Annotated in this window: 51 protein-coding genes and 1 pseudogene (2 of these 52 only partly in view); 20 read left to right on the top strand and 32 right to left on the bottom strand. The window is 65.4% G+C overall.

The window, feature by feature from the left end:
- Positions 1 to 287: the 3' portion of a response regulator gene (locus P8R42_17590; protein MDG2306423.1), read on the top strand. The gene continues 19 nt to the left of window position 1, outside the view; 287 of the gene's 306 nt are visible here — the last part of the coding sequence; its start codon lies off the left edge, out of view; its stop codon occupies positions 285 to 287.
- On the opposite strand, the gene P8R42_17595 is transcribed toward P8R42_17590, so the two are convergent.
- From P8R42_17595 to P8R42_17610, 4 genes and pseudogenes are all read right to left on the bottom strand, one after another.
- The gene (locus P8R42_17595) at positions 259 to 1,431 is read right to left on the bottom strand and encodes a lipid-transfer protein (protein MDG2306424.1); all 1,173 of its coding nucleotides are present in this window, start codon (positions 1,429 to 1,431) and stop codon (positions 259 to 261) included. The two genes, P8R42_17590 and P8R42_17595, sit on opposite strands and share 29 nt — an antisense overlap.
- A 77-nt stretch (positions 1,432 to 1,508) precedes the next feature.
- On the bottom strand, positions 1,509 to 1,841 hold the full coding sequence (locus P8R42_17600; protein MDG2306425.1) for a Rieske 2Fe-2S domain-containing protein: 333 nt from the start codon (positions 1,839 to 1,841) through the stop codon (positions 1,509 to 1,511).
- Entirely contained in the window at positions 1,834 to 3,126 is a 1,293-nt protein-coding gene (locus tag P8R42_17605) for an aromatic ring-hydroxylating dioxygenase subunit alpha (GenBank protein MDG2306426.1), read from the bottom strand. The genes P8R42_17600 and P8R42_17605 overlap by 8 nt, the downstream gene beginning before the upstream one ends.
- A 143-nt stretch (positions 3,127 to 3,269) precedes the next feature.
- Positions 3,270 to 3,374, bottom strand: a pseudogene (locus P8R42_17610) (ATP-binding protein).
- 289 nt (positions 3,375 to 3,663) lie between these two features.
- Between P8R42_17610 and P8R42_17615 the strand changes: the two are divergent.
- On the top strand, positions 3,664 to 4,866 hold the full coding sequence (locus P8R42_17615) for an HDOD domain-containing protein (GenBank protein MDG2306427.1): 1,203 nt from the start codon (positions 3,664 to 3,666) through the stop codon (positions 4,864 to 4,866).
- Positions 4,867 to 4,946: 80 nt separating this feature from the next.
- A complete protein-coding gene (locus tag P8R42_17620) occupies positions 4,947 to 5,726 on the top strand; it encodes a Sir2 family NAD-dependent protein deacetylase (GenBank protein MDG2306428.1) in 780 nt (259 codons plus the stop codon).
- Here the strand turns inward: P8R42_17620 and P8R42_17625 are convergent.
- Both P8R42_17625 and P8R42_17630 read right to left on the bottom strand, forming a co-directional pair.
- A complete protein-coding gene (locus P8R42_17625) occupies positions 5,691 to 6,572 on the bottom strand; it encodes a sterol desaturase family protein (protein MDG2306429.1) in 882 nt (293 codons plus the stop codon). The two genes, P8R42_17620 and P8R42_17625, sit on opposite strands and share 36 nt — an antisense overlap.
- Entirely contained in the window at positions 6,572 to 7,213 is a 642-nt protein-coding gene (locus P8R42_17630; protein MDG2306430.1) for a TetR/AcrR family transcriptional regulator, read from the bottom strand. Before P8R42_17630 ends, P8R42_17625 begins: the two co-directional genes overlap by 1 nt.
- Positions 7,214 to 7,348: 135 nt before the next feature.
- On the opposite strand from P8R42_17630, the gene P8R42_17635 reads away from it, so the two are divergent.
- The 4 genes from P8R42_17635 to P8R42_17650 are packed head-to-tail and all read left to right on the top strand — an operon-like array spanning position 7,349 to position 13,136.
- The gene (locus tag P8R42_17635) at positions 7,349 to 7,981 is read left to right on the top strand and encodes a TetR/AcrR family transcriptional regulator (GenBank protein MDG2306431.1); all 633 of its coding nucleotides are present in this window, start codon (positions 7,349 to 7,351) and stop codon (positions 7,979 to 7,981) included.
- Positions 7,982 to 7,995: 14 nt separating this feature from the next.
- Complete coding sequence (locus tag P8R42_17640) at positions 7,996 to 9,150, top strand: efflux RND transporter periplasmic adaptor subunit (protein MDG2306432.1); 1,155 nt, start codon at positions 7,996 to 7,998, stop codon at positions 9,148 to 9,150.
- Positions 9,147 to 12,356, top strand: coding sequence for an efflux RND transporter permease subunit (locus P8R42_17645; GenBank protein ID MDG2306433.1), 3,210 nt, complete (start codon positions 9,147 to 9,149; stop codon positions 12,354 to 12,356). Before P8R42_17640 ends, P8R42_17645 begins: the two co-directional genes overlap by 4 nt.
- A 60-nt stretch (positions 12,357 to 12,416) precedes the next feature.
- Positions 12,417 to 13,136 (top strand): GNAT family protein, encoded by a 720-nt coding sequence (locus P8R42_17650; GenBank protein ID MDG2306434.1) that lies wholly within the window; start codon positions 12,417 to 12,419, stop codon positions 13,134 to 13,136.
- A 35-nt stretch (positions 13,137 to 13,171) separates the two neighbouring features.
- Here P8R42_17650 and P8R42_17655 read toward each other — a convergent pair whose 3' ends face one another.
- Positions 13,172 to 13,546: a hypothetical protein gene (locus P8R42_17655; GenBank protein MDG2306435.1), complete on the bottom strand. Its 375-nt coding sequence runs from the start codon at positions 13,544 to 13,546 to the stop codon at positions 13,172 to 13,174.
- Positions 13,547 to 14,080: 534 nt separating this feature from the next.
- On the opposite strand from P8R42_17655, the gene P8R42_17660 reads away from it, so the two are divergent.
- Entirely contained in the window at positions 14,081 to 15,868 is a 1,788-nt protein-coding gene (locus tag P8R42_17660) for a phosphoenolpyruvate carboxykinase (GTP) (GenBank protein ID MDG2306436.1), read from the top strand.
- Positions 15,869 to 15,925: 57 nt separating this feature from the next.
- Here P8R42_17660 and P8R42_17665 read toward each other — a convergent pair whose 3' ends face one another.
- The 10 genes from P8R42_17665 to P8R42_17710 form a co-directional block, all read right to left on the bottom strand.
- Positions 15,926 to 17,209 carry a BamA/TamA family outer membrane protein gene (locus P8R42_17665; GenBank protein ID MDG2306437.1) on the bottom strand — a complete coding sequence of 428 codons (1,284 nt, stop codon included), beginning with the start codon at positions 17,207 to 17,209 and terminating at the stop codon, positions 15,926 to 15,928.
- A 233-nt stretch (positions 17,210 to 17,442) separates the two neighbouring features.
- The gene (locus tag P8R42_17670; protein ID MDG2306438.1) at positions 17,443 to 19,146 is read right to left on the bottom strand and encodes an aldehyde ferredoxin oxidoreductase C-terminal domain-containing protein; all 1,704 of its coding nucleotides are present in this window, start codon (positions 19,144 to 19,146) and stop codon (positions 17,443 to 17,445) included.
- Between the two features lie 78 nt (positions 19,147 to 19,224).
- Positions 19,225 to 20,775, bottom strand: a complete 1,551-nt coding sequence (locus tag P8R42_17675) for an SGNH/GDSL hydrolase family protein (GenBank protein ID MDG2306439.1) — start codon at positions 20,773 to 20,775, stop codon at positions 19,225 to 19,227.
- A 24-nt stretch (positions 20,776 to 20,799) separates the two neighbouring features.
- Positions 20,800 to 21,030, bottom strand: coding sequence for a hypothetical protein (locus P8R42_17680; GenBank protein MDG2306440.1), 231 nt, complete (start codon positions 21,028 to 21,030; stop codon positions 20,800 to 20,802).
- A gap of 71 nt (positions 21,031 to 21,101) precedes the next feature.
- Complete coding sequence (locus P8R42_17685; GenBank protein ID MDG2306441.1) at positions 21,102 to 22,019, bottom strand: tetratricopeptide repeat protein; 918 nt, start codon at positions 22,017 to 22,019, stop codon at positions 21,102 to 21,104.
- Entirely contained in the window at positions 22,009 to 23,073 is a 1,065-nt protein-coding gene (locus P8R42_17690; GenBank protein ID MDG2306442.1) for an MlaD family protein, read from the bottom strand. Before P8R42_17690 ends, P8R42_17685 begins: the two co-directional genes overlap by 11 nt.
- Before the next feature lie 14 nt (positions 23,074 to 23,087).
- Positions 23,088 to 23,825 carry an ABC transporter ATP-binding protein gene (locus P8R42_17695; protein ID MDG2306443.1) on the bottom strand — a complete coding sequence of 246 codons (738 nt, stop codon included), beginning with the start codon at positions 23,823 to 23,825 and terminating at the stop codon, positions 23,088 to 23,090.
- Positions 23,826 to 23,835: 10 nt separating this feature from the next.
- A complete protein-coding gene (locus P8R42_17700) occupies positions 23,836 to 24,642 on the bottom strand; it encodes an ABC transporter permease (GenBank protein MDG2306444.1) in 807 nt (268 codons plus the stop codon).
- Between the two features lie 6 nt (positions 24,643 to 24,648).
- Entirely contained in the window at positions 24,649 to 26,874 is a 2,226-nt protein-coding gene (locus tag P8R42_17705; GenBank protein ID MDG2306445.1) for a PBP1A family penicillin-binding protein, read from the bottom strand.
- A gap of 51 nt (positions 26,875 to 26,925) precedes the next feature.
- Positions 26,926 to 28,074: a hypothetical protein gene (locus tag P8R42_17710; protein ID MDG2306446.1), complete on the bottom strand. Its 1,149-nt coding sequence runs from the start codon at positions 28,072 to 28,074 to the stop codon at positions 26,926 to 26,928.
- A gap of 249 nt (positions 28,075 to 28,323) precedes the next feature.
- Here P8R42_17710 and thrC point away from each other — a divergent pair, with 249 nt between their 5' ends.
- Genes thrC through P8R42_17725 form a run of 3 tightly spaced genes read left to right on the top strand, consistent with a single transcriptional unit; the run spans position 28,324 to position 32,008 of the window.
- On the top strand, positions 28,324 to 29,688 hold the full coding sequence (gene thrC, locus P8R42_17715; protein MDG2306447.1) for a threonine synthase: 1,365 nt from the start codon (positions 28,324 to 28,326) through the stop codon (positions 29,686 to 29,688).
- On the top strand, positions 29,685 to 30,875 hold the full coding sequence (locus P8R42_17720) for an aminotransferase class I/II-fold pyridoxal phosphate-dependent enzyme (GenBank protein ID MDG2306448.1): 1,191 nt from the start codon (positions 29,685 to 29,687) through the stop codon (positions 30,873 to 30,875). The genes thrC and P8R42_17720 overlap by 4 nt, the downstream gene beginning before the upstream one ends.
- A gap of 20 nt (positions 30,876 to 30,895) precedes the next feature.
- On the top strand, positions 30,896 to 32,008 hold the full coding sequence (locus tag P8R42_17725; GenBank protein MDG2306449.1) for a YncE family protein: 1,113 nt from the start codon (positions 30,896 to 30,898) through the stop codon (positions 32,006 to 32,008).
- A gap of 50 nt (positions 32,009 to 32,058) precedes the next feature.
- On the opposite strand, the gene P8R42_17730 is transcribed toward P8R42_17725, so the two are convergent.
- Positions 32,059 to 32,199, bottom strand: coding sequence for a hypothetical protein (locus P8R42_17730; GenBank protein MDG2306450.1), 141 nt, complete (start codon positions 32,197 to 32,199; stop codon positions 32,059 to 32,061).
- A gap of 336 nt (positions 32,200 to 32,535) precedes the next feature.
- Between P8R42_17730 and P8R42_17735 the strand changes: the two genes are divergently transcribed.
- Together P8R42_17735 and P8R42_17740 are read left to right on the top strand one after the other, a co-directional pair.
- A complete protein-coding gene (locus tag P8R42_17735; protein ID MDG2306451.1) occupies positions 32,536 to 35,091 on the top strand; it encodes a glycosyltransferase 87 family protein in 2,556 nt (851 codons plus the stop codon).
- A gap of 1,040 nt (positions 35,092 to 36,131) precedes the next feature.
- The gene (locus P8R42_17740; protein MDG2306452.1) at positions 36,132 to 37,985 is read left to right on the top strand and encodes a sulfatase-like hydrolase/transferase; all 1,854 of its coding nucleotides are present in this window, start codon (positions 36,132 to 36,134) and stop codon (positions 37,983 to 37,985) included.
- A gap of 87 nt (positions 37,986 to 38,072) precedes the next feature.
- Here P8R42_17740 and P8R42_17745 read toward each other — a convergent pair whose 3' ends face one another.
- From P8R42_17745 to P8R42_17770, 6 genes are read right to left on the bottom strand one after another with little or no spacing between them, the layout of a single operon-like run.
- The gene (locus P8R42_17745) at positions 38,073 to 39,557 is read right to left on the bottom strand and encodes an SLC13 family permease (GenBank protein MDG2306453.1); all 1,485 of its coding nucleotides are present in this window, start codon (positions 39,555 to 39,557) and stop codon (positions 38,073 to 38,075) included.
- 60 nt (positions 39,558 to 39,617) lie between these two features.
- Complete coding sequence (locus tag P8R42_17750; protein ID MDG2306454.1) at positions 39,618 to 39,830, bottom strand: hypothetical protein; 213 nt, start codon at positions 39,828 to 39,830, stop codon at positions 39,618 to 39,620.
- On the bottom strand, positions 39,827 to 40,567 hold the full coding sequence (gene truA / locus P8R42_17755) for a tRNA pseudouridine(38-40) synthase TruA (GenBank protein ID MDG2306455.1): 741 nt from the start codon (positions 40,565 to 40,567) through the stop codon (positions 39,827 to 39,829). The genes P8R42_17750 and truA overlap by 4 nt, the downstream gene beginning before the upstream one ends.
- A gap of 6 nt (positions 40,568 to 40,573) precedes the next feature.
- The gene (locus P8R42_17760) at positions 40,574 to 41,641 is read right to left on the bottom strand and encodes an Asd/ArgC dimerization domain-containing protein (protein ID MDG2306456.1); all 1,068 of its coding nucleotides are present in this window, start codon (positions 41,639 to 41,641) and stop codon (positions 40,574 to 40,576) included.
- Positions 41,638 to 42,753 (bottom strand): 3-isopropylmalate dehydrogenase, encoded by a 1,116-nt coding sequence (gene leuB, locus P8R42_17765; GenBank protein MDG2306457.1) that lies wholly within the window; start codon positions 42,751 to 42,753, stop codon positions 41,638 to 41,640. The genes P8R42_17760 and leuB overlap by 4 nt, the downstream gene beginning before the upstream one ends.
- Positions 42,754 to 42,778: 25 nt before the next feature.
- Entirely contained in the window at positions 42,779 to 44,347 is a 1,569-nt protein-coding gene (locus P8R42_17770) for a 2-isopropylmalate synthase (protein MDG2306458.1), read from the bottom strand.
- Between the two features lie 533 nt (positions 44,348 to 44,880).
- Between P8R42_17770 and P8R42_17775 the strand changes: the two genes are divergently transcribed.
- The 7 genes from P8R42_17775 (at position 44,881) to P8R42_17805 (ending at position 50,329) form a co-directional block, all read left to right on the top strand.
- Entirely contained in the window at positions 44,881 to 45,600 is a 720-nt protein-coding gene (locus P8R42_17775; GenBank protein MDG2306459.1) for a carboxypeptidase regulatory-like domain-containing protein, read from the top strand.
- A 118-nt stretch (positions 45,601 to 45,718) separates the two neighbouring features.
- On the top strand, positions 45,719 to 46,021 hold the full coding sequence (locus tag P8R42_17780) for a hypothetical protein (GenBank protein ID MDG2306460.1): 303 nt from the start codon (positions 45,719 to 45,721) through the stop codon (positions 46,019 to 46,021).
- A gap of 37 nt (positions 46,022 to 46,058) precedes the next feature.
- Positions 46,059 to 46,961 (top strand): heme o synthase, encoded by a 903-nt coding sequence (cyoE, locus tag P8R42_17785; protein MDG2306461.1) that lies wholly within the window; start codon positions 46,059 to 46,061, stop codon positions 46,959 to 46,961.
- Positions 46,962 to 46,993: 32 nt separating this feature from the next.
- Positions 46,994 to 47,926, top strand: coding sequence for an ATP-binding cassette domain-containing protein (locus tag P8R42_17790; GenBank protein ID MDG2306462.1), 933 nt, complete (start codon positions 46,994 to 46,996; stop codon positions 47,924 to 47,926).
- Between the two features lie 10 nt (positions 47,927 to 47,936).
- The gene (locus tag P8R42_17795) at positions 47,937 to 48,740 is read left to right on the top strand and encodes an ABC transporter permease (GenBank protein ID MDG2306463.1); all 804 of its coding nucleotides are present in this window, start codon (positions 47,937 to 47,939) and stop codon (positions 48,738 to 48,740) included.
- Entirely contained in the window at positions 48,737 to 49,378 is a 642-nt protein-coding gene (locus P8R42_17800) for an SCO family protein (protein ID MDG2306464.1), read from the top strand. Before P8R42_17795 ends, P8R42_17800 begins: the two co-directional genes overlap by 4 nt.
- Before the next feature lie 114 nt (positions 49,379 to 49,492).
- Complete coding sequence (locus P8R42_17805; protein ID MDG2306465.1) at positions 49,493 to 50,329, top strand: hypothetical protein; 837 nt, start codon at positions 49,493 to 49,495, stop codon at positions 50,327 to 50,329.
- Positions 50,330 to 50,928: 599 nt separating this feature from the next.
- Here the strand turns inward: P8R42_17805 and P8R42_17810 are convergent.
- From P8R42_17810 to P8R42_17845, 8 genes are all read right to left on the bottom strand, one after another.
- Entirely contained in the window at positions 50,929 to 51,222 is a 294-nt protein-coding gene (locus P8R42_17810; GenBank protein ID MDG2306466.1) for a hypothetical protein, read from the bottom strand.
- A 4-nt stretch (positions 51,223 to 51,226) separates the two neighbouring features.
- Positions 51,227 to 51,619 carry a cytochrome C oxidase subunit IV family protein gene (locus P8R42_17815; GenBank protein ID MDG2306467.1) on the bottom strand — a complete coding sequence of 131 codons (393 nt, stop codon included), beginning with the start codon at positions 51,617 to 51,619 and terminating at the stop codon, positions 51,227 to 51,229.
- Between the two features lie 21 nt (positions 51,620 to 51,640).
- Complete coding sequence (locus P8R42_17820) at positions 51,641 to 52,222, bottom strand: cytochrome c oxidase subunit 3 (GenBank protein ID MDG2306468.1); 582 nt, start codon at positions 52,220 to 52,222, stop codon at positions 51,641 to 51,643.
- 38 nt (positions 52,223 to 52,260) lie between these two features.
- Complete coding sequence (locus tag P8R42_17825) at positions 52,261 to 54,045, bottom strand: cbb3-type cytochrome c oxidase subunit I (GenBank protein MDG2306469.1); 1,785 nt, start codon at positions 54,043 to 54,045, stop codon at positions 52,261 to 52,263.
- 53 nt (positions 54,046 to 54,098) lie between these two features.
- Positions 54,099 to 54,884: a cytochrome c oxidase subunit II gene (locus P8R42_17830; protein ID MDG2306470.1), complete on the bottom strand. Its 786-nt coding sequence runs from the start codon at positions 54,882 to 54,884 to the stop codon at positions 54,099 to 54,101.
- Between the two features lie 162 nt (positions 54,885 to 55,046).
- Complete coding sequence (locus P8R42_17835; protein MDG2306471.1) at positions 55,047 to 56,597, bottom strand: DUF547 domain-containing protein; 1,551 nt, start codon at positions 56,595 to 56,597, stop codon at positions 55,047 to 55,049.
- Positions 56,587 to 57,402 carry a CDP-diacylglycerol--serine O-phosphatidyltransferase gene (pssA, locus tag P8R42_17840; protein ID MDG2306472.1) on the bottom strand — a complete coding sequence of 272 codons (816 nt, stop codon included), beginning with the start codon at positions 57,400 to 57,402 and terminating at the stop codon, positions 56,587 to 56,589. Before pssA ends, P8R42_17835 begins: the two co-directional genes overlap by 11 nt.
- A 2-nt stretch (positions 57,403 to 57,404) precedes the next feature.
- Positions 57,405 to 57,671 carry the end of a phosphatidylserine decarboxylase family protein gene (locus P8R42_17845; GenBank protein MDG2306473.1) on the bottom strand. 414 nt of this gene lie beyond the right edge of the window, so only the last 267 of its 681 coding nucleotides appear in the window; the start codon falls outside the window, past its right edge; it ends in the stop codon at positions 57,405 to 57,407.

Raw genomic sequence — 57,671 nt, forward strand, 5'->3', positions numbered from 1 at the left:
TGGCGAACAGCGGCGCGCTCGTCCCCGTTCTCGTACTTACGGGGCTCGACCCGGACGAGGTCGAGATGCCGGCGCTGCGCTCGGGCGTGCAGCAGTTCTTGAAGAAACCGGTCCGGAAGCCTGCCCTGCTCCGTGCTGTGGCCAAACTCCTCGCTACGTCGGACAACGCTGCGGAGGGTTGGTCACCACGGTCCGGCGGGAACTTCGACTGGCAATCGAACCACGCGGTCGGGCACTACCGCCGTTGCCGGCGGCGCACTAGGCACCCAGGATCAGCCCGCTCGTAGGCACACCGGTGCCCGCAGTCACGAGAATGTTCTCGAGATCCTCAACCTGATTGACGGCGGTTCCTCGGATCTGCCGTACGCCTTCGGCCACGCCGTTCATCCCGTGAATGTACGCCTCGCCGAGCTGACCGCCGTGGGTGTTCGTCGGAAGCCGCCCGCCCATCTCGAGGTGATCGTCGCGCACGAAATCCTTCGCCTCACCGCGGCCGCAAAACCCGAACTCCTCGAGCTGCGAGAGCACAAACGGCGTGAAGTGATCGTAGAGCACGGCGGCCTTGATGTCGTCGGGCCCGAGCCCCGAGGTCTCCCAGAGTTCGCGAGCGACGACGCTCATCTCCGGCAGCCCGGTGAATCCGTCTCGGTAGTAGCTCGTCATCATGTGCTGCTGCGGCCCGGCTCCCTGCGCCGCCGCGCGGATCAGGACCGGCTTCTGCTTCAGATCCTTCGCGCGCTCGGGGCTGGTCACTACGATCGCCTGTGCACCGTCGCTCTCCTGGCAACAGTCCAGAAGACGGAGCGGCTCCACGATCCAGCGCGAGTCCCGGTGATCGTCCAACGTGATCGCCTGCTCGTAGAACCAGGCCTTGGGATTCGTCGCGGCGTGCTTTCGGTCGGCGACCGCCACTCGACCGAAGTCATCGGTGGTTGCGCCGAACTCGTGCATGTACCTCTGGGCGAACATCGCCACCCACGACGCCGGCGTGACCAGGCCGAACGGCGCGTACCAGTCGAACTGAGTGCCCTCGGCCGTGGGGACCGAGACCCGGTTCTGCACGCCCGCACCAAAGCGTCGCCCGGAGCGCTCATTCATCGCGCGGTAACACACGACGACGTCCGCGACTCCGGTCGCCACCGCCATCGCCGCCTGGAGCGTCGTCGCACACGCCGCGCCGCCGCCGTAGTGGATGCGGCTGAAGAGCCGCAGTGCACCGAAGCCGAGATTCCTCTGCACCTGGATCTCGGGATTGTTCTCCATCGTGAAGACGGACATCCCGTCGACGTCGCCGGGCGCGAGGCCCGCGTCTTCGAGCGCCTCGCGGATGGCCTCACCGGCCAGCTGCATCTCACTGCGGCCGGAGTTCTTCGAAAACTCCGTCGCGCCGATGCCGACGATCGCCGCCTGGTCCTTAAGTCGATTTCCCATCTGAACGAGCCTCCGGCCGGGCTTCTAACGATGGAAGGGCGCGAGCGCGAACGGTCGGAGAGTCCCGATGCCGAACGCTATGACCCCGACACCGGGTCCAGCTGGACAAGAAGCCCCGCATCCCCTTGCCGCACCGGGAAAACCCGAACCGGCCGGCGGATGGGGGGCGCCACCGGCGCGCCGGTCCGTACATCGAGCTTGCCTCCGTGAAACGGGCACTCGAGTACGCTCCCACGCAGGACGCCAGGCGCGAGGGCAACGCCCGCGTGCGGACATTGATTCGTGATCACGGACGGCTCTCCGCCGGCGTTGCACAGAAGCAACTCGTGCCCTTCTACCTCGAACGCGGAGACGCGCCCCTCCGCCGGCATCGCGACCGGGACCGAGGCCCAGCGCGCCTCGTCAGCCACGACCATCCGCGCCTTCGCCGAGGTAATGCATAAGCGTGTCGTGGAAGTGCAGGATCCGAATCTCCTGCGCACCGAGGTGCAGGTTCCGAAACGCACGGGAGCGCATCCCTCGCTGGATGCGCGGGAGATTGTAGAGATCTTCGTCGAGGAGATTGCCACCGTCACATCGACCGTCGAACCGGTCGCCGGCCGCCTCCTTCAGGATGAGCTTCTCCGGGCGTGGCACGGGCTGGTCCGGCGTATTCACGAGATTCCAGAAATCGAAGAGCATCTTGTTCGGGTCGTCGGGGTGCGGACGGTGCGTGAACACCCACACAAACATCGAGTGGGTGTTGAACGTCACGTTCGGGAAGATCGTGTAGTGGAAGTCGTCGCACATCTGCGACTCGTTCAACGCGGAGAAATCGGCTCCGACCGCCGGACCGATTCCCCGGATCGAATCTGCGAACGCCTTCCGTGCGTCCTGGGTATTCCCGTTGAAGTTGTCGACGTCGACGCCGACGCGCTTGAGGAACATCTCCTTCATGCCCGGCGTGACCGTTCCCGCGCCGCGGTGGCGGGGGCTGGCCTGGATCTCCGGGAAGATCATGCGGGTGTGCTTTTCGTAGCAATCGTACTGGGTATTCACGTCGTCCGAGAACTCGAGTGTCCACGTGTGCGTCGCCGCGATGTGGTACGCCTCGTTGAACGCGTCGACACTCGTCTTCCAGTTGCAGTCGATCTCGATCGTGCTGTCGAACGCGACCTTCCAGCGCTCGAACCCGTACGGGTCGAGGTGATGCGGAACGATTCCGAGGTACTCGTGAAGAGGCTCGATGTCGGGATCGAGACTCAGGAAGACGAAACCGGCCCACGTCTCACAGCGCACCGGCTGCAGGCCCAGCTGATCTTTCGGAACGCCTTGGGGAAAGCACTCGGCGTCGAGCGCCTTCAAGAGCCGACCGTCGACGTCGTACTCCCATCCGTGAAAAAGACACGAGAAGCGCTCTGCGTGTCCAATTCCGGGCTCCCGCAGCCGGTTGCCCCGGTGCATGCAAACGTTGTAGCGGGCGGCCAGACTCCCATCGGCCTGCCGAATGACGAGCACCGACTCCGAACCGATCTCGAACGTGAAGTAATCCCCCGGGTTGGGGGCGTCCGAGGCACGACCGGCGAGCAGCCATACGCGCGTCCACATCCGATCCCACTCGAGGGCTGCAAACTCGGCGCTGGTGTAACGATCCTTCGGCACAGGCGCGTAGCTCAGCGCGGGATCGGGGGCCTTCTCCATCGGGGTCGGTCGCATCCCCAAAAGGTCGCAACTCCCTCTCGCCGGGTCAACGCCGACCGCCCATGCGAGAGCTCGCTGCGGCCGCGCCGCCGATCGAGTCTCCCGGATCGGCCAGCCCCTCTTCCCCCGACTTCGTCCCGCCCGACCCCCGAAACCCGCGGGAGCGTGAAGTGGAACGTGCCCCCAGCGCTGAGCCGACTCTCGGCCCAGATGCGACCACCGTGACACGTCACAATCTCGTGGCAGATGGCGAGACCGAGGCCCACCTGCAATCGCAGGCGGATCTCCGTCGTGGACGAGTTGGGCCCCGGCGAGAATTGATCGAGGATCCACTCCATTGTGGGGGATTCGGGCCCGGCGCTGCGTGGCTCGACGGCTGTCCCTCGGCTCACCCGAAGCTCCTATCAGGGACCGGGGGGCCCATGAAGTGGGGCGACTCTCCCGTCAGTCGGAGAGTCAAAGTATTCGCAGATTCATGCGCCACCCGCCTCCCGTGAGTGCCGCACACATGGAACCATGCAGGGCCATATCCCCCCTTCGAACGGAGACGCCGTGAGACGAATCCTCGTCATCGATGCAGGTCCCAAGTTAGCCGACGGCATTCGCCACGAACTCGCCAACCTCCAGCGCGAGGGTCGCGTGCGGGTTGCATCAGATCGCGACGGAGCCCTGCAGGAGCTCGAAGCGGGTCGCTACGACGCGGTCGTATGCGCCATTTACCCGACCGGCCTCGATGGGGGGAAGATCCTCTCGCACATCCACGGCAGCTCCCCCACGACCGTACGCATCGCCGTCGCGGAGAAGGTCGAAGCGACGATGCCGAGCGTCTCCACCGCACATCGCTTCATCCCTCGTCACACATCGCCGGCGGAGATGCTCGAGGTCGTGGATCGGTGCTGCAATTTGCAAGGCTTGCTCGTGAGCCCCTCGGTTGCGCGGCTTGTCAGTTCCGTCGGCACCCTTCCGCCCATTCCACATCTCTATGCGCAGCTCATCCAGATGCTCTCGGATCCCGAAGTCGGTCTTCGCGATCTGGCGCAGGTCGTCGAAAGGGACACGGCGATCGCCGATCGCATCCTTCATGTCGCGAACTCCGCATTCTTCGGTCTGCCCCGCCAGGTCAAGACGATCGAACAAGCGCTGAACTACACCGGCGTGAATACCGTGAAGAGCCTCGTCCTCTCAGCCGAGGTCTTCCGTTCGTTCTCCGACGACAGCGGCGCCTCCCGGCTTCCTCTCGACGAGAGGCAAGACCACGCGCTTCTCACGGCGAACATCGCGCGCCGGCTTCCCGCAGACCGTGACACCGCCGAGGAAGCGTTCACCGCAGCCCTCCTGCATGACGTCGGGAAGCTCGTTCTCGCCTCCCGGCTCCCCGAGGAGTTCATCGAGAACGTGGCAGCCGTCATCGAGCAGCAGAGACCGGTCGAGAGCATCGAACAGGACCGATACGGCGTAAGCCACGCGGAGGTCGGCGCCTACCTCCTCGCCCTGTGGGGGCTCCCCGAGACCATCGTGGAAGCGGTCGCGCATCACCACTCACCCATGCGAGTCGCGCACGAATCCTTCGAACTCCTGGACGCTGTCCATCTCGCCAACCATCTCGCCCTCGAGCAGAGCGGCGAAAGCTCCGCCGATGCCAAGGCGGACGCGCGACTCGACCCCCAGTACGTCGATGCCCTTCAACTCGAGGAACGAATCCCAGAGTGGCGCGCGATGGCCGCCGAACAGGCCGGAACCGACCAGGCCGGATAGCCATCCGCTTCGTTCCGCGGTAGGAACCGTTCGAGCGGGCCGGTGTCCGGCCGAGCCGCCGAGGGAACGAGGCACGATCGATGGACGGCGAGACGAACGAAGACGCGCTGACGTCGGCGCGAGAGTGGATCGACGAAGCGCAGCGCGTGGTGGTGCTGACGGGCGCCGGAATCTCGACGGACTCCGGCATCGCGGACTTCCGCGGTCCCAAAGGGTTGTGGACCAAGAATCCGGAAGCCGAGAAGGCCGCAACCCTACACCACTACGTCGGCGACCCCGACATTCGAAAACGCGCCTGGAAGAACCGCCTCGACTCTCCGATGTGGCAAGCGGAACCGAACACGGGCCACCTGGCATTGGTCGAACTCGAACGCAGAGGCAAGCTCGACACGTTGATCACCCAGAACGTGGATGGGCTTCATCACAAGGCCGGAACGTCCCCGGAGATCGTCGTCGAGATCCACGGCAACGTCCGTGAGGTCGGGTGTCTCGACTGCGGCGAGCGAGCCCCGATGGAGCGCGCGCTCGACCGCGTCCGCTCGGGCGAAGAGGACCCGGCGTGCCGCACCTGCGGCGGCATCCTCAAGTCCGCAACCATCTCGTTCGGCCAGGGACTCGTCGCGTCCGACCTCATGCGCGCCGAACGAGCCGCGCGGTCTTGCGATCTCATGATCGCAATCGGGACGACGCTGGCGGTCTTTCCCGTTGCCGGGGTCGTGCCGACGGCCAAGGAGTCCGGCGCCAGAGTCGTCATCCTGAACGCGCAGCCGACCGAGATGGACGGCCTCGCCGACGCCGTGCTCCGCGGCCCCATCGGAACGTTGCTACCGCAGCTGGTGGGAACCGCGGACCTTCAGTAGGTCCGCCTGCATCTCGCGCGCCGTCTGCGTCGAACGGTAGGGGCTCCAGCCCGGAGGCTGCAGGAGATACGACACGGAGTCGTGCCACGTCTCCGCGTTCCGCGCGTCGCAGAACATTGCCGCCCATTCATGAAACGCGATCTTCACGGGGTGGAAGGTGTGGATGTTCTTTGTGAGGCCGTAGTCGACCGGCTCACTCTCCGGCTCGAAGCTGTCGAACAGGCGATCCCACACGATCAGGATGCCACCGTAGTTACGATCGAGGTACCGCACGTTCCGACCGTGATGCACCCGGTGATGCGAGGGTGTGTTCAGGAACGACTCGAGCGGGCCCAGCCCACCGATGAGCTCCGTGTGAATCCAGAACTGGTAGATCAGACTGACGGACTGGGCGAAGACGATCGCCAGTGGATCGAATCCGATCAACGCGAGCGGCACCCAGAAGATCGGCCCGGTAAACGGTGTGGTCCAGCACTGGCGCAGCGCGGTCGACAGGTTGTAGCGAGTGCTCGAGTGATGGTTCACGTGCCCGGCCCAGAGCATCCGGACCTCGTGGTGCATTCGGTGAAACCAGTAGTAGCAAAAGTCCTCGCCCACGAGCAGCAGCGGAAGAGTCCACCAGGTGAAGTCGACCTGTCCGATCGCGAGCATCGAGGCGGCGTCGTACACGACGAAAGCCCACGCCTTGGCGAACAGACCCACCACGACGTTGCCCACGCCCATCGACAGACTCGCAAACGTGTCTTTGGTTTCGTACCCCCGCACCTTGCGGCTCGCCGTGAGGATCGACTCGAGGACGATCAGTGCGATGAAACCGGGAACGGCGAACGCGATGAGCATCGACATCAGGCCACGCCCTCCAACTCCAACCGCGCCCAACGCTCGAGCGCCTCGAGTGCGGGCTCCTCCCGATCGAGGTCCGGCAGGACTGCGGAACCGAGCGCCGCGCCCTGCATCGTGTTGAGCAGAACATCGACGACGGCATCGAAGCGATCATTGCCGGCGGCCTGTTGCGCAAAGAGTCCGCGAGCGACGAGACGCAGATTGTCGCGGTGGGCGCGAAGGGCCGGCTCGATTGCCCCGCGCAGTTCGGCATCCGTACGGGCGGCCACGTAGAGCTCAAACGCGGCTTGCAGCCGGGGCTCGGCGAACGTCTGCCGCAGGAGGCGGATCGCGCCGCTCAGCCGGCCCCCCGGGTCTTGCGCCGCGAGCTTGGAGAAAGACCGCCGGTAGTCCTCCACCATCGTCGCGAAGAGATGCTCGACGGCCGCGCTCAGCAGCTCGACCTTCGATGCGAAGTGCTTGAAGAGAGCGCCCTGCGAGACGCCGGCGCGCTGCCCGATCTCGGTTGTGCTGGAACCGGCGTGACCCCGATCGACCAGGCATTCGACCGTCGCGTCGAGGATTTTCCGGCGGGTCGCCCGGCTTCGCGCCTGCTTAGGTGCCCTGCGCGATTCGACCGGCTGCACCACCGTCTTGACCATCATGTTGCCTAGACTAGCTTTTTCATTAAAACGTGACAAGTCACTTTCTTTAAGAGAGACCATATTGACTCAGCGCGTCTTCCAACGTACGCTTCAAACACGTGATTGAAGCACCTGGCTGAGTTCTCGGAGGTACCCTTGCGACAAATCGACACCAAAGACCGGCTCTTGGAAGCCGCCGAGCGCCTGTTCGCGAGCGGAGGACTCTCGCGTACGTCGCTGCGCGCCATCACCTGCGAAGCCGGGGTGAACGTGGCGGCGGTGCACTACCACTTCGGCTCCAAGGACGAGCTCCTGGTGGAACTCGTCCGTCGCCGCATCGCGCCGATGAACGAAGAGCGCCTCGCCCGACTCGAGGAAATCGAGAGCCGCCACAGCGAGGGCGCCCTCCCCCTCGACCCGGTACTGCGGGCGTTCATCGAGCCGGCCTTCCGCTTCCGGACCGAGATGAGCGGCCAAGAACAACTCGGGCGCTTTTTCGGGCGCCTCTACTCCGAGCCCGAAGAGATCCTCGAGTCGACCCTGCGGGAGATCTTCGAGGATATCGCAAAACGCTTCCGCGCCGCTTTCGCACGCGCGGTTCCCGGGCTGCCCGACAGCGAACTCGACTGGCGGTTCCACTTCCTCATCGGTGTCGTGGTGCACACACTGATGGGGCGACGTGAGATGGACACCCCCAACGACGGAACCGCACCCGATCACGAAGTGATCGATCGCGTCGTCGCCTTCACGGCGGCGGGACTCAGTGCTCCGGTGGAGATCGGCCAGTGAAGACACGCATTCCAATGAAGATCCTTCTTCCGATCGTCATCGTCGCCATCGGCGGTGTCGGCGCGACCGTGCTCGTCGCGGCGCGCGCCAAGGTCGAAACGAAGCCGCCGTCGCTGACCGCACCGCTCGTCCGAGTGCGTACGGTGACTCCCACGACCGTGCAGCTCGACGTGTGGGGTCAGGGCACCGTTCAACCTCGGACGGAAAGCAACCTCGTTGCGGAAGTCGACGGACGCGCCCTCTGGGTTTCGCCCGACCTCGTGAGCGGTGGCTTCTTCGAGGAAGGCGATCCGCTGATCCGCATGGACACGACCGACTACGAGCTTCACGTCGCCCGAACCGCTGCGACCGTGGAGAGTTCTGCGAGCCGGCTGTCGCTCGCGCGGAAGACGCTCGCGCGGAACCAGACGCTCGCGAAGACCGGCGCCATCAGCAAACTCGAACTCGACGATGCGGAGAACAACGCCCGCGTCGCCGAAGCCGTGCAACGCGAGGCCGACGCCGCGTACCAGCAGGCCCGTCGCAACCTCGACCGTACCGAGATCCGCGCGCCGTTCGATGGCCGTGTCCGCTCCGAGAACATCGACGTCGGACAGTTCCTGTCCAAGGGCGCAGCCATCGCGAAGGTCTACGCCGTCGACTTCGCCGAAGTCCGCCTCCCGCTCGCCGACGCCGACCTCGCCTTTCTGGACCTCGATCTCGCAAATCGCCGGGACAAGAGCGCCGAGTCGGGCCCCGCGGTCGAGCTGAGTGCCAAGTTCGCCGGCCAAGACCGGCAGTGGACGGGCCACGTGACCCGCACCGAGGGCGAGATCGACCAGCGCAGCCGGATGGTCCATGTGATCGTCCGCGTCGAGGACCCCTACGGGGCCGCCGTCGATGATGGCGGCGCTCCCCTCGCCGTCGGGCTCTTCGTCAACGCGACCATCGCCGGCCGTGAATTGCCCGGTGCAATCGTCCTCCCTCGTGCGGCCATGCGCGGCGCAGACCGCGTCCTCGTGGTCGATGCCGAAGACCGCCTCGCCGAGCGCAAGGTCGAGGTCGCTCGCAAGCTTCGCGACGAAGTCATCCTCTCCAGCGGACTCGAGGCCGGAGACCGCGTGCTTCTCTCCACCATCGAAGGGGCAACTAGCGGCATGAAGGTACGCGTCGTCGAGGACGCCGCGTGAAGGCCGCAATCGCGTGGTTCGCTCGCAACTCGGTTGCGGCGAACCTTCTGATGCTCGTGATCGTGGTCGGCGGACTCCTCGCGCTGCCCCGACTGAAGATGGAGATCTTTCCCGCCGTCGAGGCGGATCTCGTCCTCGTAACAGTCCCCTACCGGGGCGCCTCCCCTTCCGAAGTCGAGAAGGGCGTCTGCATCCGCGTCGAAGAGCGCATTCAGGGCATCGAGGGAATCGAGCGCCTCGACTGCACTGCGTCCGAGGGCATGGGGCTCATCATGGCCGAGGTCCACGCGTGGGCCGACACCGACGGGGTGCTCGACGACATCAAGACCGAGGTCGACGCGATCGACACCTTCCCCGCCGAAACCGACAACCCGATCATCAAGCGCGCGACGATGCGCGCCCGCGTGATCAACGTCGCGGTCTACGGCGATGTCGGCGAGCGCACGCTGCGCGAGTACGGCCAGAAGGTCCGCGACGACATCGCAGAGCTACCCGGCATCACGGTCGCGAAGCTTCGCAATACGAGAAACTACGAGATTTCGATCGAGGTCTCCGAGTCGGACCTCGGACGCCACGCGCTGACCTTCGATGACGTCGTTGGGGCCGTGCAGCGCTCGTCCCTCGACCTCCCTGCCGGCTCGATCAAAACCAGCGCCGGCGAGATCTCCCTGCGGACCAAGGGCCAGGCGTATTCCGCCCGGGACTTCGAGAACATCGTCCTCGTGGCGAGTTCGGACGGCAGTCGCGTCCTCGTCGGCGACGTCGCCCGTGTCATCGACGGCTTCGAAGACACCGACCGTTGGGCGATCTTCGATGGCCAGCCCTCTGTGATGATCCAGGTGTACCGCGTGGGCGACCAGGGTGCGCTCGATGTCGCCGCACAGGTGAAGAAGTACATCGGCGAGGCTCAGGCGTCCCTTCCTCCGGGCCTCTCCGTCACCACATGGCAGGACGAATCGGTCTACTTGCGCGCCCGACTGAACACGCTGCTCGCCAATGGCCGGCTCGGGTTCTTCCTGATCTTCGGCGTGCTCGCCATGTTCCTGCGACTCCGCCTCGCATTCTGGGTGGGCCTCGGCGTGCCCATCGCGATGCTCGGAACCTTCATCGCCCTGCCCTGGTTCGACGTCTCGATCAACCTACTGTCGTTGTTCGCGTTCCTGGTCGTCCTCGGAATCCTCGTCGACGATGCGATCGTCGTCGGCGAGAACATCCATACGCATCAAGAAAAGGGTGAAGACCCGGTCGAGTCCGCGATCGAGGGCGCGCAAGAAGTCGCGGTGCCGGTGACGTTCGGCGTGCTCACGACCATCGCCGCGTTCTCGCCGCTCCTGATGATCCCTGGCGACATGGGCAAGATGACACGACAGATTCCCATCGTCGTGATCACGGCCCTGGTCTTCTCGTTCATCGAATCCAAGATGATTCTTCCCGCCCACCTCGCGCACGCGCGCGCTCGCGGCAACAAGTCGGGCGCGTGGTCGTCCGCCAAGTGGAAGCGCTTCCAAGCCGGCGTCGTGAACGGCCTCGAACGATTCACCAAGGGACCCTATGCTCGGTTCCTCCAGCTTTCCGTCGACTGGCGGTACTCCACGGCAGCCGCCGGGGCGGCCCTCCTCCTCATCACAGCGGGCCTCGTAGGTGGCGGCTGGGTGCGATTCCACTTCATGCCGGCGATCGAGGGCGACAACGTCGTCGCTTTCGTCACCCTGCCCCAGGGAACGCCCGCCGACGTGACGGCGAAGGCCATCAAGCAACTCGAAGCAAGCGCCGACGCGGTACGAGCGGAACTCGACGGCGCCGAGGTCGTGAAAGAAGGCAGCGTCTTCCACCACACCCTGTCCAGTGTCGGCGAGCAGCCCTACCGGAAGCGACAGGAACGGGAGTCGAGCGGATCGCTCGCCGGCGGCGCCAACGAACCCCACACGGGAGAGGTCAACATCGAACTCGCCCCGTCGGAAACACGCGGCGCCACCAGCCTGGAGGTCGCGAACCTCTGGCGAGAAAAGACTGGAGCGATTCCCGATGCGGTCGAGCTCGGCTTCACGTCAGCGATGTTCGACGCGGGAGAGGCTCTGCACGTCGAGCTTCGCGGCCAGGATGGGGACGGACTTCGCGACGCTGCGGCCGCGGTTCGGCGGCGTCTCGAGCAGTATCCCGGCGTCTACGACGTCACCGACTCCTTCCGAGGTGGAAAGCAGGAGGTCGCGCTCTCGATCCGCGACTCCGCGGAGGCCCTCGGGCTCTCACTGCAGGATCTTGCGCGGCAGGTTCGTCAGGCCTTCTACGGCGACGAAGCCCAGCGGATTCAACGAGGCCGCGACGACGTCCGCGTAATGGTTCGTTACCCCCGCGAAAGCCGGCGATCGCTCGGCGACGTCGAGCAGATGCGTGTTCGAATGTCGGACGGCACTGCGGTGCCGTTCTCCTCCGTCGGCGACTATGAGCTCGACCGAGGCTACTCCACCATCTACCGCGCCGACCGGCGGCGCATCGTGTCGGTCACAGCCGACGTCAACCCTAACGTCGCCAGTCCGAACGACATCGCGGCCGACCTGAGCAAGAACGTACTTCCCGCCCTCCTCGCAGACTTCGAGGGCATCACCTACGCGATGCAGGGCGAGCAAGCCGAGCAGGCGGAGTTCGGCACCTTCATGCTCCGTGGATTCGGCATCGCGATGCTCGTCATCTTCGCACTCCTCGCAATCCCGCTCGGCTCGTACGTGCAGCCCCTCATCATCATGACGGCGATTCCCTTCGGGATGGTCGGTGCGATCTTCGGCCACCTGATCATGAACTGGGACCTGAGCATGTTTTCCGTGATCGGCATGGTCGCCGTATCGGGCGTCGTCGTGAACGACAGCCTGGTTCTCGTGGACTACGTGAACCGCATGCGCGCGAAAGGCCTCACCCCTGTCGAGGCGGTTCAGCAGGCGGGCATGTCGCGCCTCCGCCCGATCATCCTCACCTCGCTCACGACGTTCGCCGGACTGAGCCCTCTTCTTGCGGAGCAGAGCGTACAGGCGCAGTTCCTGATCCCGATGGCCATCTCGCTCGCCTTCGGCGTTCTCTTCGCGACCGTCGTAACGCTCGTACTCGTGCCGACCGCGTACATGATCGTGGAAGACGCAAATCAGTTTCTGGCGGGCCTCCGCGGCGCGAAGGAGGACTCTGCCGGCGGCGAGGACCCGACTCCCGCGCACTGAGGGTTTCTAAGGCGTTGAACATCGGTTGATGTAAACGGGGCAGCCTGCGAAACGAAGCACATGTCACAGCGCATAAACGACCTCGGACAGCCGATCGGCATTCCGGTTTCGAACTGGACCCGACGCCCCCTCCCGTCCAAACAAGCACTCGAGGGCCGGCTCTGTCGGCTTGAGGTACTTCGGGCCGACGAACACGCCGCGCGCCTGCACGAGCAGAACCTCGCCGACATCGAGGCTCGAGGCTGGACGTACCTCCCTTACGGCCCGTTCGCGTCGCTGGCCGACTACACCAAGTTCCTGCAGTTAGCCGAGTCCCAAGAAGACCCGATCTTCTACGCGATCATCGATCGGGCCTCCGGCGAACCCGTCGGCGTGGCAAGCTACCTCCGAATCGACCCGGCGATGGGTTCGATCGAAGTCGGACACCTCCGGTACACCCCGGCGCTGCAGCAGACACCCGCCTCCACCGAGGCGATGTACCTGATGATGCGCCACGTCTTCGACGATCTCGGCTACCGCCGATACGAGTGGAAGTGCGATAGCCTGAACGCCCCCTCCGTCGCCGCCGCGCGCCGGCTCGGATTCCAGTTCGAGGGAACGTTCCGGCAGGCCGCCGTCACGAAGGGCCGCAACCGTGATACCTCCTGGCTATCGATCGTCGACAGCGAATGGCCCGGCATCCGAGACGCCCTCGAGGGCTGGCTCGCACCGACGAACTTCGACGAGTCGGGCGGGCAGAGACGACCCCTGGCCGAGCTGATGCCGGGCTCACCGTCGTAACAGCCGGCCCAGTCGCACGAGACCGCCAGGGCCGATCAGGACCAGAGCACGAACCCGCTCCAATCGTACTGTCGAGCGAACGCGACCAACACGAGCGCATTGGCCGCAACGACCCCTGCGACCAGGAAAATCCAGGGAACGGGACTCCCTCGGCCGTTCAAAGAACGGAGCGGAGGCAGGATTGCGATGGCGAGCGCGGGGAACCCGGAAAGAAAGTACCTGCCGTGAACACCGGCTGCCCAGTCGTGCTCCGCCGGTGTCCAAGTCGCGAGGGCTGCGATCACAGCCGCGAGAAAAACGGAGACGAACACAACCGCACCAACGACTCGTTGCATCGGCGTCGGCCTCCACCGCCGACCGTCCAACGCCACAGCAAGCAGGAGCATGCGTGGCGCGTAGACCAGCTTCACGACCCCGAGGCCACCAGTTGCCCCCAGAAGGAGAACCACAACAGCTGCGCACCCGCGGGGATCGGCCCCTGTTCATCACGTCCCCACAAGAGCGGCAATCGCGGTGCCTGCTGCCGGTGGACACCCCGCCGCCGCCGCCCTTCGACTCCGAGACTTGGGCTGCCCTGCACGATCGGGGCGCGGGATCCAAGACCGGAACTGGGGAACACCGCCCCGACAAGGAGGCGATGCGGACGCCCAAGGCCCCGGAAGATGGACCGTAGGGCGCGGGAATCAGCAAAAAGCTCCCGTCCCTGCCTGCAGACCAACAAGACCCACCGAAGCCCCCCCAACGAGGCGCGACTAGAGTGACGATTAAACAAACCGCCGAGACTAACCAACGTCCCTACTGATTTCGCCCGGCCTGCCTGGAGTTTCTGCCCTTCCCTGGGCCCGGATGCCGCGCTATGCAAAAGGGGTAGAAGGCCACCTTTAGATGGTGGCCATAAACCGAGAGCTTCGGTTATATTGCGTCCTTCCCGCAAGCGACCGAGATTGCACAAACTACCCGATCAGCAAAGGAAACCAGCGATGAGCAACGCCCGGAACGCCCACGTCGAGAAGTGGGTCAACGAAGTCGCGGAAAAGACCCAGCCTGACAACATCGAGTGGTGCGACGGCTCCGAAGAGGAGCGTGAGCGCCTCACTCAGCTCGCCGTGGACCAGGGCATCCTCACTCCGCTGAACCAGGAGAAGCGGCCCGGCTGCTACATTCATCGCTCCGACCCCAAGGACGTCGCGCGCGTCGAGCACCTCACGTTCATCTGCTCGCGCGAAGAGAAGGACGCCGGCCCCACCAACAACTGGATGGCGCCGAAGGACGCGTACGACAAGCTCGGCAAACTCTTCGGCGGCTCCATGAAGGGCCGCACGATGTACGTCGTGCCGTACGCCATGGGACCCCTCGGCTCGCCGATGACGAAGATCGGCGTCGAGATCACCGACAGCGTTTACGTCGTCCTCAACATGCGCATCATGACTCGCATGGGCAGCGGCGCGCTCGACATGCTCGGCGACTCCAACGACTTCAACCGCGGCCTTCACTCCACGCTCGACCTCGACCCGGAGAAGCGGTTCATCTGCCACTTCCCCGAGGACAACACGATCTGGTCGTGCGGCAGTGGCTACGGCGGCAACGTGCTGCTCGGCAAGAAGTGCCTCGCGCTTCGCATCGGCTCCTTCCTCGGCAAGACCGAGGGTTGGTTCGCAGAGCACATGCTGATCCTCGGCGTCGAGAGCCCGGAAGGCGAGAAGACGTTCGTCGCTGCCGCGTTCCCGAGCGCCTGCGGCAAGACGAACTTCGCAATGATGGTCCCGCCCGAGCAGTACAAGGGCTGGAAGATCACGACCGTCGGTGACGACATTGCGTGGATGCGCGTCGGCGACGACGGCCGCCTCTGGGCAATCAACCCCGAGAACGGCTACTTCGGTGTCGCGCCGGGAACGTCGAACAAGTCGAACCCGAACGCACTGAAGTCCGTCGCGAAGAACACGCTGTTCACCAACGTCGCCACCACGCCCGACGGCGACATCTGGTGGGAAGGCATGGACGGCGAAACGCCCGAAGAGCTCACCGACTGGCGCGGCAACCCCTGGAAGAAGGGCTCCAAGGAAAAGGCAGCCCACCCGAACAGCCGGTTCACCGCCCCGATGGAGAACAACCCGGTCCTCGATTCGGCCGCCAATGAGCCTGCCGGCGTGCCGATCTCCGCCATCATCTTCGGTGGGCGTCGCAGCACGACCGTGCCCCTCGTTCTCGAGAGCTTCAACTGGGCACACGGCGTCTACCTCGGCGCGACGATGGGCTCCGAGACGACCGCGGCCGCAACCGGCGCCGTCGGCGTCGTCCGGCGTGACCCGATGGCCATGCTGCCCTTCTGTGGCTACAACATGGGCGATTACCTCGGCCATTGGCTGAACATGCAGAAGAACATCGGCAAGCCGCCGCGCATCTTCCAGGTGAACTGGTTCCGCCAGGACGCCGACGGCAAGTTCATCTGGCCAGGCTTCGGCGAGAACATGCGTGTTCTCAAGTGGATCATCGATCGCGCCGCCGGTCGTGTCGCCGCTCGCGAGACCCCGCTCGGTTGGGTCCCCGACGAGGGACAGATCGATGTCAGCGGTCTCGATCTCTCGGCCGAGGCCATGAAGGATCTCACCGAGGTCGACCCGGCCGCATGGAAGGCCGAGTTCGAGCTTCAGAGCGATCTCTTCGACAAGGTCGCGGGCTCGATGCCCGAAGCGCTGAAGCTGCAGCGCGAACTCTTCCTGTCCCGCCTGTAGAACCGGATTCGAGGAGAGATGCGCGGGCCTCCGCGCGTCTCTCCTCTCCGCTTCCCTTCAGAAGGTCTGGCCGAAGGCCAGATAGACCAGCGCAGTTTCCTCTTCGCTGAAACCCACGTCGATCCGCGCGACCAGCGCCTCGGACAAACTGATCCGTACGCCACCGCCGTAGTCCCATCGGTAGCGATTCACTTCCGCCCGCGCGGACTCGCCCTCTTCTTCCCGAATCGCCTGGTCGCTGATGAACACCCGGCCGGTATCGCCGAAGGCAACGCCACCGATACGCACGCGCCAGAGGTTGAAGAAGTCGAAGTCGGCGATTGGAAAGCGGACCTCGGTATTCACCACGACGCGCCCCGTCCCGTAGAAGCGGTGCGGGAAGAAGCCTCGTAGCGTATCGTCCCCGCCGAGCTCGGCCATCTCCCAGTAGGGCACCGCCTGATCCGGGCCAAGGATCTGCTCCCCGTTCGCCCGCGCAGCAAGCGTGAGGTTGTCGTCGAAGAAGGAGTAGACGAAGCCCAGGTCCCCGATGAACTGCGTGTACTCGAAGTCGCTCCCGAGGTCGCGATTCGTGTGGAGGGCCTTCAGGATGAGTCGCCAGCCCTCGGTGGGGTTGAAGATGTCGTCGCGCGAGGTCCAGACGAGCGAAAGCGCGAGAGGACTCACGTCGCCCCCCTCGATCCCAGTGAGGGCGGGGAACTCGTCGGTCGTGAACGGGAGGTCGTCGAGCCCATTGCCGTCGCTGATGTTCACGCGACGCCAGCCGCTCTCCACGTTGAGGGAGAGCCGTTGTATCGGGCGCCACGAGAACGTCAGACCGGCTCGGATGTCCTCGATCCCATTGACCGATGCAGGCTCGGGACCCTGATCATTGTTGCCGAGGCCCCAGAAGCGACGCTGTGGATCCTTCTCGTACGCGCCGCGAAACAGGATCAGCAGCTGATCGTCGAGCAGCGGCGGCGTCGCGACCGTGAGCCGCACCACGTTCTGTTCGTTCTGCGAATAGAAGCCCTCGATGTCGAAGGTCGTGCGGTTGCCGAGGAGATTGCGGTCGACGAACTTGACGCCACCGAGAATCCCGGTCGCCGGACCGAAGCCGACCTGCGGCAGGAGCGCCCAACTCCGGGTCCCGAGCAGGTCAATCCCGTCGTCGGCCTCGGCGGACGCGGCCGGCGCCCCATCCGGCACCCCGTCCGGCGCCCCATCCTGCGCCCCGTCCGGCGGCGGCTCGGGCGTCCCGTCCGGCCTCGGGTCCACTGGCAATCTGTCTTGCGGCAAGAGCTGCGCGATCGCCTGCTCGACTTCCAGGCGCTCGATGGCGGCCGCAGAAGAGAACAGCACCGGGACGAGGAGTGCCGCCGCAAGGGTGTTGCGACGCCAACCAACCCCGCTCCGTTCACAGGATCTCCCCATCTCGCTCGAGCGAACTCCCACTCTGTTCATCGACGTCGCAGCGCCGGATCCTTACACCGCCGGGCCGCGCAGGACCCGAAAGCGACGAAGGCCCCGATGTCCATGACATCGGGGCCTCCGTTCAACCCGACCCGAGTCGGGGAAGCAACCAATTGCGGGGCTCAGCCCACCGCCTTCATGGCGCGGAGCTCGTCCGAGATTGGGTAACGCGTGAAGACCTTGTCCATCGTGGCGCGGTCCACGGCGTAGACCGCGTCGTTGCCGGGAACCTTCTCCGTGCGGCACCAGTCGGGGAGATCGCCCTGCTCAGGCGGGCGACCCGCCTTGCGGTTGAATTCCCACTCATCGTTCATGCACTGCCAACCGATCTCGGCCGCCTCTTCGAAGGTGACGTCGCGACCGACCATCGCGCTGTAGAGCGTGGCGATATCCGCGATCGACGGCTGCTGGAACTGGCAGAAACCGCTGGAATCACAGAGGGCGTTGACGAGCTGCGCCTCCTGCGAGGCCTTCGCCGGATCTTCCGGAGCGCCGATGATGAGTCCGGCCGTGTGGTCGGCGCCCATCGCGCTGGTGGCGTACGTGACGCCTGTCGCGTTCAGCGTCCGAGGCTCCCATGCCGGGAGGCCCTGACCACCGACCGCGGGAACGCGATCGATGTTGAACTTCGCGGCGGTCGCGCAGACACCGCGGCCCACCGTCTCGGCGACATCGTCGCCCTTGTCGATCTTCTCCATCAGAGCGAGAGCCGCCGGACCATCGCCGAAGGCGAGCGCGCCGGCTTCCATGGCAACGCCGATCGCGCCGCCGGTCTCGATCGTGTCGAGGCCGAGCTCATCACAGAGGCGATCCATCTTCGCGACGATGTCGAGATCGTCGATCTCACAGTTCGACCCACACAGCGTCAGGGTCTCGAACTCGAGAGCGGACGTGACATGCTTGCCGTCCGGACCGTGCACGACGTTCGAGCACGAAACGATGCAGCCGGTCATGCAATGGTGCATGCCACCGCCACGCTCGGCGAAGTTCTCCTGGATGCGCTCACCGTCGAGCTTGTCGGCGCCATCAAACTGCATCAGGCGACGGTTCCGCGTCGGGAAGGTGTGCAACATGTTCGCGACGGGGACCGTGGTCGACGTGCCCTTCGCAAAGATCTGCGGGCCCGCTTTGTACTCCTTGGACATGTTCGCGATGTACTTCTTGAACGTCGGCATGTCTTCGGGGAGACGAGCCTTGGTGCCCTCGTCGTCGACGACGATTGCCTTCAGACCCTTCACGCCCAGAGAGGCGCCGAGGCCGCCGCGCGCCGCATGACGCGTCGGGCGACGGGCGCCCTCGTCGGTGAACGCAACGCTCGCGCCCTGGAGACCGAGCTCGCCAGCCGACCCGACCAGCACGTAGGCCGCTCGCTCGGAGCATGTCTCGTGGAGCTTCTCGGCTGCCGCGTAGGTACGCAGCATCTTCAGCTCCGGAGCTTCGACCATCTCGTAGCCGTCTTTGTTGACGACGACCTTGTAGCGCTTGTCGGCATCCTTCGCCTTGCCTTCGACGATCGCGCAGCGATAGCCGAGACGCATCAGCTTCTGGCCGGCCTGCCCGCCCGAGTTGGCCTCTTTGATCCCGCCGGTGAGAGCGCTCTTACCACCGACACTCATTCGGCCGGAAGTCGGAGCGACCGAGCCCGAGAGCACGCCCGGGGCGATCACGACCTTGTTCTCTGGGCCGAGCGCGTCACACGCCGGGTCCACTTCCTTCAAGAGGATCTTGGCCGACAGGGCCCGGCCGCCGAGCAACTGCCACTCCTCGGGGAAGGGCTCGTCGGTGACCTTCAGGTTCGTCATGTCGATGCGAAGAATCTTGTCCATGGCTTTCTCGACCTCCGGGGTGTTGATTTATCAGCTTTTTCGACCGGGAAGAACCTGCGGCAGCGCCGCGTCCCGACCTCAGAACAGCGTATAGATGAAAGGCGCCAGCCACGGCGACGAAGCCGCCACGACCAGAAGCGCGCCCAACGACAGCAAACCGGCCAGGACCGGCAGTACATACCACTGCCCTCGCCGTACGAATGTACCAAATAGCTCGGCCATGACACCGAGACGTTTCCGTAGATACCAGATCGACGCCCCCAGAATCGCCCCCACGACGATTCCGGGCACGAACCGTTGGAGCCAGACCGGCAGGAACCCGGCCAGCCAATCGACGGAGTAGATGAAGACCAGGACGAAGCCGATGAGCGCCGCCACTGGCCCGTAGCTCCCGACCGCCCCCTGATCGGGAAACCGGCGTAAGAAAAGCGTCCCGAGGACGAGCCAGATTCCAGCCGCGATCAGCAGAGCCCGGCCGAGCCCGCCTCCACCCGCCCCGGAATCGATCACGGGGGCCCAGTCGCCGGCCGCCCGGGGCGGCGCGCCTAGGAGCCGCGGCGAGGCCAGCGCGTCTGCGAGCTCGCCGGCGAGAGCCCGGTTCCCGAGCGCGTTCGTGTGCCAGTCCCGCTCGAAGTACACGGCTTCGGCACCACTCTTCGAGGCAGCGAGGAGCGCGGTTCGCGGATCCACGACCTCGAGGCCGGCCTGTTCTGCCCGCTGGACCATGCCGAGAAAGGGACGTTCGGGATCGTAGACGGGGTCACTTATGATCTGCTGCATGCCGCCGCGCGCGACCGGATCGATCTGCGCCTTGTCCGGAACGACCAGGACGAGCGGTTCGGCACCGATGTTCGCGGCGACGGTCACAAACGCTCGCAGAGCCGCGGCGGTCTCGGGCCATCCCTGTGCATCGGCGCTGAGGCGCACACCCCACTCCGCCGGCAATGGGCGCGGACCGTCCAACATCGGAACCGTCTGCGACGAGAAGGTCTTGCTGAGGAGATTGCCCAGCGCAGTGTTTCGCACCCACCACGAACGCAGCCCCGGATCGACCAGGGGAACGAGCGTGCCCGGCACGCCATCCGCAGACACCGGGAAACGCGGCTTCGGGTACCGGAGGTAACTGTCCTGCCCGTTCCAGAAGATGTCGTTCTCGTACATCTGCAGAACGACGACGTCGGGGGCGTACCGCGCGCCCTCCCGAGCGAGCCAAAGGACTTCTTGATCGGTCGAATACCCTTCGGTGCCACCGTTCAGCACTTCGACGTTCCGACCCTCCGCGACGAGCCTCGCGCCGAGCAGGCCGGAGATCGTGTCCGGGCGATCGACAGTGTAGCCGAGCGTGAACGAGTCCCCGATGACGAGCACGCGCTTCGCGTCCGCCGACTTCGCGTAACCGACCGACTCCGGCTCACGCAGACCGCGGCTGTTGGTCTCGAGGGTCACGTCGAACTCGCCGGTCTGGCGGCGGATCGAGGCGTCGCGAGTCTTGGTCCACCCGAGGGCACCATCGAACTGATTCATCGTCGGCGCCGGTCCGAACCCGATCAGCCGCAGGCCCCCCTCGACCACGACGAGAAGCATGAGGCCAGTAACGAGACAGGCGAGGATCTGATTGAGAAGCTTCACGGCGCGATCGGGTTCGGAAACGGGCTAGCCCTGCCTCTGCGCGGCGTCGATGGTCTCGTTGTCCTTCGGCCACGGCGCGAAGGCAGTGTCCTTCGGGCGGCGCATCCGCAGAGGGTCACTCAGGACGCGCGAGATGAGCGCCACTGGCCCGAGAAGGACGAAGTACAGGGCCCCGAGAACGATGCCTCCCATGACCTCGCCGAAGCGATGCAGGAAGGCCGTCACCGTGGCCAGACCACCGGCAGACTGCTCCATACGCCCTGCCACTCTACTGGATGGGCTGCGGGCATCACAACCGCGCAGCCGCGGCTGAGGCCGAATTCCGCCTATCTTTCGGCGGCTTTGCAGTCCGCCGGCGGAGTCGGGAGGCCACGACACCACTCGGCGATCCGCTCACCGTCGTGGCGCACTGCCGCCTCGTCGTGCAGGAAGCGATGGATGTCCTGCGCCCGGCGTCTCTCTCCGACGGCCCGCGCGAGATCGGCCCCGCCCGCGGCCCGAACCTCGCTGAGCCCGACGAGGTCGAGGGCGATCGCCGGCACGTCCTCGCGCTCCCGGTCGATCTGGTGGGCTTGCTCGAGCGATCCGAGCGCCGCGGCCGAGTCCCCGGCGCGGCGGTGCATCGCGCCCAGGTTGCGCAAGCGTGTGGCTTCCCCCGCCCGATCCTCCTCGGATCGGTCGATCGACAGCGCCGCCTCGAAGCGATTCGAGGCCAGGGCCAGGTCACCGGCCGACAGGGCGAGAAGACCCAGGTTGTTCAGAGCCGCGGCTTCGACCAACGGATCCTCGGCCTGACGCGCGAGGCCCAGGGCGGCCGCGTAATGACTCTGCGCGGCACCCAGATCCCCGCCCGTCTCGGCGAGAGTGCCGAGATTGTTCTCCGCCGCGGCCTCCTGACCGATCGCGCCGCTCTGGCGCGCGATGTCCCCGGCCTCGATGTACACGCGGCGCGCGGCAGCGAGATCCCCGGCGCGTTGGTGCAGGTTCCCGAGACGGTTCAGTCCACCGGCGACCGCATCGACGTCGTCGATGCTGCGATACGCATCTACGGCCCGCTGCTCGAGGATGGCCGCGCGCTCTAGGTCGCCGCTGAGCGAGGTCTCGTAGCTCGCCTCTTCGAGGGAATGGGCTCGGTCGCGGATCCCCGGCGTCACCGTCCGCCGAGCACTACCGCACGCGACGACAATCGTCGCGACCATCAACACGCCAGCGAGCCGGAACCCCCTGCTGGGTTTAGCGGCCATCGGACTCTCCGAGGCCGGGATCGCTCCGGCTGAGTCCCGTCGGAAGTCGCGCCGGCGCGGTCGGAATGTTGCCACGCAGCAAGATGCTCTTTCCGGCGGCGTCGAATACGTCGCTCGCCTTGCGAACGCCCTGCTCCGCCTGCACGCTCAGCGTCGGCAAGCTCTGGGATGCCAGCCTCAGGTTCTCGACGATCACCTGCAAGTCCGCGGCGATCGCCGGGAAACGCTCTGCGGTCTCGCGGAGCGAGACCGAAAGCTCCTCGACCTCGGCGGCGACCTGTCTCACCGAAGCCATCGTGGGCGGTAGATCCTGCGTCGCATCGCGGATCTCCGAGAGCGCATCGCGCCCGGAGCCGAGAAGGTCGTCGAGTTCATCCACCGTCGTCGACGAGTTCACGAGCGCTCCGATCGTGCCCTCGCCCCGGTCGACCTTCTGAAGGATGTTGCTGAGGCTGTCTAGGCCCGTCATGAGGGTTGAGTCATCGCTCGACATCTGGCCGGTCAGGATGGAGATGTCGCCGAGGATCTGCTCGAGTTTCTTCGCCATCGGCTGCACTTCGTCCAGGACGTCCGTGAGCGACAAGGGATCGACCGTCGTGAGTACCGCCCCAGGTTCGACGACGGGCTCCGACGCGCTGCCCACCGAGACCTCGATCGACTTGTCACCGAGGAGGCCGACCGAACCGACCGTCGCGATGGAGTCTTGCCGGATCTGTTGTCGGAAGCGCTCTTCGATCTTGATCACCACTTCGATCTCGGAGACGCGATCCTCGGCGGGCGGTGCCCCGGGCCCACCGGGATCCTGCCGCCGGGCTTCTCCGGGCTGTACGAAACGAAGCTGCTCGACCGTGCCAACAGATAGACCGGCGACGAAGACCGGCGCGCCTACGCGCATTCCGCTCACGTTGCCGAAGATCGCTCGAAGCTGGAAACGGTCCTCGAAGATCCTCTGCTCGGAGCCGAGCATCACGACCATGAACACGGCCGCCCCGACTCCGAAGAGGACGAAGAGGCCTACGATCATCTCGCGTTTTCTTTCGCTATCCTTTGCCATCGCTTTGGTTCCGTTCACCCATACAGGAAGGCCCGGACTTTCGGCACCGCGCTGTCCTTGATCTCGTCGAGCGTGCCTTCGACGAGCACGCGCCCCTCATCGAGCATCGCGACACGATTCGCGACCAGAAACGCGCATCGCACATCGTGCGTCACGACGATCGACGTGACGTCCCGCTCCTTCTGGAGGCGGAGGATCAGTTCGCTGATCGTGTCAGACGTCAGCGGGTCCAGGCCGGTCGTCGGTTCGTCGTAGATCACCACCTGGGGCTCGAGAACGATCGTCCGAGCAAGCCCCACCCTCTTTTGCATCCCGCCCGAGAGCTCACTCGGCATCTTGTCCTCGATGCCGTCGAGCTCGATCCACGAGAGCACCTTGGAGACCCGCTCGCCGATTGCCGCGTCGTCGAGGTCCGTGTGCTGTTTCAGCGGAAAGCCGATATTCTCGCCGACGGTCATCGAATCGAAGAGCGCCGCGCCCTGAAACAGAAAGCCGGTCTTCATCCAAATCGAATGCCACTGTTCGGCCGACGAGAAACGCGCTACGTCGACACCGTCGACGAGCACCTCGCCCTGGTCCGGCGTGAGCAGCCCCACCAGCATGCTGACCAGAACCGACTTTCCCGAGCCACTGCTCCCGAGGATGACCATCGTACTTCCTCGCTCGACCACCAAGTCGAGGCCACGCAGTACGTGGTTGTCGTCGAACGACTTGGCAAGCCCACGAACCTCGATCGCGAGCTCCGGCTTCACGCTCTGCCCGTTAGTAGCCAACGGTCACCAGGAGCTGAGTCATGAATACATCGGAGACGAAGATCATGAGCGACGAGACCACCACCGTCGCCGTCGTCGAACGTCCCACCCCACTCGTTCCACCCTCGGTGTGGAACCCGTAGTAGGCCGCGGTCCCCGAGATGATGAGCGCGAAGAACACCGTCTTGGCGAGGCCAGTCAGTACGTCGGAGAGGGTCACGTAGTAGAGGGTCGTCTCGAGGTAGCCCTCGGGAGTGACGCCGCCGAGAGTGGTCGCGACGAGAGCCCCGCCGAGAATCCCAAGGATGTCGGAAACCGCGGTGAGAAGCGGGAGTGCGATGACGCACGCCGCAATGCGCGTCCCGACGAGGTAGCGCTGGGGATCGACCGCCAACACACGAAGCGCATCGATCTGCCGTGTGACCCGCATAGACCCGAGTTCCGCGCTGATCCCAGATCCGGCACGACCCGCGACCATCAATGCCGTGATGACCGGCCCGAGCTCACGGGTCATCGCCAGGCCGACGCCGACGGCGACGTACTGCATGACACCGAACTTCTTGAGGAGGAACATCGTCTGGAGCGCCATGACGAGCCCGATCGCGAAGGCGGCGATGGCCGTCAGAGGCAGGGACCGATAGCCTATCTCGTAGACCTGCTGGACGACGATCCGCAGCGGCAGACCATGCCGGATCGAAACCCGAAGGCTCGAACCGATGAAACGGAGCCAACCTCCTACGAACACGGCGAGGCTGATCACTCCGCGCCCTGCCACCGTGATCAGCGACGGGCGCTCTTCGTCTGGGGTTTCCGACATGCTGGCCTAAGAACTTAGCTGGCCGTTGCCCGCCGTCCACTTGCGACAGCTTTCGGCGGGCGCCGTACCGGCCACGAATACCTCAGACACGCTGGGCCCACATTCCGGAGACGCCCGCAGGCCGGTCGCCTCGTCCAGCTCGACGACCTCGACCTCCCCGGGCCGACGAAACGGCTCGGGAGGCGCGCCGGCAAAGGCCCGCCTCGCAATGGCGCCCCAAAGGGGAACGGCCAACTTGGAGCCACCTCCGGGCAGGGAGCGATCATCGTCGAAACCCACCCACACTCCGAGGACGAGCGACGGCGTATACCCCACGAACCACGCGTCCCGCTGATCGGTCGAGGTCCCGGTCTTCCCCGCGAACGCCCCCCGGAGCCCACTGGCGCGCAGCCGCGCAGCCGTCCCATCGTCGACGACGCCCTCGAGCATCGTGTGCACGACGTACGTCGGGGCGGCCTCCGCCATCGGAGTCTCCACGGGTTCGACATCGTACAACACGACGCCGGACGGCGCCTTGACCGAATCAATCGCGAACGGCTCGACGCGAATTCCGCCGCCCGGGAAAACGGTGTAGGCCGATGCGACGTCGAGCAATGAGGACTCGAACGCACCCAGCGCGATCGACGGAAGACGAGGCAGCGGGCGCGACGAAACACCAACCCGCTCGCCGAACGCCGCGAGTCGCTCGATGCCGACCTGCTGCGCGAGACGCACGGTCGGAACGTTCAACGAGTCTGCGAGCGTCTCGCGCAACGTTACTTCGCCGCGGAAGCGGCCGTCGTGGTTGCGCGGCACCCACTCGGTCCGGCCAGAGCCCACCTTGATCGGCGCGTCCAGGAGGCGCGTCGCCGGCGTGACACCACTCTCCGGGTCCGCCACGGCTGCGAGCGCAACGAACGGCTTGAACATCGACCCCACCGGGCGACGCATTCGCGACGCCCGGTCGTACTGGCTCTCTAGGTAGTCCCGACCGCCGACCAGTGCGCGCAGCGATCCGGTGAGGGGATCGAGTGCGACGACCGCGAGCTGCGCTCCGCCAATCTCTCGACTCGCGCGCTCGACCTCTTCGGCGACGATGTCCTGCAACCGCGCATCGAGAGTGGTGAACACGTCACTGCCGGCGGACAGCTCCGCGGGCGCGAATCCGGCGTCCTCGAGCTCACCGACGGCGTGCTGAACGAAGTACGCCTCGCTCGCCGCACGACGCGTCTGGGGCAAGCCGCCCTTCTCCGCCCGAGCGGCGGCCGCCTCTTGCGGCGTAATCCACCGGAGCGCCTCCATCGTCGACAACACCTGATTGCGGCGAACGAGCGCCCGTTCGGGGTGGCGCAGCGGCGAGTAGATGTTCGGCGCTCGAATGATCCCGGCCATCGTGGCCCCCTCGCCCACAGTCAGATCCGAGACCGACTTGCCGAAGAAGACCCACGCGCCCTCGGCGAGACCGTGCACGCCGACCAGGCGATCGTGGCCGAGGTAGACGCTCGCGAGGTACGCCTCGAGGATCTCGTCCTTCGAGTACCGGCGCTCCAACGCCAAAGCGAGCGGGATCTCGCGCATCTTGCGCCAGATCGTGCGTTCCTGGCTCAGGAAGTGGTTTTTGATGAGCTGCTGCGTGATCGTACTGCCGCCCTGCTTCACCTCGCCGGCGCGCCAGTTCTCGCGAGCGGCGCGCAGGAGCGAACTGAAGTCGAGACCGAAGTGATGCGAGAAGCGCGCATCTTCCGCCGCCAGCACCGCGGCAACGACGACCGGCGGTACGTCCTGCAACCGCATCCGTCGACGACCGGTCCAGTGCGCATCGTACAAGCCGTCGAGCGGTCGGGGTTCGAGCTCGATCGCCGCGACGCGCCCATCGCGCTCGTCGACGATGTCGAGAACGCGGCCCTCCTCCAGCACGAGGCGCGCTCGTCTGGGGCTCCGGTCTCCGAAGGCATCCGACACGGGGGCGGGCCGAAGATGAATCTCGAGATCGTCGTCGGTCCGCCGAAACGTTCCCGGCTCTACCGGCTCGCCCTTCACCTCGCGGTAGTCGAGCGCGGCGATCTCGCCCAGGATTCCGGCCTCCTCGATCGCCACACCGATCGAGATCGTCTGGGGAGCGGCGTAGAAGCGGACCGGGTCGCGCCAGTGCTCGACGCCGAATCCCGTCTGGACGGTTCGATCGAGCCAGAACAAACCAAGTCCCAGGCAGACGAGGAGCCACAGGCCGAGCTTCACGCGCCAACGCCGCACGGCCTGAGTCTACTCCGGTCCGCGTCAAGCCGCGAGGGTAGAATTGCCGAGTCAGTTGGTCGACACCCGCGGGGGCGTTTGGTCGTCCCCCCGCGGTGTGGACTTCGGATCGGTGAAGACCGGCCGCGGAGACAGGGTCGGCTCCGGCTTGGCCGTCGGCTTGGCCGTCGGCTCGACGTCGCTCGGCACGGTGGGGACCGGGCGCGGCGTCGAGTCGACGATGACCGGCGGTGCGGGTCGGACGTCGGGAGTCCGCGTCGGCTTGCGGTCCTCCGTCGGGCGCGGGGCATCGGTCGGGCGCGGCGTGGCCGGGGCGTCGGTCACCCTCGGCGGGGCGATCGTGCGGGCGGGCGTCGCCGGAGTCAGGGTTCGGCCCGGAGTCGGCGTCACAGGGCCGACCGTGCGGGCCGGGGTCGGAGTCGAGGGAACGATCGTTCGGGCCGGGGTCGGCGTCGTGCGAGGCGGCTCGTCGGTCGCCGCCGGAGTGGGCGTCGCCTCGGGCTCATCGGTCGGCGCCGGTGTCGGTGTCGGCGCGGGAGTCGCGGTCGGCGAGGCACCCGGGGTGGGCACCGGATCGGTCACGACCGTGACGTCCGGCGTCACGTAAACCGTTGTCGCTCCACTCTCGGCGAGGGTTTCTACCTCCGCCGGAGGTTCGCCCGCGCCCAGGTCGAACGTGAGAAGCGCCACCTGGACGTCGAACTCGCCGTCGGGCGTTACGTCGGCGGGCGGATCGACGACCACTTCGGCCGTGAACTCCGGATCCGTGCCGCTGTAGACCACGTCACTGATCTGCCAGTTCTCGTCGCCGCCGGTCACCTTGACTGCGATGCGGATCGTGACCCCGTCTTCGAATCCTTCGGGCATGACCGGCACGTCGAAGCCACACGCACCCGCCGAGACGGCGCCGTCGACCATCACGTTGCCTTCTTCGTTCGCGAACACCGAGGCTACAGTGCCCGTACAATCGACCGGCTCCTGATCGGGCACGTCGGCGTCGACGGTCTCGCCGTCGCCGCTCGGATCGTCGACGTTGGTCGGACAATACTCGGTTCCGTCGCCATCGCGGCACTCGCCCTCATCGAGGACCGAGCTGATGACGAACTGCTCATCGAACCCACTCGAGCCGGTGCCACCAACCCCGAGCCCCCCTCCACACCCCAATACGAGCGCCAGCAGCGCGCTCGCGAGAATCCTCATCCCTGAGTCCTGATGATCCCGACGTCTCATACCCAACCTGTTGGCCAGCCGGCCGATCCGGCGCGCCGTCCTCCACTCCGCCATCTTTACTACACACAGGCCCCCCGCGGAACAAAAGATGTTAGCAGCGGGTCCGGGCCCGGGGACCACGCAAGTGCCTGGTAACCTGCCGCGGCACCCCACGAGCGGAGAAACGCCGCATTTCCGGGCCACTCGGAAGGACGGACGGCCGATGCTAGAGTCGGCGCCATGAAGCACAGGTGCTGGTTCCAGTGCATCGACCCCGGATGCGAAGAGAAGTACGAGATTTTCGAGGTCATTTATCGCTGCCGAAAGTGCAGCGAGCTCCTCGAGGTCGTCCACGACGAGGCGCGGCTGGCCCGAACGGGGCCCGAGTCCTGGAAGAGCCTCTTCGACGGCCGAATTCGCTCCAATAAGTGGCCCTACGGCTCCGGAGTCTGGTGCCGCAAGGAGATGGTCCTCCCTCAGCTGTCCGACGAGCACACGGTCAGCATGTACGAAGGTGGGACCAACCTCTTTTGGGCCGAGCGCTTCGGACGGGAGATCGGCCTCCCCGACCTCTGGGTGAAGCAGTGCGGCAACTCTCACACCGGGTCCTTCAAGGATCTCGGGATGACGGTCCTCGTGAGCGTCGTGAAGGAGATGCAGAACCAGGGGCAGGACATCCCCGCCGTGGCCTGCGCCTCGACCGGCGACACGTCGGCTGCGCTCGCGGCCTACTGTGCCGCGGCCGAAATCCCGGCAGTGGTGCTTCTTCCGCGCAACAAGGTCTCGCTCGCTCAGCTGGTGCAGCCGATCTCGAACGGCGCCATCGTCCTCTCTCTCGACACCGATTTCGACGGCTGCATGGCGACGGTGCAGGAACTCACGCAGCGCGAGAACATCTACCTCGCGAACTCGATGAACTCGCTTCGCATCGAGGGGCAGAAGACCGTCGGGATGGAGATCGTCCAGCAGTTCGACTGGCAGGTGCCCGACACCATCATCATCCCCGGCGGGAACCTCGGAAACGTAAGCGCCCTCGGCAAGGGGTTCCTGCTGATGGAAAAGCTCGGCATGATCGACCGCCAACCGCGGATCGTCGTCGCTCAGGCAGAGCACGCGAACCCGCTGTACCTCGCGTACAAGAACGGGTTCAAAGAGTTCCAGGCCGTCACCGCGAAGCCGACGCTCGCGAGCGCCATCCAGATCGGCAACCCCGTGAGCTACAAGAAGGCGGTCCGCATCCTGGAGCAGTTCGACGGCATCGTCGAACAGGCCTCCGAACAGGAACTCGCCGACGCGTCAGCGCACGCCGATCGGACGGGCATGTTCAACTGCCCGCATACCGGTGTCGCCCTCGCCGTGCTGCTGAAGCTCTTGAAACGCGGAGAGATCAAGAAGGACGAGCGTGTAGTGGTCGTCTCCACCGCGCACGGCCTCAAATTCGCGGATCAGAAGGCGCTCTATCACCAGAACGCCATCGCGGGCGTGACCGGCACGCATTCCAACGAACCGATCGAGCTTCCGAACGACGTCGAGCTCGTCCGCGAGACCCTGCGCCGCGTGATCGGTGAGCAGCAGGACCACCCGTCGGCGGGGGCGGAACGATGAGCACCGACGGTAGTCCGAAGCCCCGCCGGGGCCTCGCCACCGAGGCCATCCACGGGGGCGAAACACTCCCGCGCCCGGGGAACGCGATCACCACCCCGATCTTCCAGACGGCCACCTTCGTCTTCAAAGACACGGCCGAACTCGCCGCCCACCATTCGCACGAGCTGCGCCGACAGGAGTACGGCCGCTACGGCAACCCGACCACGCAGGTCGCGGAAGCGAAGTGCGCGGCCCTGGAGGGCGCCGAAGCCGGACTCGCGTTCGCCTCTGGAATGGCCGCGATTACAACCGCGCTGTTCGCCGTCCTCCAGCAGGGCCAGCACGTGATCCTCACGGACGACTGCTACCGACGCACGCGTCAGTTCTGCAACGGCCTCCTCGGAAAGTTCGGCGTCGAAGCGTCGATCGTCGAGACCGGCAGCGTCAAAGCACTCGAAGCCGCCGTTCGACCCAACACCCGCGTGCTCATCAGCGAATCCCCGACGAACCCGTACAACCGCGTCGTCGACCTGGGCCACATCGCGGAGGTCGGCAGGAAGCACAAGCTTCTCACGATCATCGACTCTACCTTCGCGACGCCGGTCAATTCGAGGCCACTCGATCACGGTATCGATCTCGTGATGCACTCGGCAACGAAGTACCTCGCCGGACACAACGACATTCTCGGCGGCGTCATCCTCGGGAAGGAACCGATCGTCGACGCCGTCCGCGACTGCCAGGGCGTGCTCGGCGGCGTGATGGACCCACATGCCGCGTACCTCTTGATTCGCGGTCTCAAGACGCTCCCTGTCCGCGTCGAGCGGCAGAACGCGACCTCGCTCGCCGTCGCCGAAATGCTGGCGGCGCACCCTCGGGTCGAAGCCGTGCACTACTCCGGCCTCCAGACGCATCCCGACCACGAGATCGCGCGACGGCAGATGAACGGCTTCGGCGCGGTCGTGAGCTTTGAAGTCAAAGGAGACCTCGGCGACACGTCGCGCGTGGTCGACGGGACCGAGATCTTCCAGATCGCGCCGTCCCTCGGAGGCGTCGAATCGTTGATTGAACAACCCGCACTGATGAGCTTCTTCGAGCTTAGTACCGAAGAGCGGCTCAAGGTGGGGATCAAGAACAATCTGATCCGGCTGTCGATCGGACTCGAGGATCCCGACGATCTGATCGCCGACTTGAAGCAGGCTCTCCGCTGAGCACCGCCTGGTCTATCACCATGCCGATTCGGATCTCCCTCGTCGCTCTCGTCACCCTCGTTCTGGGGGCGTGCTCAGACCAGGAGGTCGAAACCCGGCCCCCACTCCTGGTCACCGCCGACTGGCTGAACCGGTCGCTCACCGTCTTCGCACAGGAGCCGCTCCTCGCGGGTTCAGCTCCGGTCGAGGACGCGATCCTCGGAACCGTCGATCTCTCGGCATGGCCTCCCGGTCCCGTCGAAGTCGAGATCACTCCCGACGGCGAGACCGCCATCGTTGCCGTCGGCCCGGGCTTCTTCCAGAGCGGGATCACGAACATTCTGATCGGATCTCCCGACGTGCCGAACGGCAGCGCCGTGTTGCTGGTCGATCTCGAATCGCTCGAAGTCACCGCCGAAATTTCGACGCGCCACGCACCGCTCGGCATCGCGATCACGCCCGATGGAGCGCGCGCCTACACCGCGAACTACGGCTTGAGTGGTGCTAGCGGCGATTCGGTCTCCGTCATCGATATCGCCGCCGGCCGCTTGATCGAGGAGTTCTCCGTCGGCGGGCGGCCCGAGCAGATCGCGATCGATCCCGACGGGCGGATTGCGATCGTGAACCTCGCCGGAAGCCAGGGCGGTGTTCAGTTGTTTTCGCTGAGCGACCCGACCGGAACTCTGAGCGACCTCCTACCCACCGGGAACGATCCGTCGGACGTCACGTTCCTCCAGGATTCGACCCGCGCGATCGTCGCCAACAGCTTCAGCACCGATTTTACTCTCCTGGACACGTCGAACCCGGCCGCGCCGGTCGTTGTGCAGAACGTCCTCGCGGAAGGCGGCGCACCGTACGGCGTCACCTATCTGCCGGGTCGGGACCAGATCCTCGCGCCGACCGGTGTACCTGCGGCATTGATCGTCCTCTCGCGCGGCGAAAACATCGTGATCCCGTCGGCGCCTCTCGGCCTTCCCGGCGGGCCCTTCCCTCTCGTCGGCGTGCCCGACTCGAACGAGAGCCATGTGTTCGTCCCCCACATGAGTGCCCAGAGCGATGCACAGATGTCGATCGTGGACCTCGACGACGGCGGGGTCCGATCCGTTCGTTGGCTGGAGACGAGCGGACCGGCCTACATCGCGACCTGGCCGTAACCCGAGACCCCAGACTTGATCTGCTGATCAAACGAGGTCCCACTTCCCACCTAGACGGTGTCCGGGGTGCGTCCGCCCGTGAGGTCCATCTCGATCACGGGACCGTGCGGCCCCTCGATCTTCACGACCGTGCGTCCTTCGCGCAATCCCGCGAGGATCCCGGCAACGCTCAACTCCTCGGCCCAGACCATGGTCGTCGGTGCCGCCAGCGGGGAGTAGAGCGCGCGTCTCCTTCACCACCGCGGTGGTCGTCGGGGTCGCGCGGGGTCGCCGCGTAACACGACAGCTGACTCACCGTGTTGTGTTCGGACATCAGGACGGCGTCGAGCCCGCGACCCTCGGCAAACGAGATCACCCACTGAGGCGTCGGGCTGCCGATCGGAACACCCGGCGGAAGTGGTCGAGTCGCATCTGTTGAACCTGATCCCGATGGGGAGGTACTCAAAGCATCGATCCGGCATGTCGTCGGATGGCACCCCGCTGGAGGGGACCCGGTTTTGCTCAGGAGACGCGGCAAGTCACGATCGTTGTTCACGTTCTTTTTGCTGGTCCAGCTGGGCGTGCCCCTCGCCGCCCTCGCCGACGCCGTTCCCCAGAACATCGAGAACGGTGCGCTGACCGAAGCCCGGGCCCAGAACCCCGAGCTGCCGGCGGGATGGGAGACGAGCGCGGACACCCCGCACGACGGCGCGTTTCGGTGGATCGACGGCAATCGGGGGCTCGGCGCGCTCGAGATCCACAGCGCCACACCGGTTGAGGCCGAGTGGTTCCAAGAAGCCCCCGTCGAGCCCGATCGCTGGTACCGGTTCTCCGCGTTCGTTCGTATGGCAGGCGTCTCGCCAAAGCAGGCCGGCGCCCGGCTCGCGACCGAAATGACCGCCATCGCGCCCGACGAGAGCCCCGGCTCGCTCGAGGACTCGGGCTGGACTCCCGTCGTTCGATGGTTCCACACCGCGGGCGACGAACACTCCGTTCGGGTCTCGTGCCGCCTCGGCGGCGATCGCCAGCCCGCCGCAGGCGAGGTCGCGTGCTCGCGGTTTCGCCTCGAGCCGGTCCACGGCCCTCCGCCTCACCTCGCGGGCGAGAGCGAGACCGCTCGAGACGGGACGTTCTCCGGGTTGCTCTCGGGTCTCGCAATCCTCACCGCACTCCTGGTCGCGATCGGGCACCATGGCCGCCTTCACCGCTCGGCGGAGAGCGCCGAATCGGCAACTCTCGCGTGGCTTCTCGCCGCGATCGGCGCCGCGAAGATCGCGCAGGCCCCCCTGTTCCAGCACCCCGGAGACCTCTCCATCTACGGGGGCTGGGCGATGCAACTCGCCGAGCAAGGTCCGGCTCGCTTCTACGCGCCGAACAATTTCGCCGACTACCCGCCCGGCTACATGTACGTGCTCTGGTGGATCGGCGCCGCGAGAAACGCGCTCGGCCTCGCACCGACGTCCGCAGCGTACGTCGTGCTTCTCAAGCTCCCGGCAATTCTCGCGGACGCCGCGATCGCCTGGCTTCTCTTCGCGCGACTCAGACCCACCGACCGGCGCGTTGCGTGGGGCGCGGCTCTCGCGTTCAGCTTGAACCCGGCGCTGTGGCTCAACTCGGCTGTCTGGGGGCAAACTGATGCAATTCTCGCTTTGCTTCTCTTCCTCGCATTCCTCTTCCAGGGAGAGCGCCGCTTCGAGTTGGCGTCCGTCTTCACCACGCTCGCCGCGCTGACGAAGCCGCAGGCCCTCCTCGTCATCCCGCTTCTGCCGCTCTGGCCGGACCGATGGTGGAAGGGCGTCCGGCCGCTCACCTGTCTCGCCGCGGCCCTCGCCACGACCTACATCGTCGCCGAGCCCTTTCGCGGACCGCGCCCCTGGTCCTTCCTACCGGACCTCTACATTTCGACGATGGGCTCGTATGCCGAGACGTCGGTCAACGCCATGAATCTCCCTGCCCTCCTGTTCGGCATGCGCGCTACGGACCTCAAGCCGATCTTCGGCCTGACGCCCAACATCTGGTCTCTCGCGATCGGCCTCGCCATCGGCGCACTCTTCTTCGCGGCCTACCTGCGCCGTCGAGATCGGCTGCTCTTCACCGCGCTGCTCGCATCCGCGATGCTCGTGTCGTTCGTGTGCCTCTCCAGGATGCACGAGCGCTACCTCTACCCATTCTTCCTCTTCGCCGGCTTGATCTCGGTCACCGGGCCCGTCGGCGCGCTCTACTGGGCACTCTCAGCGGTCTTTGCCGTCAATCAAGTAGTCGTGCTTCGGTGGACCGACTCCATTCCGCCGTGGATCTGGCAGACCGGCGCCGTTGCCAACGGCCTCCTCCTCCTCGCCTGGCTCGCGGCGGTCTGGCAGATGGCGCGCGGACGGCTCTCGCCCTCCGGCGAGGCTGCGCTCAATCGAGACGAGGAGCCCGACGGCAGCAACAGCCGAACGGGACAGCTGCCGATGGTGCTTCTCGCCGCTGCCGCGTCGCTCGCGCTAGCGAGCCCGGCACTCTGCGCGACCGAGCTCATCGCCGTGCCGCCCCCGGACGCACCCGAGGACGCCCAGCCTCCCACGTGGCGGCTCGAGGGGTACCGGACCGATCCCGGCCCCGTGACCTTCGGCTGGCGACGGAACGAGATCGGCTTCGGCGTGCTCGAGATGTCGACCGCAATTCCCAACGACCTGCGATGGGTCCGCGACGTACCGGTCGCACCTGACACCTGGTACCGAATCGCGGGGTGGCTCCGCGCGGACGGCGTGACGACCGACGTCGGCGTTCATCTGTGGATCGTCGGAACGCACCGTCAATCACGCGACGTCGCGGGGACCAGCGGGTGGCAACCGGTCACGCTCTGGGTGAAGACCGGCGCCGACGAGACGACGCTCGAAGTCGCGTGCCGGCTCGGCGGCGGACCGTATCAGACCTCGGGCACCGCCGGGTGCGCCGGCCTCACCATCGAAGTCGCATCGCCGCCGGCAGCCGACCACGGCTTCGGATTCGAACCGACCCAGCCTCACCCGTACGAGACCATGGCGCCGCTCGTACAGACCACGGCCGTCCTGCTGGCGCTTCTCGCCGGGTTCTGCGCGTGGCGATCGTCACGCGGTTGACCACTCGAACGAGCGATCCAACCCCGTCGGTTTCGACCACGAGCCTCCTGGGCTTCGATCTGCCGAGATGGTCGCCGGCCAGCAGCGAACTCCGCGGATCCTCTTCAGTTCGTCGACGCTATTTCGGCGATCTCATTTTCCTCGAGTCCTTCTTGCGCAGGTTGCCGGAAGGCGCTTCGATCTTGCCTTCGACGTCGCACGGAACGAACGAGCCGCCATGACCCTCGCGCTCCCCCGACCGAATGCGCGCGACCCGCACAGAGCAGAAGAGCGCACGCGGTCGATTGGAACAACCGACTCCTCGAACGACTTGGAGTCCCGACTCCACATCGCACTCCTGGGCTCGCCGTAACCCCCGACGCCCGAACGGAGCCACGCGCGCTCCTCGAGGATCGGATCGGCCCCCTCGACCCGAAGCCCCCCTGCTCCTGTTCCACATCGACTCTCGGCGGGAGGCCAGAGTCTGGCCTCCCGGGCACTTCGCTTCGGTGGCCGACCGACTCGAGCAGGACCTCGGTTGCGTCCCCCTCCTCACCGTCGGACCGGACCAATCCGACCTCCTTTGCGGCGCCGCGCTTGTCGACGACCTGCTCGTTCTCGTGACGCGCCGTTGGAACCTGCGCCGCGTGGGATTCGGAATCGGACTGCTCCCGCTCGGCGTTGCCCTTGCGACAGTAGTCAGCCTCGCACCGCCGCCCGGGAACATCCTCAGGCACGCCGGATGGATGTTCTGGGATCCGCAGAGCGTGGCTCCGAAGGAGACTCCAAAAGACACGGCGCTTCCCGAGATCTGCCGCGCGGCGCGTTCGTCGCCTCGCGCCGACCGTAGGAAGTCTCTCTTGGGTGGGGGACCCCGCGATCGCGCCCCCACACGACTACCGCGAGCCGGAGCAGCGCGGCCGCTTCGTCGCGCAACAGCGGCGTGCCTCGAGTCCGTCGATCGCGCGCCCAGCCCAGAGCGGCGGAGATCCTGTCTCCTTGCTTGACAGTCCTTCCGAGAAGCCGTTAGCGGTAGGCGCGCGCGGACGGAGGGGAACCAGATGACGGAGAGACCGAACGTACTGGTGTTGATCACCGATCAGGAGCGGCGAGGTCCAGCCTACGAGGACGACGCCGTCGCTCAGTTTCGTTCCGAACACCTGCCCGCCCGCAGGTGGCTTCAGGAGAATGGCGTCGAGTTTGCGCAGCACTACACGGGCGCGACTGCGTGCAGCCCCAGCCGCCCCACACTTCTTACCGGCCAGTACCCGAGCCTTCATGCCGTGACCCAGACCTCGGGAATCGCCAAACACCACGGAGATGCGCGACTCCGCTGGCTCCGGCCGGCCGACGTTCCAACCCTCGGGGACTACTTCCGTGCCGCCGGCTACGACACCGTCTACAAGGGCAAGTGGCACGTCTCGGATGCCGACCTGCGCGACGACACCGGGCGTGTCGTCCGCACATCCAATAGCGCGGGGGAGAGAATCCCCGACGGCGAGCGCGTTTACGAAGAAGCAAATCCGCTCGGACCCCTGGGGTTCGACGGCTGGATCGGACCAGAACCGCACGGCGCCGCTCTCGGAGACGCCGGCGTCCGGCGCGACACGATCTTTGCGGATCAAGCGACGAGCTGGCTTCGTGCCCGCAGCAAGGAAACCGCGGACGAGCCGCGCCCCTTCCTTCTCGTCGCGAGCTTCGTCAACCCGCACGACATCTGCCTCTGGCCGAGCTTCGCGATCCGCCCACCCATCCCCCTCACCGGGCCCACTGTCCCACACATCGAGGCACCGCCCAGCGCCGGTGAGGATCTGTCCACCAAACCCCAAGCACAGCAACGGTATCGCGAAGCGTACCTTCGGATGTACGGCCCCGAACAGATGATGCGGAAGGTCTATCAGAACCACCTGTCCGCGTACCGGAAGTTCTACTATCACCTTCACCAACTCGTGGACCTGGAGATCGATCGCGTGCTCACCGCGCTGCGCGAGGGTCCGTTCTTGGACAACACCGTCGTCGTCTTCACGTCGGACCACGGAGAGCTTCTCGGAGCGCACGGCGGGCTGCACCAGAAGTGGTTCAACATGTACGAGGAGACCGTCCGCGTGCCGCTCGCGGTGAGCCACCCCGCTGCCTTGGGCCCGAAGGGGAAGCGCGTCGACGACTTCGTCACGTCCCACGTCGATCTGCTGCCCACCTTGCTCGGCCTCGCGGGCCTTGACCCCGCCGGCCTCGCCGAGCAGCTTCGCTCCACGCACTCGGAAGTCCACCCGCTCGTAGGTCGGGATCTGAGTCCGTTCGTCCGCGGCGAAGCGATCCCCGCCGAATCGAGCGCGGTCTACTTCGCGACGGAGGACCGGATTCTCGAGGGAGACCTCCAGATCTCGGCGATCGTTCAGAGCCTCCCACCACTGCGCCATGTCGTCGCCGGTGCGTACGACTCCGTCCGAGGGTGCCCGAGTTCCATCGAAGGCGTCGTCGTCCGCCTCGTCGATGGCGACGGGAACGGCCGCACCTGGAAACTGGTTCGCTACTTCGACGATCCCGATCTCTGGTCCGAGCCCGGCCGGTGCGACAGCTACCGCTACCAAGCCGGGGCACGCGCCGGAGAACTCGAGCAGCGCACCGCGCCCTACCCCGACGAGTGGGAACTCTACGACCTGGCCAACGATCCCGCCGAACTCACGAACCTCGCAGCCGCTACCGACCACGCCGCGATCTTCACCCACTTCAAAGGCGTCCTCACCGACGAACGCACCCGCAAGCGCCTCGCCCGAAACGACGCCCGCCCCTACGCCAAGGTCGACCCCCTCCCCAAACCTGAGCAACCCTGGCTCGACCTCACCACCATCCCCGGCCTCGTCCCCCTCCTAGACCACCTCGTCACCGCCGAAAAAGATGGGGACGTTGATTAGTCACGGCCGAATGTTTAATCGTCGAAATTCTGACGACTAAAGACTCGTCCGAGATTAAAGAACGTCCCGCCTACGATTAGGCCCTGACTAACCAACGTCCCCCCCTAGAAGAGCGGGCGCGATGATGTGGCAGATTGCGGTTACGATGGCGATGCCGATTAGGTTGAGCCAGAAGCCAGCGCGGACCATCTGAGGGATTCGGACGTTGCCGGTGGAGAAGACGATGGCGTTGGGTGGGGTTGCGACGGGGAGCATGAAGGCGCAACTCGCGGCGATCGTGACGGGGACGGCGAGCAGGATCGGGGAAACGCTCGATTGAACTGCGATGGCGCCGAGGACCGGGAGCAACGTCGCGGCGGTCGCGAGGTTGCTCGTGAGTTCCGTCAGAAAGACCATCAGCGTGACAGCCGCGATCACCAAAACGAGCGGACCCCACGCGCCGAGCGGTGAGAGACTCTCGCCGAGCCACAGCGCGAGGCCCGTTTTCGAGACGGTCTTCGCGAGGCTCAGGCCGCCGCCGAACAGGATGAGAACTCCCCAGGGCAGCCGTGCGGCATCCTTCCAGACCAGGAGCTGCGGCTGCGCTCGGTCCCCACTCGGCAAGAGGAACAGCGCGACGGCCCCCGTCATCGCAATGCCCGCATCCGAGAGGCCCATCCACCCCAAGCCGCTCGAAAGCGGTCGGCGGAGGATCCAGCACGCGATCACCGAGAGGAAGACGAGGCCGACCCGCTTCTCCTGCGTCGTCACGGCGCCCATCTCGTCCCGAAGCGCGTGCAGATGTGCCTCGATGGCGCGGTTCTCCCCGATCCGTACCGGAAAGAGAATGCTCGTCAGGAGCCACCAGGCGAACGGCAGCATCAGCGCGCTCACCGGGATTCCAATCATCATCCAGCGGGCGAAGCTGATCTCATAACCGTACGTGTCCGCAAGATAGCCGACGAGGAACGCGTTGGGCGGTGTCCCGATCAGCGTCGCGAGCCCGCCGATGCTCGCCGCGTACGCGATCCCGAGCAGCATTGCGACGGCGAAGTTCTCGCGATCCTCCTCGCCGACGCCGCTCGCACCGTCCCGAACCACGGCGATGACCGACAAGACGATCGGCAGCAGCATCATCGTCGTAGACGTGTTGGTCATCCACATGCTCAAGAGAGCACACGCCAGCATGAAACCGCCGATGAGACGTCGACCATCTGTTCCAATCCGTTCCAGGATCGCGAGGGCGACCCGGCGGTGTAGATTCCACCGCTCGACCGCCAGTGCCAGCAAGAAACCTCCGAGGAACAGGTAGACGATCGGGTCGGCGAACGGCGCAGCCGCTTCCCGAAAGCTCGCAACGCCCAACGGCTCGAAAACGATCAAAGGGAGGAAGGCCGTCACCGCGACCGGCACGGCCTCGGTCGCCCACCAGATCGCCATCCACAGCCCGACCGCCGCCGTCCGCCACGCCATCGTCGGCATGACGTCCTGAAACGGATCCGCGCCGAGCATCACGGCGAACACCAGTGGGCCGAGAACACGACCTACCGTCGTGTGCCGATCGCGTTTCTGCAGGCCGGAGTTCGCAGGCAAGAGCCCCGCCTCAGAAGAGTCGACGCGCGGAGCGTCGGCCCGACTCAGCCGTGGGCTCCATCACTCCCCCGCCGTGTCCCAATGAATCTCCCAGAACTCCGGCACCGGAGGCTTCAGTTCGAAGTGCCCCCCGAAGCAATCGAAGCTGGGACGATGCATGAGCCGCTCCTGCAGAAGCCGCATGTACTCGTCGAGCCCCTGCCCGGCCGGCGGCGATCCCATCTCCATCCGCTTCTTCTCGCCACACTTCTTGCAGGTCACATCGACTTTCATTCGTACCGCACCCATTCGAGGAAGAGGCCTTGCGGCGGCGCGGGAGCGGCCGCCTTGGTTCGATCGCGCGCGTCGAGGATCGCACGCAATTCGTCCACGGTACAACGCCCCCGCCCGACATCGACGAGCTGGCCGACGATGTTCCGAACCATGTGCCTTGCGTAGGCGTTCGCCTCGATCCAGTAAGTGATGAGCGGACCATCACGGACGGGTTCACTCCGACCGACTCGTCGCACGCTCGGCCGTTCGATGCGATCGGAGCCCTGAAAGCTCGCGAAGTCATGCCGGCCGACGAACACCTGGGCCGCCTCGGTCATCGCGTCGAGATCGAGCGGGAACCGGACATGCCACGCCGTGCGACGCTCGGTCGGAGAGGGCCGGCGCTCGTTCCAGATCCGATACTTGTACGCGCGGCACACTGCGTCGCGGCGCGGATCAAAATCGTCTGCGACGAGTTCCATGTCGCGCACGACGATGTCGGGCGGCAAGATGCAATTCGCCGACCAGACCACACGATCTAGATCCCTGAGCGGCACCTCGGTATCGAACGCGATCACCTGCCCGTTGGCGTGCACTCCCGAATCCGTACGCCCAGCACCCAGAACCAGCAGGGGTTCACGAACGATCGTACGGAGCACGTCCCGCAGGGTCTCCTGCACTGTCCGGCCGTTCCCGGTCTGCGTCTGCCACCCGAAGAAGTCGGTACCATCGTAGGCAATGGTCGCCCGATACCGCATCGCCCGTCAGCCGCGGGCGTCGCGCAGAGCGATCTCGAGGGTCGCCACCGCGTTCAACGCGACTCCCTTGCGCTGGTCGTCGAGACAGAGCCAGAACGCAAGTGCACCGTCACGGTGTGGATCCGCACGAACGTGCGCCACGTGCACGGCGTCGGAGCCAGCGACCTCGATTGGTCCGGGCGACAAGTCTAACGCCTCGATAGGAGTCTCGTCTTCGGGGCGCCCCTCGTCCTGCTCGCCGGCCTGGGTCGAGCCCGCGACGAGAAGCCCCCGCCCGCGAAGTAGCAGTCGCTCGGCCTCGTCGGGATCCAGCGGCTCCTCGGTCTCGACGTAGACCGACTGCCCGATTCCGTAGAACACGGGCGCGCGCACTCCGGTCGCCACGACCTCGATCGCGGGTTCACCGAAAATCGCACTGATCTCCCGGGCGAGCACGTGCTCGTCGGCGGACCAGGGCGAATCGTAGTCACCCCGTTGCGGGCGCAGGTTGAAAGCGAAGTGCTCCGGGTCCAGCTCCTCATCGAGTCCCGCACCCTGCATCAGCGCGACGGACTGCCGAGACAATCTCTGGGCTCCGTCTCGCCCGTTCGTCGACGCCGGGTACATCACGGTCGTCACGACCCGGCGCACCCGGCCCGCTTCGTGCAGCGGCGCGAGCGCGACGGCGAGCCCAACCGTGGCCGGAGACGCCAGGGCCAACGGGCCCGAGGCACCAATCGCCCCGACCAGATCTGCATTCACTTCGGGCACGATCGGAACCGAGCCAGTGCGCGCACTGGCCGCCGGTGTCGCGTCGAGTACCAGCACGCCATGGGGGACGTGGTCGACCAGCTCACTCGCAAGATCTCCGTCGCCCGAGAACAGGACGGCGTCGGCCCCGGCGAGCCCCAGAGCATCGGCACGCTCCACGCGAAGTCGATTCTCCTGGTCCACCTCGATGAAGTCGCCGGCCCCTCCCTCCCCGCCCAGCGCACGAATGCCCTCGAGTCCGAACCCGCGCTCGAGAAGGACGCGCAGGATCTGTTCGGAGATCTCCGCATCGTCTCCGACGATGGTCACACGCGGGCCGGTCATTCGGCGAGGCGCTCCCGGACGGCCTTGCCCATGTCACTCGTTGAGAGCGCCGTCTCGCCCGGCTGAGCGAGATCGCCCGTCCGCAGTCCATCTGCGAGGACCTTGTCCACCGCCCCCTCCAACCGAACCGCCGCCTCGTCCTCTCCGAGCGACGTGCGCAGCATCATCGCGGACGAGAGGATCATCGCGAGCGGGTTCGCGATGCCTTTGCCCGCGATGTCGGGCGCACTACCGTGGATCGGCTCGTAGAGACCGAAGTTCACGTTACGCGTCTCTCCCCGAACGTCACGCGTTCCGCGTCGCGTGCCGAGCGACGCGGACGGAAGAAGTCCCATCGAGCCCGGAAGCATCGCCGCCTCGTCGGTGAGGATGTCGCCGAACATGTTCTCGGTGACGATCACGTCGAAGTCCCGCGGACGCGAGATGAGATGCATCGCCATCGCGTCGACGAGAAGATTATCGAACGCGACGTCGGGATGCTTCTTCGCAACTTCGCCGGCCACTTCACGCCACAAACGCGAACTCGAAAGCACGTTCGCCTTGTCGACCGACGTCACCTTGTTGCCCCGCCCCTTCGCGAGCTCGAACGCAACCTCCACCACGCGCTCGATCTCGCCCTCAGTGTAGAAGAGCGTATCGACGGCCTCGCGACCCTGTGCACCCGTCCGACGTTCACTCGGCTCGCCAAAGTAGATGCCGCCCGTGAGCTCACGGATGACGAGGATGTCAACGCCCTTCACGACTTCTTCCTTGAGCGTCGAGGCCGAAACCAGCGCGTCGACCGGCTTCACCGGGCGCAGGTTCGCAAAGAGCTCGAGCTCCTTGCGTAAACCGAGAAGCGCCTGCTCCGGCCGAACCTTCGCGTTCGGGTCATCCCACTTCGGACCGCCGACGGCCCCGAGAAGGGCGCCGTCGGCCTGACGCGCGAGCTCGACGGCCTGCGCCGGCAAAGCCTCGCCGTATTCGTCGATCGCGTGACCGCCGATGATGGCTTCCTCGAACTCGAGGCCGAGGCCCGTCTGCTCGTCGAGGGTGCGTAGGCAGGCGATGGCTTCGCTCGTGACTTCAGGGCCGATGCCGTCGCCGGGAAAGACTGCGATCTTCGCGGTCATGGAACGGTACTCCTCTTCTCGTTGATCAGGGCCCGTGCCGCTCTTCCGCGGGACGGTGCGCCTTCAGATATTCCAGCTTGTTCAGTGCGGCGACGTACGCCTGCGCGCTGGCCATGATGATGTCGGTGTGACTGCTCCGACCGATGGCGCTGTTGTCGCCGTCGCGGAGCAAACAGGAAACGTCGCCCTGCGCGTCGGTGCCACCGGTGATCGCCTTCACGACGTAGCGTTCCAACGCAGGCCGCTTCCCGCCGAGCCCCTCGACGGCTTGCGCGAGGGCGTTGTAGGTCGCGTCGACGATGCCGTCGCCTCCCGCCTCGGCCTCGACCTCAGACTCGCCGACGCGAATCTTCAGCCGCGCGTGGGGATCGTCCGTGCTCGAAACCGACGCGTCGAGGTCGAGCAGCTCGAACTGCTTCGGGACGCGCCTCGACTCCTGCGCGACGATCGCCATCAGGTCTTCGTCGTAGACGTTCTTCTTCTTGTCGGCGAGCGCCTTGAACGCGACGAACGCCTCGTTCATGTCGAGCTCGGGGTACCACAGGCCCAACGTCTTCAGACGATCGAGAAAGGCATGTCGCCCGGAGTGCTTACCCAAGACCAGGCTGTTCGACGGTCGACCGATCGTCGACGGCTCCATGATCTCGTAGGTGAGTGCGTTCTTCAGAACGCCGTCCTGATGAATCCCCGCCTCGTGGGCGAACGCGTTGTCGCCGACGATCGGCTTGTTGATCGGCACCGTGATTCCCGTCACCTGCGTCAGCAGGTGGCTCGCACGGTAGATCTGCTCGGTCTTCACGTTGGTGCGGATGCCTTGGAAGTAGTCCTGGCGGGTTTCGATCGCCATGACACACTCTTCGAGCGACGTGTTGCCCGCACGCTCACCGATCCCGTTCAACGTGCACTCGATCTGACGCGCGCCACCCTGGACCGCGGCCAGCGAGTTCGCCACCGCCATGCCCAGGTCATTGTGGCAGTGGGTACTCCAGCGAACCGACTGCCCGTTCTCCACATTCTCACGCAGGTACTCGAACTGGGCCTTGGTCTGCTCGGGGATCGCGTAGCCGGTCGTGTCGGGGACGTTCAGGACGGTCGCACCGGCCTTCACAGCCTCGTTGAAGACCTCGACCAGATAGTCGAGACCCGTCCGGGACGCGTCCTCAGCCGAGAACTCGATGTGGTCCAAGTGCTTCTTCGCCAGAGCAACCGCCCACCCCGTCGCCTCGAGCACCTGCTCCTGGCTCATCATCAGCTTGTGTTTCAGGTGGATGTCCGAAGTCGCGATGAAGATGTGGACGCCCGGGTTCTTTGCCTTCGAAACCGCCTCGATCGAGCGGAGGATGTCGGCCTCCTTGGTGCGCGACAGGCTCAGAACCACCGGGGTGGTCACCGAGGCCGCCACGGCCGAAATGGCCTGGAAGTCCCCCTCGCTCGAAGCGGCGAAACCGGCCTCGATCACATCGACCCCCAGCTCCTCCAACTGGCGGGCGATCGCGAGCTTCTCCTCCACGTTCATCGTGGCGCCCGGCGACTGCTCGCCATCGCGCAACGTCGTGTCGAAGATCTGGACTACGTTTTCCGCCTTGTGCTCCATGTTCTCTTCCCTTTCCCGCCGCCGAGACCGGGCTGCCGCCTCCGGAACTCACACGACCCCTGCTCGGAACATGGCGTCGGATACAAAAACGCCACGGGGGCATGTGAGCGCCCGTGGCGGATCCGGTGGAGCAGCGAAGCTCCCCGCGGTGATGAGCGGAGAGATTCCCTAACCAGCCGGCGCCAGGGGCGCGCTGGTAAGGGAGAGGCTCAGCAATGCTGCCTCTACCCGGCCCAACCGGTCCTGGCTTCGTACCGTCATCATTTTAAGGCCATACGGTTCGCGCCGAGTGGAGTCAACGCGGCCCTCCTAAAATTGTACTAGTGTGGGTTTCTTGCTAATTCTCGCGGGGTTGAGCCGGGTGGTTCGCGGGGCATTTTCATGGCCGTCCTCGGCTGACCGCGACCTCGCCCACTGTTAGGTGTACTTATCTCCGAGGGGACGGAGAATTCGTTTGAATCATGTCCGCGCCCCCGGTACCCACACAGAAAACGTAGTTCTCAAGAGGCCTTTTCGGCCGGAATGGAGCGAGCATGAACGGGAAGTCGTATTGGCGCATTGGCGCCCTGGCAATCTTGGCTGCCGCGGTGGCCATGCCGTCGGTCGCATCGGCCGAAGGGACGGTCTCCGGCAAGGTCGCCTTTGATGGCACCGCGCCCAAGCGCAAGAAGCTCCGGATGGACGCCGACCCGGTCTGCGCCGCCTCGCACGACGAGCCGGTTCTCGCCGAGGAAGTCGTCGTCGGCGACGATGGCGGCCTGCAGAACGTCTTCATCTTCGTGAAGGAAGGTCTCCCCGAGAAGGATTACCCGGCACCGAGCGATCCGGTCGTCATCGACCAGAACGGTTGCCACTACGAGCCGCACGTCATCGGTGTGCAGGTCGGCCAGCCGCTGCAGATCCTCAACAGCGACAAGACCCTGCACAACGTGCACGGCATGCCCAAGACGAACGCCGGCTTCAACTTCGCGATGCCGAAGTTCGTGAAGAAGAAGGACCACCAGTTCGACTCGGTCGAGACGATGGTCGCCGTGAAGTGTGACGTCCACCCGTGGATGAGCAGCTACATCGGCGTCCTCCCCCACCCGTTCTTCGCGGTGACGGGTCCCGACGGCACGTTCGAGATCGACGGCCTCCCGGCCGGCGACTACACGATCGAAGCCTGGCAGGAGAAGCTCGGCACGCAGGAGGCCAAGGTCAACGTCGCAGCCGACGGCACGACGACCGTCGACTTCACCTTCAAGGAGTCCTGAGGCCTCACCTCGAGGCCGCCGGGCTCTCCCGGCTCGCCGAAATGCGGCCCGGCAACCTCAACGGTTGCCGGGCCGTTTCCGGCGCGACGCCCCAACACACTCACGAGGGCGAGAACGCATGAACATGCAGACATCGCTCTTCTGGTTCACAGGAGCCGCCTTCTTCGTCGTCCAGCTCGGGATCCTGCTGGCGCTCATGCGCCAGAGTCGGTGCGCGGACCTCGAAACCGCCGCGAACGGACGGCTCGAGATCGTCTGGACACTGGTCCCCGCCTCTCTCATAGCGGCTCTAGCCCTGATGCTAGGAGGGCTCACGACGGGCTCCTGGACGGACTCCGAGACCCCCATTGCGGCAGCCCCCGGCATCACGTTGCGCTGGGCCGGCCCCGAGAACGAGCCCTCGGCGGAGCGTCGCCGATGACGGGCAAAATGCGCCCGGGCACGCTACCCTTTTCAGGGTGAGCCGCCCGATGGAGAGGAGCGTCGCCATCGAAACCCCCGCGACACGGGCCCTCGACTACGTCGAACTGACCAAACCGCGGATCACGTTCATGGTGGTCGTGACCACAGCTGCTGGTTATCTGCTCGGCGCGTCCGGCGGAGGGTCGTTGGGACTCCTGCTCCACACCATCTTCGGCACTGCGCTCGTAGCCTCGGCCGCAAGCGCTCTCAATCAGTGGTTCGAGCGCGACACCGACGGCCTGATGGAGCGCACGCGAAACCGGCCGCTTCCCGCGGGTCGGCTCGAACCGACTTCCGTGCTGATCTTCGGGGTCGCCGTCGGCGCGTTCGGCACGGCATACCTCGCACTCTTCGTGAACACGCTCACCGCTGGGCTCGGCCTCGGTACGCTATTACTTTACGTCCTCGCGTACACACCGATGAAGCGTGTCTCGTCCCTCTGCACGATCGTCGGAGCGGTTCCCGGCGCTTTGCCGCCCGTCATGGGTTGGTCCGCTGCACGCGACGATCTCTCCACCGGCGCATGGGTTCTCTTCGCCGTGCTCTTCCTGTGGCAGATGCCACACTTTCTCGCGATCGCCTGGATGTACCGCGACGACTACAAGGCCGGCGGACAGCCGATGTTGCCCGTGCTCGACCCTGATGGGATGCGCACCGGACGCCAGATGATTCTCTACTCGCTGGCCCTTCTTCCGGTGAGCCTGCTACCAAGCGTGATCGGCCTGACGGGGCCCGTGTATTTCACCGGAGCTTTCCTTCTCGGGATGGCCTACATCGCGGCGAGCGCATTCGCCGCCGTGCAACGAACCACGGACTCCGCGCGAACCCTCTTGCGCGTCTCGATCGTCTATCTCCCCATCCTCCTCGGGCTGATGGCAGCCAGCAAGGTAACCCCCTGAGCACCGCAACGACGAACGATACCGCCGGCAACATCCTCGAAGTCGAGGGCCTCGGCCACTCCTACGGCGACACGCGCGCCCTCGATGGGCTTACGTTCGACGTAGGCCGCGGCGAGATCTTCGGGCTGCTCGGTCCGAACGGCGGCGGCAAGACCACGCTGTTTCGGATCCTGACCACATTGCTAAATCCGAGCGATGGTCGCGCACGGATCGGCGGACACGACGTCGTCGGCGACCCCCAAGCGGTCCGCCGACAGATCGGCGTTGTCTTCCAATCGCCGAGCCTCGACGTGAAGCTCTCGGTCCACGAAAACATGGTCCACCAGGGACATCTCCACGGCCTGCACGGCGCGGACCTCGGTGCCCGGATTAACGAGATGCTCGGCCGGGTCAGCATGACCGAGCGCGCGGCCGACATGGTCGAGACCCTATCCGGCGGCATGCGGCGGCGGGTCGATCTGGCGAAGGGGCTCATGCATCAACCGGACCTGGTCCTGCTCGATGAGCCGACGACCGGCCTCGACCCCGGCGCCCGGCGCGACCTCTGGAACTACGTCACGAATGCCCGCGACCGCGACGGACTCTCGGCCCTGATCACGACCCATCTGATGGGCGATGCGGAGCGTTGCGATCGCCTCCTCATCATCGATCATGGCAAGATCGTCGCGCTCGGAACGCCCGACTCGCTGCGCGAGAGCGTCGGCGGCGATGTCATCGTCGCCCGCACCCCGGACCCCGCGACCCTTGCCGCCGAAATCGGTCAGAAGCTCGACCAGAGTGCCGAGGTGGTCGACGACACCGTTCGGATTCGCCGGTCTCGCGGCCATGAATTCGTACCGCTCCTTTTCGAAACGTTCCCCGGTCGCATCGAAGCACTGAGCGTCGGCAAGCCCACGCTCGAAGATGTGTTCATCCAGCACACCGGACATCGCCTCTGGGAAGAGAGCGACGACACCGAGGCCTGAAAGACTACCGATGAGTAAAATGGATACCCTGGTGCGACCGACGTACACGCTGTGGAAGCGCGAGATCGTGCGCTTCTACCGACAGCGCAGCCGCATCGTAGGCGCGCTTGCGACGCCGATCTTGTTCTGGATCCTTCTCGGCTCCGGGTTTGCGGAGTCGTTCAAGGCAAACGGCGCCCCGGACGGCGTCGGCTACGCAGAGTACTTCTACCCCGGGGCGATGACGATGGTCGTTCTGTTCACGGCGATCTTCTCCACGATCTCCGTGATCGAAGATCGCAAAGATGGCTTCCTGCAGGCAGTTCTCGTGGCGCCGGTTGCTCGCTCGACGGTCGTGCTCGGCAAAATCCTCGGGGGCGCGACACTAGCTCTCGGGCAGGCGCTGCTCCTGCTCGCCGCAGCCCCGCTGGTCGGACTCGACCTCAGCCTGGGGGACTTCGCCATCGTGACGTTGATCCTCGCCGTGATCGCGTTCGGTCTCACAACCCTCGGTTTTCTGATCGCGTGGCGGATGGACTCCACGCAGGGCTTTCACGCGATCATGAATCTCGTGCTGATCCCGATGTGGCTCCTCTCAGGCGCGTTCTTCCCCGCGGCAGGAGCGGCAGGCTGGCTCCGGTTCCTGATGGTGGTGAATCCGCTCACGTACGGCATGGCCGCGCTGCGACGCTGCTTGTACCCGACTGGTGTCACCGTCGGCCCCGACGTCCCCAGCCTCGCCCTGGCCCTCACCGTGACCGTCGCCTTCGCGGTCATCACCTTCCTGATCGCCAGGTCGCAAGCATCCCGCCCGCTGGACGTCGGGCTCGCGTGACCGAAGCTTCTGCCCCGTCGACGCGGCGACGCGGCCTGGCCCCGATCCTGATCGGGGCGGCGCTCGCCGGCCTGCTCCTCCTGTTCCTCGGACTGCAGGCCATGCCGGACCGAAACCCGGCCCTGCCGGTGATCGCCACCGTGCCAGACTTCACCCTCGTCTCGTCGCAAGGCGAGCCGTTCGGCCGGCGCGACCTCCTCGGCCACCCGTGGATCGCCGACCTCATGTTCACGAGTTGCGCCGGAGTCTGCCCGCGCATGACGACCGAGATGGCCCGCATCGAAGAAGGCGCGCACGACCTTCCCAACGCGAGATTCATCTCCATCAGCGTCGACCCGGAACGCGACACTCCCGAGGTTCTCGCCGCGTACGCGAAGAAGCTCGACGTCGAGCGGGACCGCTGGTTCTTCCTAACCGGCGATCGCGACGCCGTCTACGAACTCGCCAGCTCCGGCTTGCTCCTGCCGGCACAAGAAGGTGACGTCGACCAGGGGCAGGAAGCCGTTCTCCACAGCTCGCGTTTCGTGTTGATCGACAGCGAGGGGCGCGTCCGCGGGTTCTACGACTCCCGCGACACCGGCGCCCTCCTCCGACTACGCTCGGATCTGCGCCGCGTCGACGACGCGCCTCTCGGCTGAAGACCCAAGCTCGATCCCAAGCACTCGTCTCTCACGGTCCGCGGGTGGTACTCTACCGAGGGGAGTCGAGGCGAGATCCAACGGCGAGGCCCCGGCCGGTTCATCACGCATCTCGTGCGGCCGCATCCGCGCGGGGGCCACGAAGTCGCGACCTCGCGTCGCCACCGCAAAGGCCTGTTCCCGCATCACGTTCGCAATCACGCGGAAGCGGACCGACCACGCCCAAGCCACGCCGCCGCCTTCTTGCATCTCTGGGCCCCCGGCAGGGTCGCATGGTGGGTCGCCCTCCTCTTCGCGATCGGAGCTTCGCTCTTCGCGCTCGGCAGCGCGAGCACCGCCTGGCCCGACCTCGCGCCGCGGCTTCTACGGGCCCCCGAAGACCTGACCGCAGTCTTCTTCGTCGGCTCGCTCTTCTTCACGACGGCCGCGTTGCTCCAATGGCTGGAGGCTCTGAACGGCGACGTGACCACCGCGTTCGACGCCGGGTCGCCACGACGCTGGCGCTGGTTCGGCTGGCTTCCGCACAACCTCGGCTACCTCGCGAGCGCCGTGCAGCTCGTCGGCACGCTCCTCTTCAACATGAACACCGCCGACGCCGCCCTCTCGGGGATCGGCTGGGTCGAGGAGGATCTACTCGTGTGGACGCCGAACATGCTCGGGTGCGTCTGCTTCCTCGTAGCGAGCGTCCTCGCACTGGTCGAGGTCACACAGGGGGCGTTCGCGATCGAGCCTCGGAGCATCTCGTGGTGGATCGCAATCATTAACCTCGCGGGCTCGGTCGCCTTCCAGATCTCCGCGTTCTACAGCGTCGCGGCACCCACCCCGTCCCCCGAGAGCTCGGTGTTCCTGGCGAGCCTGTACACCTGGATCGGGGCAGTGTGCTTCTTGGTCGGTGCCTACCTGATGATTCCCGAGCTCTTCGACGAGGCCGAGCAGGCTCCCGCTTCGTAGCCGAGAATCCTCACCCCAGATCACCCGAGCTGAGCGCGACCGAGGGAAACGGCGCTCGCAGCTACACCAGGGAGAGCACCTGGTCGTGAGGAAGCCGGGCCTCGGTGAGCCCCCCGCAACTCGGCCGGCCCGACTCCGAGGCGTGGGCTGATGTGCACGATCGGGGCGTGGGAGTCGCTGTCGGCCGAAATCAGTAGAAGCTCCCGCCTCCGCCGGAGATCAAGACAAACTATCGAAGACACCCGCGACCAAACCGCCTAAAGAGTGGCGATTAAAGAACGTCCCTACCGGCCGGCTCAGCCGCCCGGAGGCGGATCGCCCGGCTTCCACTCGATCGTCGGGCGCTCGGAGCCCGCGTAGATCCGGACCAGCAACGTCCCGACGGCGGCGGCGAGGAACGGCAGCAGGAACGCGAAGCGACCGTATCCTTCGTCCCAAGATGCCGCGCTTCCGAGCAGCCCTACGACGAAGCTGATGCGAGCGACCTGTCGCTCGCGGTCGGTCGTGTCCGACGCACGGTGGGCCGGGTTCGACGGGAGGGGGATGGTCGCGGCGTTACGACGCCGGATCTCCCCGGGGCGTGGCCAGACCGCCGCGGGTCAGCCCTCGACCGGCGTGGGGGCGGCCGCGCCTGCAGCCTCGGCCGCAGCCTCGGCTGCATCGTGCTTCTTGATGGAGCGGTAGATCGTGAAGCCCGCCCCCACAACGATCGCGGGCGGCAATGACAGCATCATGATCGTTCCGAGAACGAAGCCCTTCGTCCAGTCATTCTCTTCGCCGCCGAAGCATACGGCGCACGCATCGGCCAAAGGCGGCACGCAGAGCGCACCGAGAACGACGAGCACAAAGAGCATACCCATCCAGCCGACGCGGCTAGCGCGAGGAGGTCTCATCAGCTCAGTGCCCACCGTCGGCAGTCCCGTGTCCAGCCATGGTGGCCTCGTGCATCTGCACGTACGGATTTCGCTTCGCGGCTTCCTCGGCCTGGAGCGTCTCGAGCTCGTGAATGCCCAGGTCCGGCAGAACGAACACCAGCAGAATCATGACCAGCCCGAGGCAAACACCCAGCGAGACGTTGATCAGCCGGCCCTCGTCCTTCAAGTGCATGAAGAAGGTGCCGATCAGGAAGACCTTCGCAAGCGCGATCACCAGCGCGATGACCACGCCGGGTCCCGGCGGCAGGTTCATGTACGCCACACCCACGGTGAGAATCGTAAGGAACCCGAGGGCTCCGAAGATCGTCAGATAGGTCCGTACCGCGGCCTGCGGATCGTGTCCGTTTGCGCTCATGTTCGTCTCCCGAGTCCCTTCCTACAGCAGATACAGAATGGGGAAAAGGATGACCCAAACCAAGTCGACGAAGTGCCAGTAAAGCCCTGCACACTCCACCCGATCGTGGTTCTTCGCATACATCCCGCGCGCGCCCTGAGACAAAACCACGAACATCAGGACGATTCCGCCGATGACGTGGAGCACGTGGAGCCCGGTCAGCGTGTAGTAGAACGAGCCGAACAAGTTGCTCGAGATGGTGATGCCCTCGTGCCACTTGTGGTTGTACTCGTAGCTCTTGATCATCAGGAAGCCGAAACCGCCCCCGATCGTGCACATCATGAAGCGCTTGAACTTATCGATGTTGCCTTCTTGCATCGCGGCCAGCGCCAACACCATCGTCACCGAGCTCGTGATGAGGACGAAGGTGTTGAGCGTCGCGAGAGGAACGCCCATCATCGCGCGCGGCGGCACCCAGAAGTGGCTCGAGCCACTTCGCAGGATGACGTAAGCGCTGATCAAGCCGCCGAAGAGCATGATCTCGGAGGCAAGGAATGCCCACGTGCCCAGCTTGGCATGTGAGATCCCGGTTCGGGTCGGAACGGATTCAGGAAGCGGAGTCACGGTCGCATTCTCCTATTCAAGTCAGGTCTGAGCGACCGTCAAACTGCCTCGACCTCGTCCTGAGGCCAATAGTCCGAGTCGTGACCCGGGACACTGTACTCGTACGGGCCGCGGTGTACCTCAGGCGGAGTAGCGAAGTTGCCGTGCGGCGGCGGGGACGGACACGCCCACTCGAGAGTGGTCGCTTCCCACGGATTCTCGCCCGCCTCTTCGCCGTTCCAGATGGAGTAGAAGAAGTTGAAGAGGAACGGAATCTGCGCGAACAGCATGATTGCCGCGGCAACACCGATCACCATACTCCAACCCTGAACCGGCAGGTTGTGCCACTGGAGGGTCGGGTCAGCGAGACGACGCTGCATGCCCCACATGCCCTGGATCAGCATCGGGAAGAACACGAAGTTGATCGGAATGATCGTGCCCCAGAAGTGCAGCTTGCCGAGCGACTCGTTCATTCGCCGCCCGAACATCTTCGGGAACCAGTAGTACGTGGCTCCCATGAGGGCGATGAGGCTGCCCGGCGCCACCACGTAGTGGAAGTGGCCGATCACGTAGTACGTGTCGTGGAGGTAGAGATCGGTCGGCGCGAAGCCCAGAGGCAGACCCGTGAGGCCGCCGATGCCGAACATCGGAATGAAGGCGATCGCGAACAACATCGGCGTGTTGTAGCGGATCTGCGCTCCTCGCAGACTCAACAACAGGCACGTCAGAATCGCGACGGATGGAATTGAGATCGTCATCGTCGTCGTCACAAACAAGTTCGCGAGGCTCGTCCTCATGCCCGAAACGAACATGTGGTGCGCCCAGACGACGAAGCTCAGTGCGCCGATCAAGACCATCGAACCGACGAGCTCTTTGTAGCCGAACAGCGGCTTGCGAGTGTTGGTGGCGATGATCTCGGAAACGATGCCCATCGCAGGCAGCAGGAGCACGTACACCTCAGGGTGTGCGAGGAACCAGAACAGATGCTGCCAGAGAAGCGGGCTTCCGCCGCCGGCCCGTGGGAAGGCGACACCGCCGTAGAACATGTCTTTCGGAATGTAGAAGCTGGTCTCGGCGACGCGATCGAGAAGCTGCAACATCGCGCCCGCCTGAAGAACCGGGAACGCGAGGAGCAAAAGAACCGCGGTGACGAGCTGCGCCCAGACGAACACCGGCATGCGACCGAGAGTCATCCCCTTTGCACGCATGTTGAGGGTCGTGACGAGGAAGTTCACCGAGCCGAGAAGCGACGAGGCGATGATGATGACCATCGCGATCAGCCAGATCGTCTGCCCGGGAGGGGCCACAACCGAGAGCGGTGCGTACGACGTCCAACCGGACTGCGCCGCGCCCCCCGGAGCGAGGAACGAAGACATCATCACGACGCCACCGACGAAGTACACCCAGAACGACGCCATGTTGAGGCGCGGGAAAGCCATATCGTCGGCACCGATCTGCAGCGGCAGAACGTAGTTGCCGAAGGCGGCCACGCCGAGCGGCACGACGCCGAGGAAGATCATGATCGTGCCGTGCATCGCGCCGAGCTGATTGTAGAACTCGGGCGCCATGTAGCCGTACGGCATGTTGTTCTCGCCAAAGATCGTGGAGAGCAGCGTGCGGAACATGCCGAGCTTCTCGGGATCGAAATCGTCACCCGGAGCCGGAATCGCGAGCTGATACCGCATGAGCAACATCATCGAGAACCCGACCAGCAGGAACAGGAATGACGTGATCATGTACTGAATGCCGATCACCTTGTGATCGACGGAAAAGATGTATTTACGCCAGAAGGACTGCGGCTCGTGATGACCGTGCTCGTCGCCGTGACCGTGCTCGTTTGACACAGAAGCTCTCCTCTTCGTGGTCCGTTACTCGAACGATTCGTCGCTTCTGACGATCACGAGTTGCTGGAAGCAGCGGTTCCGGCATCGGCGAGCTTGTACTCTAGCTCTTCCTTGAACCACTCGTCGTACTCTTCCTGAGACTTGACGAAGACGTTGCCCACCATCTTCGTATGGCCGAGACCACAGAGCTGCGCGCAGCCGATCTCGTACTTGCCGGTCTTGTTCGGCTCGAACCACAAGGTCGTCAGCATTCCGGGCAGGATGTCCTGCTTGTTCCGAAAGTTGGTGACCTGGAAATCGTGGATCACGTCCTTCGACGTCATGCGAAGGATGAACGGCTTGTCGACCGGGACGTAGAGATTATTTATGGTCGTGACGTCGTCCAACGAAGCCGGATCGTCGTCGTCGATCCCCATCGGGTTCGACGCCGAGACGAACTTCACATCCCGACGGCCGAACTTCCCGTCCGGTCCGGCGTACTGGAAGTTCCACGCGAACTGCTCGGCGACCATGACGATCTCGAGCGAGTCTTCGACGGGCGGCGTCTCCTGCTTCAGCTCGGCCCACATCGGGATACCGAAAGCCAGGATGAGCCAAACCTCGAAAGCCAGGATGATTCCATCGGGAATGAACGACGCCCTCTCCCCTGCCTGGTGATACGTCGCTTTCCCGCCCTCCTTTGCCCGGTACGCGACCAAGCAATAGGCGAGATAGACTCCCCAGATCACAAACATCGCCACCATGACGACGTGCAGGAGGACCATCAACGAGTCGATGTCCCCTCCGTACGTCGTGGCCACCGGCGGCAAGCCGATCGTGTATCCACCGTCCGAATTCACGCGTTCCCCCTAATCATCCGGAAGTTCAGGCCCAATCCAGCAGAGCTAGAAAAGGGTTTTCAGGGTTAGAGTCAAGGCCTGTGGCACCGCTCATTTCATCAGACACTCTAATGGACGAAGGTCCGAAACGCCCGCGAATTGGGAAATGCCGCAAAATGAGGCTCAAGCGAGGTCGGGCAACGGCAGCTCGACCACGTGGCGCTCGCAAAAGGCGCAGCTGGACACCCCGCGTGCCTCAGCGGCAGGGTCCAGGACGTCCACGGCCCAACGGCGGAAAGCCCGGTAGTTCGAGAACACAGCCTTCGGGTCGCGGCCCCGTTCACCGAGCCGAAAGTGTGGTGCGTCATTCTCCACGGCGAACGGGCAAGCGCGAAACTCGCCGGTCGACCGCAGCACCGGGAAGCAGAGAAGGCACCCCGTCCCATGGCCATGGTAGTCGCTCTGCCGGTCGCGATCGAAATCCTCGGCCGCACCCGCCCCCGACTCGTACAGCACCTTGTAGCCCGAGAAGACGCGCATCGGGTGCTCGCGCGACCAGGCCTCGAGCGACTCCTTGGCGTGATCCGACAACGGTTCGGCATCTCGGCCCATGTAGATCGAGTAGTTGAGAACCGCCTCGGTCTTCTCATCGCTCTCGAGCACGCGGATCAAATGGCTCGCGCGGATGCCGTTCGAGTAGATCGAAAAGAGACCCTCGAAGCCGCGTGCGCGCAGGTACTGCATTGCCCACAGGAGTCCCTCGGTGTGGAGCGTCGGCTCGCCACCGTAGAACTTGATGTTGCCATCCCGTGCGACCTGGCGCGCCGCCTCGTCCAGAACCTGTTCGGAGTACTCCCGATGCCATCCCTCCGGCGACCCGAAGACGGTGCACCACGAACAATCCCGGTTGCAGAAGTTCCCATCGTACAGGAGCAGCTCTCGGAGTTCCGTGTCGCCGTCGTGGAACGTCTCGACGCTCTCGTGGAACGTGATCGGGCGCAGCCGCGGGTCGCGGTTCGAGTCGTTCAGCCCCCAGTCGTACGTATTGTAGACGAGTTCGAGGTCCTCGAGGCCGGCCAGGTCTTCCCCCGTATGCTCAGCGACGAACTGCAGCACGCCATGTCGGTACTCGCCGGTCGACTCGGTGTCACCCGCGAAGTCTTCGGCGTACATCTTGAACAGACGGGAGACGAAGATCTTACCCGCATCGCGATCGATCCGACAGTTCCACTCACTCGCGAGGAAGTGCCGCGTGGCGTCCGCGAGGGTCTTGTCGAGCTCGCCCGGCTCGTAGGCCTTGGGCCGCATCGGGGGGCAGCCGCCCGACGCACAGTTGATCGCGAAGTGGATCCGGGGCTCGGTGAACCGACCTCGCAGGATACGGTGCTCGATGTCGTCGAGGCTGATGGGCGTACCGCCCGCGACGTGGCGCTCTCGCTGGAAGAACTGGCCGTCGCGCGTCTTGAAGACCGAGCGGATCGGGTACTCGTCCATCACCGCATCCAGGACCAGCGCGTTGTACGCATTGATCCAGTATGCGAGCGCGGCGCCCTCCCCTTCGAAGCGAACGGGGTGCGAATCGGGACTCGCGGCAGCGAGCTGCCCCACGACCCCGGCAAGCATGTCCCGCCGCTCGGCGAGGGCCTCGTAATCGACCTTCCCTTGGGCGCTGACGACGGCCGACAGGAGCTGGGTCCACGGTGCGTAGTCGAAGCCCGACGCTTCAGGGGCCATCACCACCTTGCCCTCCGGAGCTCGCGCGGCGGACCTCTCGGTCGCGCTGACTCTGACGGCGCTTTACGCGCTGCCGCACCCAGCCAACCGGGCCCGACGCGACGTAAGTTAGCATCCCAAGGAACAGGAGGATCTGCGGCTGCGCAACGACGAACATCACGAGAATGACCAGGCCGACCAGCGTGTAGAACGGCCGCTGTGCGCGCCAGTCGATGTCCTTGAAGCTGTAGTACCGGATGTTGCTCACCATCAGCAGTGCAAGGCCGTAGATCATGAGGAGCAGCAAAACGTGCTTGCTGGTCTCGCCCTCGCCTCCGAAGAAGAAGTAGAGCAACACCGTCGCCGCGACCATGTCGGCGGCGGCGGGAATCGGCAGGCCGATGAAGCTCTTCTTTTCGACGTGCGCGACCTGCGTATTGAAGCGGGCGAGCCGCAGAGCGCCACACGTCACGTAGAGCGACGCGGCGAGCCAGCCCCAGTGCCCCCAGGGGCCCAGCGCCCAGTTGTACGCGAGGATGCCGGGCGCGACCCCGAACGCGACGAGATCGGCGAGCGAATCGTACTCGACACCGAAGTCGCTCGTGGTGTTCGTGAGTCTAGCGATGCGGCCGTCGAGACCATCGCTCACGTGCGCGATGACGATGCACACGGCTGCCGTCAGGAAATCCCCACTGCTCGCACGAATGATCGCGAACACGCCGAGGAAGACCGTGGCGGTCGTGAACAGGTTCGGAAGGAGATAGATGCCGCGGCGCCGGTCGGCGCCGCCTCGAAGCAATCGAATCGAACGAGGCGGTCGGCTCATCCTTACCCCAACTGACCGAGGACGGTCTCCCCTGCGGTGACCCGATCCCCCGGCTTCACGTTCAATTTGAACCCGCCTGGGACGAATATGTCAACTCGCGAGCCGAGCTTGATCATCCCGACGCGCCCACCCCGCTCGCAGGTCTCGCCCGCCTTGACCCGGCACACGATACGGCGGGCCAGAAAGCCCGCGATCTGGATGAAAACGAGTTCCCGACCGTCGGCGGCCCGCATGACGATCGCGTTCTGCTCATTGTCCAGAGACGCCTT

Source organism: Candidatus Binatia bacterium (assembly GCA_029243485.1).
Lineage (GTDB): Bacteria > Desulfobacterota > Binatia > UBA12015 > UBA12015 > VGTG01.

Coding starts and splice junctions, on each gene's coding strand:
- P8R42_17605 (MDG2306426.1), bottom strand. CDS start 3,126: ATGCGACCGACCCCGATGGAGAAGGCCCCCGATCCCGCGCTGAGCTAC.
- P8R42_17620 (MDG2306428.1), top strand. CDS start 4,947: ATGGACGGCGAGACGAACGAAGACGCGCTGACGTCGGCGCGAGAGTGG.
- P8R42_17595 (MDG2306424.1), bottom strand. CDS start 1,431: ATGGGAAATCGACTTAAGGACCAGGCGGCGATCGTCGGCATCGGCGCG.
- P8R42_17680 (MDG2306440.1), bottom strand. CDS start 21,030: ATGGAGCAGTCTGCCGGTGGTCTGGCCACGGTGACGGCCTTCCTGCAT.
- P8R42_17670 (MDG2306438.1), bottom strand. CDS start 19,146: ATGGACAAGATTCTTCGCATCGACATGACGAACCTGAAGGTCACCGAC.
- P8R42_17750 (MDG2306454.1), bottom strand. CDS start 39,830: ATGAAAGTCGATGTGACCTGCAAGAAGTGTGGCGAGAAGAAGCGGATG.
- P8R42_17780 (MDG2306460.1), top strand. CDS start 45,719: ATGAACATGCAGACATCGCTCTTCTGGTTCACAGGAGCCGCCTTCTTC.
- P8R42_17710 (MDG2306446.1), bottom strand. CDS start 28,074: ATGAGGATTCTCGCGAGCGCGCTGCTGGCGCTCGTATTGGGGTGTGGA.
- P8R42_17700 (MDG2306444.1), bottom strand. CDS start 24,642: ATGTCGGAAACCCCAGACGAAGAGCGCCCGTCGCTGATCACGGTGGCA.
- P8R42_17730 (MDG2306450.1), bottom strand. CDS start 32,199: ATGGTCTGGGCCGAGGAGTTGAGCGTTGCCGGGATCCTCGCGGGATTG.
- P8R42_17770 (MDG2306458.1), bottom strand. CDS start 44,347: ATGGAGCACAAGGCGGAAAACGTAGTCCAGATCTTCGACACGACGTTG.
- truA (MDG2306455.1), bottom strand. CDS start 40,567: ATGCGGTATCGGGCGACCATTGCCTACGATGGTACCGACTTCTTCGGG.
- P8R42_17640 (MDG2306432.1), top strand. CDS start 7,996: ATGAAGATCCTTCTTCCGATCGTCATCGTCGCCATCGGCGGTGTCGGC.
- P8R42_17795 (MDG2306463.1), top strand. CDS start 47,937: ATGAGTAAAATGGATACCCTGGTGCGACCGACGTACACGCTGTGGAAG.
- P8R42_17625 (MDG2306429.1), bottom strand. CDS start 6,572: ATGTCGATGCTCATCGCGTTCGCCGTTCCCGGTTTCATCGCACTGATC.
- P8R42_17690 (MDG2306442.1), bottom strand. CDS start 23,073: ATGGCAAAGGATAGCGAAAGAAAACGCGAGATGATCGTAGGCCTCTTC.
- P8R42_17685 (MDG2306441.1), bottom strand. CDS start 22,019: ATGGCCGCTAAACCCAGCAGGGGGTTCCGGCTCGCTGGCGTGTTGATG.
- P8R42_17720 (MDG2306448.1), top strand. CDS start 29,685: ATGAGCACCGACGGTAGTCCGAAGCCCCGCCGGGGCCTCGCCACCGAG.
- pssA (MDG2306472.1), bottom strand. CDS start 57,402: ATGAGCCGACCGCCTCGTTCGATTCGATTGCTTCGAGGCGGCGCCGAC.
- P8R42_17810 (MDG2306466.1), bottom strand. CDS start 51,222: ATGAGACCTCCTCGCGCTAGCCGCGTCGGCTGGATGGGTATGCTCTTT.
- P8R42_17650 (MDG2306434.1), top strand. CDS start 12,417: ATGTCACAGCGCATAAACGACCTCGGACAGCCGATCGGCATTCCGGTT.
- thrC (MDG2306447.1), top strand. CDS start 28,324: ATGAAGCACAGGTGCTGGTTCCAGTGCATCGACCCCGGATGCGAAGAG.
- leuB (MDG2306457.1), bottom strand. CDS start 42,753: ATGACCGCGAAGATCGCAGTCTTTCCCGGCGACGGCATCGGCCCTGAA.
- P8R42_17815 (MDG2306467.1), bottom strand. CDS start 51,619: ATGAGCGCAAACGGACACGATCCGCAGGCCGCGGTACGGACCTATCTG.
- P8R42_17740 (MDG2306452.1), top strand. CDS start 36,132: ATGACGGAGAGACCGAACGTACTGGTGTTGATCACCGATCAGGAGCGG.
- P8R42_17760 (MDG2306456.1), bottom strand. CDS start 41,641: ATGACCGGCCCGCGTGTGACCATCGTCGGAGACGATGCGGAGATCTCC.
- P8R42_17725 (MDG2306449.1), top strand. CDS start 30,896: ATGCCGATTCGGATCTCCCTCGTCGCTCTCGTCACCCTCGTTCTGGGG.
- P8R42_17630 (MDG2306430.1), bottom strand. CDS start 7,213: ATGATGGTCAAGACGGTGGTGCAGCCGGTCGAATCGCGCAGGGCACCT.
- P8R42_17775 (MDG2306459.1), top strand. CDS start 44,881: ATGAACGGGAAGTCGTATTGGCGCATTGGCGCCCTGGCAATCTTGGCT.
- P8R42_17835 (MDG2306471.1), bottom strand. CDS start 56,597: ATGGCCCCTGAAGCGTCGGGCTTCGACTACGCACCGTGGACCCAGCTC.